This is a genomic window from Streptomyces sp. NBC_00859 (genome assembly GCF_045161865.1).
Classification (GTDB): Bacteria; Actinomycetota; Actinomycetes; order Streptomycetales; family Streptomycetaceae; genus Streptomyces.
The window spans coordinates 7,833,346-7,891,016 of the sequence record NZ_CP108826.1; the positions used below are offsets into that span (position 1 = coordinate 7,833,346).

At 67.1% G+C, this 57,671-nt stretch carries 15 protein-coding genes and 1 pseudogene (2 of these 16 only partly in view); 7 read left to right on the plus strand and 9 right to left on the minus strand.

What is annotated here, in order from left to right; all coding sequences use genetic code 11:
• The 3 genes in view from OG584_RS34545 to OG584_RS34555 are tightly spaced (each overlapping or abutting the next) and all read left to right on the plus strand, a layout consistent with a single transcriptional unit that may run on beyond the window.
• A protein-coding gene (locus tag OG584_RS34545) for an amino acid adenylation domain-containing protein (protein ID WP_405783769.1) crosses the window boundary here: on the plus strand, positions 1-13,404 show its 3' portion. 5,091 nt of this gene lie to the left of the window's left edge; the window shows 13,404 of its 18,495 coding nt (coding positions 5,092-18,495); the start codon falls outside the window, past its left edge; its stop codon occupies positions 13,402-13,404.
• A complete protein-coding gene (locus tag OG584_RS34550) occupies positions 13,401-28,817 on the plus strand; it encodes an amino acid adenylation domain-containing protein (protein ID WP_405783771.1) in 15,417 nt (5,138 codons plus the stop codon). The genes OG584_RS34545 and OG584_RS34550 overlap by 4 nt, the downstream gene beginning before the upstream one ends.
• Complete coding sequence (locus OG584_RS34555) at positions 28,814-43,552, plus strand: amino acid adenylation domain-containing protein (protein ID WP_405783773.1); 14,739 nt, start codon at positions 28,814-28,816, stop codon at positions 43,550-43,552. The genes OG584_RS34550 and OG584_RS34555 overlap by 4 nt, the downstream gene beginning before the upstream one ends.
• Before the next feature lie 887 nt (positions 43,553-44,439).
• Here the strand turns inward: OG584_RS34555 and OG584_RS34560 are convergent.
• From OG584_RS34560 to OG584_RS34580, 5 genes are all read right to left on the minus strand, one after another.
• Positions 44,440-45,375, minus strand: coding sequence for a trypsin-like serine peptidase (locus tag OG584_RS34560; RefSeq protein WP_405783775.1), 936 nt, complete (start codon positions 45,373-45,375; stop codon positions 44,440-44,442).
• Positions 45,376-45,494: 119 nt separating this feature from the next.
• The gene (locus tag OG584_RS34565) at positions 45,495-46,766 is read right to left on the minus strand and encodes a cation:proton antiporter (protein ID WP_405783777.1); all 1,272 of its coding nucleotides are present in this window, start codon (positions 46,764-46,766) and stop codon (positions 45,495-45,497) included.
• A 90-nt stretch (positions 46,767-46,856) separates the two neighbouring features.
• Positions 46,857-47,516, minus strand: a complete 660-nt coding sequence (locus tag OG584_RS34570; protein WP_405783778.1) for a thioesterase II family protein — start codon at positions 47,514-47,516, stop codon at positions 46,857-46,859.
• A gap of 55 nt (positions 47,517-47,571) precedes the next feature.
• Positions 47,572-48,537, minus strand: coding sequence for a chlorinating enzyme (locus tag OG584_RS34575; protein ID WP_405783779.1), 966 nt, complete (start codon positions 48,535-48,537; stop codon positions 47,572-47,574).
• A gap of 21 nt (positions 48,538-48,558) precedes the next feature.
• Complete coding sequence (locus OG584_RS34580; protein WP_405783780.1) at positions 48,559-48,834, minus strand: phosphopantetheine-binding protein; 276 nt, start codon at positions 48,832-48,834, stop codon at positions 48,559-48,561.
• Between the two features lie 407 nt (positions 48,835-49,241).
• Between OG584_RS34580 and OG584_RS34585 the strand changes: the two genes are divergently transcribed.
• Together OG584_RS34585 and OG584_RS34590 are read left to right on the plus strand one after the other, a co-directional pair.
• A complete protein-coding gene (locus tag OG584_RS34585; protein WP_405783782.1) occupies positions 49,242-50,465 on the plus strand; it encodes a cytochrome P450 in 1,224 nt (407 codons plus the stop codon).
• Between the two features lie 187 nt (positions 50,466-50,652).
• Positions 50,653-51,104: pseudogene (locus OG584_RS34590) on the plus strand (aminotransferase class III-fold pyridoxal phosphate-dependent enzyme); the annotation flags it as partial.
• 162 nt (positions 51,105-51,266) lie between these two features.
• Here OG584_RS34590 and OG584_RS34595 read toward each other — a convergent pair.
• From OG584_RS34595 to OG584_RS34610, 4 genes are all read right to left on the minus strand, one after another.
• Positions 51,267-52,055 (minus strand): ABC transporter permease, encoded by a 789-nt coding sequence (locus OG584_RS34595; RefSeq protein ID WP_405783784.1) that lies wholly within the window; start codon positions 52,053-52,055, stop codon positions 51,267-51,269.
• Positions 52,055-53,005: an ATP-binding cassette domain-containing protein gene (locus tag OG584_RS34600; RefSeq protein ID WP_405783786.1), complete on the minus strand. Its 951-nt coding sequence runs from the start codon at positions 53,003-53,005 to the stop codon at positions 52,055-52,057. Before OG584_RS34600 ends, OG584_RS34595 begins: the two co-directional genes overlap by 1 nt.
• A 42-nt stretch (positions 53,006-53,047) precedes the next feature.
• Positions 53,048-53,911 carry a DUF4097 family beta strand repeat-containing protein gene (locus tag OG584_RS34605; RefSeq protein WP_405783788.1) on the minus strand — a complete coding sequence of 288 codons (864 nt, stop codon included), beginning with the start codon at positions 53,909-53,911 and terminating at the stop codon, positions 53,048-53,050.
• Between the two features lie 80 nt (positions 53,912-53,991).
• A complete protein-coding gene (locus OG584_RS34610; RefSeq protein WP_405783790.1) occupies positions 53,992-54,513 on the minus strand; it encodes a hypothetical protein in 522 nt (173 codons plus the stop codon).
• A gap of 330 nt (positions 54,514-54,843) precedes the next feature.
• On the opposite strand from OG584_RS34610, the gene OG584_RS34615 reads away from it, so the two are divergent.
• A complete protein-coding gene (locus OG584_RS34615; RefSeq protein ID WP_405783791.1) occupies positions 54,844-56,427 on the plus strand; it encodes an acyl-CoA carboxylase subunit beta in 1,584 nt (527 codons plus the stop codon).
• 568 nt (positions 56,428-56,995) lie between these two features.
• Positions 56,996-57,671: the 5' portion of a crotonyl-CoA carboxylase/reductase gene (gene ccrA, locus OG584_RS34620; protein WP_405783793.1), read on the plus strand. It continues 671 nt past the right edge of the window; only the first 676 of its 1,347 coding nucleotides appear in the window; it begins with the start codon at positions 56,996-56,998; its stop codon lies beyond the right edge, outside the window.

Here is a 57,671-nt window from a genome sequence, read left to right on the forward strand (position 1 = left end):
TGGGTGCCGTTGTTGAGTGGTGGTCAGGTGGTGGTGGCTCCTGCGGGGCGGGTGGATGCTGGGGAGCTGGCGTCGTTGATTGTGTCGAGTGGGGTTACGGGGTTGTGGTTGACGGCTGGGTTGTTCTCGGTGATGGCTGAGGAGTTCCCGGGGTGTTTTGGTTCGGTGGTGCAGGTGTGGGCTGGTGGTGATGTGGTGCCGGCGGCGGCGGTGCGTCGGGTGCAGTCGGTGTGTCCTGGGTTGGTGGTGGTTAATGGGTATGGGCCGACGGAGGCGACGACGTTTGTTGCGTGTCATCGGATGGATGTGTTGGGTGGGGGTGTTTCGGATGTTCCGGTGGGGCGGCCGTTGGATGGGGTGCGGGCGTTTGTGTTGGATGGGGGGTTGCGTTTGGTGCCGCCGGGTACGGTTGGTGAGTTGTATGTAGCGGGTGCTGGTGTGGCTCGGGGGTATGTGGGTCGGTCGGGGTTGACTGCGTCGCGGTTTGTGGCTGATCCGTTCGGTGGTGGTGGGCGGTTGTATCGCACGGGGGATCTGGTGCGGTGGAATGCTGGGGGTGAGCTTGTTTATGTAGGTCGGGCGGATGATCAGGTCAAGGTCCGGGGCTTCCGCATCGAACTCGGCGAGATCGAGGGTGCCCTTGAGGCGCATCCGCAGATCGACCGGGCAGTCGTGGTGGCCCGCCGGTTGCCGGCGGCGGGCAAGCAGCTCGTCGGCTACGCGGTTCCAGCCGCTGCGGACACAGCCCCTACCGGACAGGCCCTGCGCGAATTCGTGGCTGAGCGGTTGCCGGAGTACATGATCCCCGCGGCGGTCGTGGTCCTGGATGCTTTCCCCCTGACCGTTAACGGCAAAATCGACCGCAAGGTCCTCCCGGAGCCTGTGTTTGCTGCGCGGGATGGGGGGCGTGCTCCGCGTGGTGCGGTTGAGGAGGCGATCTGCCGGGTCTTCGCTGGTGTTCTGGGTCTTGAGTCGGTGGGTGTGGATGAGTCGTTCTTCGATCTGGGTGGGGATTCGATCGTTGCGATTCAGTTGGTGGCGCGGGCGCGTGCTGCTGGTGTGGTGTTTTCGGCGCGGGATGTGTTCCGGTGGCGGACGGTTGAGGCGCTGGCTGCTGTGGCGGGGACGGTCGAGTCGCGTGCTGTGGAGGTCGAGGCTGCGGGTGAGGCGGTCGGTGATGTTCCCGCGACGCCGGTGATGGCGTTGTTCGGTGCGCGGGGTGGCGCTCTGGACGGTTTTTTCCAGTCGATGGGTGTGCCGGTTCCGGTGGGTGCGGGGCTGGGGCATGTTGTGGATGCGGTGCGGGCGGTCGTGGATCGGCATGATGTGTTGCGGATGCGGGCGGAGCTGTCGGATGGGGGGCAGTGGAGTCTGTCGGTGCCGGCGGTTGGCGAGGTGCGTGCGGAGAGCCTTGTGCGTCGAGTGGATGCGTCCGGCCTTACCGGAGAAGAGATGTCCCGGGTGGTGACGTCGGAGCGTCGTGGTGCGCAGGGTCGGTTGTGTCCTGCGGGTGGTGTGATGGTGCAGGGGGTGTGGTTCGACCGGGGTCCTGGTGTTGAGGGTGTGCTGCTTCTTGTGGTGCATCACTTGGTGGTGGATGGGGTGTCGTGGCGGATTCTGGTGCCGGATGTGCGTGTGGCGCTGGAGTCGTTGGTGGCGGGTCGTGTGCCGGAGTTGGGTGGGGTGGCGACGTCGTTCCGTCGGTGGGCGCGTTTGCTGGTTGGTGAGTCGCGTGAGCGTGTGGGTGAGCTTGGTTTCTGGCGTGGTGTGTGTGGGGTGGTTGATCCGCTGTTGGGGTCGCGGCGGTTGGATGCGGTGTGTGATGTGGCTTCGTCGGCGGGTCAGTTGGAGGTGCGGTTGCCGGTTGGGGTGTCGCGTCGTCTTCTGGGTGTGGTGCCGGGGGCGTTTCACGGTGAGATCAATGATGTGTTGTTGGCGGGTTTGGCTCGGGCGGTGCGTGGTTGGCGTGGTGATGGTTGCGGTTCGGTGGTGGTGGATGTTGAGGGTCATGGGCGGGAGGAGTTCGCGGGTGTTGATCTGACGCGGACGGTGGGTTGGTTCACGTCGGTGTATCCGGTGTGTCTGGTGCCGGGGGAGGGGGATGTTGTTGCTTCGGTGAAGCGGGTGAAGGAGCAGTTGCGTCGGGTTCCTGACAAGGGTGTCGGGTTCGGTTTGTTGCGTTATCTGAATCCGGAGACCGCGGGTGAGCTTGCGGGTGCGGGGCCGCAGATCGGCTTCAACTACCTCGGACGGTTCCAGCGCGATGGTGAGGTTCCGGGACTGGGGCTTGCCAGCGGTCGCGATGCCGACATGCCGTTGGCGCATGTGGTCGAGGTGAATTCTCTGGTGGAGGATGCTGGGGATGGTCCGGTGTTGCGGGCGGTGTGGTCGTGGGCCGGTGGGGTGTTGGAGCAGGAGCGGGTGGCGCGGCTTGCTCAGGCGTGGTTCGCGGAGCTGACGGCGATCGCGGATGCGGTGAGTGAGGGTCGTGCGGGTGGTCACACGCCTTCCGACTTCCCTTTGGTGGCTCTTACCCAGTATGACGTCGACACTCTGGAGAGCGAGCTCGAGGTCGAGGGTGCTGTTCTCGATGACGTTCTTCCGCTGTCCCCGCTGCAGCAAGGCCTTGCCTTCCATGCCGGATACGACGAGCAGGGCACTGATGTCTACACGGCGCAGTTCGTACTGGAGCTGACTGGTGTGCTGGACGCGGGCCGGCTCCGGGAGGCGACGCAGGGGCTTCTGGACCGACACGTCAATCTCCGGTCCCGGTTCCGCCAGACACCTGAAGGCCAGTGGGTTCAGGTGGTGCCCGGACGGGTGGAGACGCCGTTTCGTGTTCTGGACGTCTCAGCGTCCTCTTTGCCTGAGGATGATGTTCAGGCGTTGGTGGATGCTGAGCGGGGTCGGTCTTTTGATCTGGCGGGTTCGCCGTTGTTGCGGTGGGTGTTGGTGCGGTTGGGGGCTGAGCGGCATCGTCTGGTTTTGACGAATCATCATATTCTGCTTGATGGGTGGTCGATGCCTGTCCTGTTCGGTGAGCTGTTCCAGCTTTACCGGCGGGGGGCTGGTGTGCTTCCTGTGGTGCGTCCGTTCGGTGATTATCTGGCGTGGTTGGCGGGTGCTGACCGGGGTGCGGCGGAGTTGGCGTGGCGTGAGGTGTTGGCGGGTGTGGAGTCGGCGACGCTGGTGGCGCCGGGGTTCGGTCAGGGGCGTACGGAGGTTCCGGAGCGGTTGCGGGCGGAGCTGGGTGCGGGGCTGGTGGGGGAGCTGTCGGGTCTTGCCCGTTCGTGGGGTGTGACGGTGAATACGCTGGTGCAGGTGATGTGGGGTGTTCTGGTCGGTGGGTTGACCGGGCGTGAGGATGTGGTGTTCGGCTCGGTGGTCTCGGGGCGTCCGGCGGAGTTGCCGGGTGTGGAGAGCATGGTGGGGTTGTTCATCAATACGCTCCCGGTGAGGGTCCGGCTGGATGCGGCGGAGACGATCGCTGCGTTGATGGAGCGGGTTCAGCAGGAGCAGGCGGGGCTGCTGGCCCATCATCATCTGGGCCTGACCGAGATCCAGCAGCTCGCGGGCGCGGGGCAGCTCTTCGACACTCTGACCGTCTACGAGAACTACCCCCGGCTGGCCGCCAAGGTATCCGGGGCCGAAGCCGCCACCGACGTTCACGTGGCAGTGGTCTCCGGCCTGGACGCCACTCACTATCCGCTCGCACTCGCGGTCATGCCGGGCGGTGAGGGGATGCGGCTGCGGCTGGACTACCAGCCGGCCGCGTTCACCACCGAGCAGGCACAGCAGATCCTGGACCGCTACCAGCATCTCCTGCACACCCTGGCCACCACCCCCGACCAGACCCTCGCCCAGCTGGACACCCTCCTGCCCGGCGAACGCGACACCCTCAACGACTGGAACAGCACCGCCACAGAAATACCCACCACCACACTCCCCGAACTGTTCGCGGCGCAGGTCGTCCGTTCCCCTGACGCCTGGGCGGTCGTATGCGGCGAGACGCGCCTGACGTACGAAGAACTGGACGCACAGGCCAACCGGCTCGCCCGTCACCTGATCGCCCATGGCGTCGGTCCCGAGCGATATGCCGCGCTGTACCTCCCGCGATCGGTGGACATGGTCGTCGCACTGCTGGCCGTATCCAAAGCCGGCGGCGCATACGTCGGGCTCGACCCCGCCTACCCTTCGGAGCGCGGTGCCTTCATGCTCGCCGACTCCCGGCCCGTGCTCATCCTCACCTCGGGTGAGGTGGCCAAAACGCTGCCCGATACTTCCGTTCCGACGATCGTCCTGGACGAACACGACACGAAGTGCAGGATTGCCGCACAGTCCCCCCATCGGATCAGTGACGAAGAACGAACCGCAGAGCTGACCCCAGCCCGTCCCGCCTACGTCTTCTACACCTCGGGATCAACAGGCCTGCCCAAGGGCGTCGTCGGCACCCATGTCGGCATGGTGAACCGGCTCAAGGCCGCCCACACTCAGTTTCCCTGGAAGCACGGGGAAGTGGGATGCGCCAAGGCGTCCATGGCATTCGGTGAATCGACGAGTGAGATCCTCGGCCCGCTGCTGCACGGTGCCACCGTCGTCGTCGCCGACCAGGAGCAGATGCGCACCGCGCACGACCTCGCTGCCTTGATCGAACGGCACGGAATCACCAGGATCACGCTTGTTCCCAGTTTGCTCAGCACCCTGCTCGAAGAGGACCTGCTCGGCACGACGGCCGGGCGGGCGCTCTGGACGAGTAGTGGCGAGGCATTGTCGCCTTCGACAGCCAGACGATTCCTGAATACCTTCCCTGACGCCCGTCTCCTCAACTCCTATGGGTTCTCCGAGGCGAGTGCGGACAGTGTGTGGGCGGAGATTGTTCCGCAGGATGTGCCGGCGGGTGCGTTGCCGATCGGTCGTCCGATCGCGAATACGCAGGTGCATGTGCTGGACGGGGCGCTGCGGCAGGTTCCGCCGGGCGCCGTGGGAGAGCTCTACGTCGCCGGCACAGGACTGGCGCGCGGCTACGTGAACCGCTCCGCACTGACGGCTGAGCGTTTCGTGGCGAGTCCGTTCGGTGTGGGTGAGCGCCTGTACCGCACGGGGGATCTCGCGCGGTGGGGTGCGGACGGGAGACTGTCCTATGCGGGCCGGGCAGACGACCAGGTCAAGGTCCGCGGCATCCGCATCGAGCTCGGTGAAGTCCAGGCCGCACTGGTCGCCCACCCCGCCATTGTCGAAGCAGTCGTCATCGCCCGCGAGGCGGATGGATCCGGGCATGGCACCCAGCTGGTGGGATACGTCGTGCCCGCTGACTCCAACGTCTCCGAACCCGTCCTCGACGGTGCATCCCTCCGCAGTTTTGTGGCTGGGCGGTTGCCGGAGTACATGGTGCCGGCTGCGGTGGTGGTGCTGGATGGGCTGCCGTTGAATGCGAACGGGAAGCTGGATCGTGGTGCGTTGCCGGCGCCGGTGTTTGTGGGTGGGGTGTATCGGGCGCCGCGGTCGGTGCGTGAGGAGGTGTTGTGCGGTCTGTTCGCGGGTTTGCTGGGTTGTGAGGTGGTGGGTGTGGATGACTCCTTCTTTGATCTGGGGGGTCATTCGCTGTTGGCGACGCGTTTGGTTTCGCGTATTCGTCGGGTTCTGGGTGCGGAGTTGTCGGTGCGGTCGGTGTTTGATGCGCCGACGGTGGCTGAGCTTGTGCGGTGTCTTGATGGTGAGGGGGTTGTTCGTCCTGCGTTGACGGTGGTGGAGCGTTCTGGTCCTGTTCCGTTGGCGCATGCGCAGCAGCGGTTGTGGTTCCTGGATCAGTTCGAGGGTTCGAGTGCGGCGTACAACATGCCGGTTGCGGTGCGTCTGTCGGGTGTGCTGGATGTGGTGGCGTTGCGTGGGGCGCTGGCTGATGTGGTGGGTCGGCATGAGACGTTGCGTTCGGTGATTGAGGTCGTTGATGGTGAGCCCCTTCAGCGGGTGCTGGTGGGGGCGGTGGCCGGGCTGAGGGTGGAGGTGGTGTCGCGGGAGGGTCTTGCCGGGGCGTTGGCGTCGGTTGCGGGGGAGCCGTTCGATCTGGCGGTTGAAGCTCCTTTGCGGGCGCGGTTGTTCGAGTTGGGGCCGCACGAGTGGGTTCTGGTGCTTGTCGCGCATCATATTGCGGCGGATGGCTGGTCGATGGCGCCGTTGTTGCGGGATCTGTCGGTGGCGTACGGGGCGCGGTGTGGTGGTGGTGTGCCGGGTTGGGATGCGTTGCCGGTGCAGTATGCGGATTATGCGGTGTGGCAGCGGCGGGTGCTGGGTTCGGAGGGGGATCCGGAGAGTCTGGTCTCGCGGCAGTTGGCGTACTGGCGTGAGGTGCTGGAGGGGTCGCCAGCGGAGATCGCGCTGCCCTTCGACCGGGTGCGGCCTGCGGTGGCTTCGCGGCGGGGTGGCAGTGTGCCGTTCGTTGTGGATCGGGAGTTGTACGGGATGGTGTTGGGCCTTGCGCGGGAGCGTGGGGTGTCGCTGTTCATGGTGTTGCATGCGGTGCTGCTGGTGGTGCTGTCGCGGGTGGGTGCGGGTGAGGATCTGCCGGTGGGTGCGGCGGTGGCCGGGCGTTCCGATGAGAGTCTGGATGATCTGGTCGGGTTCTTCGTGAACACGGTGATGCTGCGTACGGATGTGTCGGGTGATCCGTCGTTCGTGGAGCTGCTGGACCGGGTACGTGAGGTGCACCTGGGTGCCCACGCGCACGCGGATGTTCCCTTCGACCGTCTGGTCGACGTCCTGGGAGTGGAACGGTCGGCTGCCAGCCAGGCGCTGTTCCAGGTGATGCTGGTGCTGCAGAACAATGCGCACGGCCGCCTCGAACTCCCCAACCTCACCGCCACTCCCCAGCATGTCGAACCCGACGCAGCGAAATTCGACCTGACCATCCACTTCGCCGAGGAGACCCAAGGACACAACGACTCCGGCGACCAGCGAGGCGGACTCGACGGCGGCATCGTCTACGCCACGGACCTCTTCGACGAAGAGACCGTCCGCGGCCTCGCAGCACGCTTCGACAAGGTCCTTCGAGAGACCGTCGAAGACCCAGACGTCAGGATCAACTCTCTGCACATGCTGCTTCCGGGCGAGAGGGAAACCCTTCAGCGATGGGAACAGACAGCGCCGGGCGTCGGCCCTGGTTCGATTTCTGGGTTGTTTGCGGAGCAGGTGGTTCGTGCTCCTGACGCGTTGGCGGTGGAGTTCGGGGATGTGTGTTTGACGTATGCGGAGTTGGATGCGCGGGCGAATCAGGTTGCTCACTTCCTGCTCGGTCAGGGGGTGGGTGCTGAGTCGCTGGTCGCGGTGTGGATGGAGCGGTCGATCGAGCTGATCGTGGCGGAACTCGGTATCGCGAAGGCGGGGGCGGCGTATGTGCCGTTGTTCCCGGACTGGTCGCGGGAGTATCGGGAGCGGGTGTGTGGGGTTGCGGGTGTGTCGGTGGTTCTGACGGCTGAGGATGTCGCGGCCACTGTGGCGGGTCCGGTGTCGGATCCGGGTGTGCGAGTGCACCCGGATCAGTTGGCGTATGTGATGTTTACGTCGGGGTCGTCGGGTGTGCCGAAGGGTGTGGGGGTTCGGCAGCGGGATGTGGTGGCGTTGGTGGGGGATGGTGCGTTTGCGGGTGGGGCGCATGGGCGGGTGTTGGTGCATTCGCCGCATTCGTTTGATGCGTCGACGTATGAGGTGTGGGTGCCGTTGTTGAGTGGTGGTCAGGTGGTGGTGGCTCCTGCGGGGCGGGTGGATGCTGGGGAGCTGGCGTCGTTGATTGTGTCGAGTGGGGTTACGGGGTTGTGGTTGACGGCTGGGTTGTTCTCGGTGATGGCTGAGGAGTTCCCGGGGTGTTTTGGTTCGGTGGTGCAGGTGTGGGCTGGTGGTGATGTGGTGCCGGCGGCGGCGGTGCGTCGGGTGCAGTCGGTGTGTCCTGGGTTGGTGGTGGTTAATGGGTATGGGCCGACGGAGGCGACGACGTTTGTTGCGTGTCATCGGATGGATGTGTTGGGTGGGGGTGTTTCGGATGTTCCGGTGGGGCGGCCGTTGGATGGGGTGCGGGCGTTTGTGTTGGATGGGGGGTTGCGTTTGGTGCCGCCGGGTACGGTTGGTGAGTTGTATGTAGCGGGTGCTGGTGTGGCTCGGGGGTATGTGGGTCGGTCGGGGTTGACTGCGTCGCGGTTTGTGGCTGATCCGTTCGGTGGTGGTGGGCGGTTGTATCGCACGGGGGATCTGGTGCGGTGGAATGCTGGGGGTGAGCTTGTTTATGTAGGTCGGGCGGATGATCAGGTCAAGGTCCGGGGCTTCCGCATCGAACTCGGCGAAATTGAAACGGCGCTCACCACCCACCCCGATGTCGCCCAGAGCGTGGTGACCTCATGGCAGGCCGCCGGCAGAAAGCAATTGGTGGCATACATCGTTCCCACCAACTCCGGAGCTTCCCCCGATTCCGCAGTTCTGAGGGAGTTCGTGGCTGAGCGGTTGCCGGAGTACATGATCCCCGCGGCGGTCGTGGTCCTGGATGCTTTCCCCCTGACCGTTAACGGCAAAATCGACCGCAAGGTCCTCCCGGAGCCTGTGTTTGCTGCGCGGGATGGGGGGCGTGCTCCGCGTGGTGCGGTTGAGGAGGCGATCTGCCGGGTCTTCGCTGGTGTTCTGGGTCTTGAGTCGGTGGGTGTGGATGAGTCGTTCTTCGATCTGGGTGGGGATTCGATCGTTGCGATTCAGTTGGTGGCGCGGGCGCGTGCTGCTGGTGTGGTGTTTTCGGCGCGGGATGTGTTCCGGTGGCGGACGGTTGAGGCGCTGGCTGCTGTGGCGGGGACGGTCGAGTCGCGTGCTGTGGAGGTCGAGGCTGCGGGTGAGGCGGTCGGTGATGTTCCCGCGACGCCGGTGATGGCGTTGTTCGGTGCGCGGGGCGGTGCTCTGGACGGTTTCTTCCAGTCGATGGGTGTGCCGGTTCCGGTGGGTGCGGGGCTGGGGCATGTTGTGGATGCGGTGCGGGCGGTCGTGGATCGGCATGATGTGCTGCGGATGCGGGCGGAGCTGTCGGATGGGGGGCAGTGGAGTCTGTCGGTGCCGGCGGTGGGTGGGGTGCCGGGTGATCTGGTGTGTCGGGTTGATGTGCGTGGTCTGTCGGATGGGGCGTTGCGGGATGTGGTGACGTCGGAGCGTCGTGGTGCGCAGGGTCGGTTGTGTCCTGCGGGTGGTGTGATGGTGCAGGGGGTGTGGTTCGACCGGGGTCCTGGTGTTGAGGGTGTGCTGCTTCTTGTGGTGCATCACTTGGTGGTGGATGGGGTGTCGTGGCGGATTCTGGTGCCGGATGTGCGTGTGGCGCTGGAGTCGTTGGTGGCGGGTCGTGTGCCGGAGTTGGGTGGGGTGGCGACGTCGTTCCGTCGGTGGGCGCGTTTGCTGGTTGGTGAGTCGCGTGAGCGTGTGGGTGAGCTTGGTTTCTGGCGTGGTGTGTGTGGGGTGGTTGATCCGCTGTTGGGGTCGCGGCGGTTGGATGCGGTGTGTGATGTGGCTTCGTCGGCGGGTCAGTTGGAGGTGCGGTTGCCGGTTGGGGTGTCGCGTCGTCTTCTGGGTGTGGTGCCGGGGGCGTTTCACGGTGAGATCAATGATGTGTTGTTGGCGGGTTTGGCTCGGGCGGTGCGTGGTTGGCGTGGTGATGGTTGTGGTTCGGTGGTGGTGGATGTTGAGGGTCATGGGCGGGAGGAGTTCGCGGGTGTTGATCTGACGCGGACGGTGGGTTGGTTCACGTCGGTGTATCCGGTGTGTCTGGTGCCGGGGGAGGGGGATGTTGTTGCTTCGGTGAAGCGGGTGAAGGAGCAGTTGCGTCGGGTTCCTGACAAGGGTGTCGGGTTCGGTTTGTTGCGTTATCTGAATCCGGAGACCGCGGGTGAGCTTGCGGGTGCGGGGCCGCAGATCGGCTTCAACTACCTCGGGCGGTTCTCCACTGGTGACGGTTCGGCGGTCGGGCAGTCCGGTGTCGATGCCGTGCTTGGGGCGGCTGCGGGTCTGTCGGGTGGTATGGATCCGGGCATGCCGTTGGCGCATGTGGTCGAGGTGAATTCTCTGGTGGAGGATGCTGGGGATGGTCCGGTGTTGCGGGCGGTGTGGTCGTGGGCCGGTGGGGTGTTGGAGCAGGAGCGGGTGGCGCGGCTTGCTCAGGCGTGGTTCGCGGAGCTGACGGCGATCGCGGATGCGGTGAGTGAGGGTGCGGGTGGTCACACGCCTTCCGACTTCCCTCTGGTGGCTCTTACCCAGTACGACGTCGACACTCTGGAGAGCGAGCTCGAGGTCGAGGGTGCTGTTCTCGACGATGTTCTTCCGCTGTCCCCGCTGCAGCAAGGCCTTGCCTTCCACGCCGGATACGACGAGCAGGGCACTGATGTCTACACGGCGCAGTTCGTACTGGAGCTGACTGGTGTGCTGGACGCGGGCCGGCTCCGGGAGGCGACGCAGGGGCTTCTGGACCGTCACGCCAATCTCCGGTCCCGGTTCCGCCAGACAGCTGAGGGGAGCGGATACCAGATCTCTATCGGCAACCTTTCAGTACCGTTCGAGATCGTCGACGTCTCAGCGTCCTCTTCGCCTGAGGATGATGTTCAGGCGTTGGTGGATGCTGAGCGGGGTCGGTCTTTTGATCTGGCGGGTTCGCCGTTGTTGCGGTGGGTGTTGGTGCGGTTGGGGGCTGAGCGGCATCGTCTGGTTTTGACGAATCATCATATTCTGCTTGATGGGTGGTCGATGCCTGTCCTGTTCGGTGAGCTGTTCCAGCTTTACCGGCGGGGGGCTGGTGTGCTTCCTGTGGTGCGTCCGTTCGGTGATTATCTGGCGTGGTTGGCGGGTGCTGACCGGGGTGCGGCGGAGTTGGCGTGGCGTGAGGTGTTGGCGGGTGTGGAGTCGGCGACGCTGGTGGCGCCGGGGTTCGGTCAGGGGCGTACGGAGGTTCCGGAGCGGTTGAGGGCGGAGCTGGGTGCGGGGCTGGTGGGGGAGCTGTCGGGTCTTGCCCGTTCGTGGGGTGTGACGGTGAACACGCTGGTGCAGGTGATGTGGGGTGTTCTGGTCGGTGGGTTGACCGGGCGTGAGGATGTGGTGTTCGGCTCGGTGGTCTCGGGGCGTCCGGCGGAGTTGCCGGGTGTGGAGAGCATGGTGGGGTTGTTCATCAATACGCTCCCGGTGAGGGTCCGGCTGGATGCGGCGGAGACGATCGCTGCGTTGATGGAGCGGGTTCAGCAGGAGCAGGCGGGGCTGCTGGCCCATCATCATCTGGGCCTGACCGAGATCCAGCAGCTCGCGGGCGCGGGGCAGCTCTTCGACACTCTGACCGTCTACGAGAACTACCCGGTCGTGCGGGCTCCGGCTGCCGCGGCCGACGGTGCCGGTGCTCTCGATGTCCGTATCGTCGAGGGTCTGGACGCCACTCACTATCCGCTCGCACTCGCGGTCATCCCGGGCGGTGAGGGGATGCGGCTGCGGCTGGACTACCAGCCGGCCGCGTTCACCACCGAGGAGGCACAGCAGATCCTGGACCGCTACCAGCATCTCCTGCACACCCTGGCCACCACCCCCGACCAGACCCTCGCCCAGCTGGACACCCTCCTGCCCGGCGAACGCGACAAGCTTGCGGGTTGGCACGGGCGTTCGGTGGATGTTGTTGGCCCTGGTTCGATTTCTGGGTTGTTTGCGGAGCAGGTGGTTCGTGCTCCTGACGCGTTGGCGGTGGAGTTCGGGGATGTGTGTTTGACGTATGCGGAGTTGGATGCGCGGGCGAATCAGGTTGCTCACTTCCTGCTCGGTCAGGGGGTGGGTGCTGAGTCGCTGGTCGCGGTGTGGATGGAGCGGTCGATCGAGCTGATCGTGGCGGAACTCGGTATCGCGAAGGCGGGGGCGGCGTATGTGCCGTTGTTCCCGGACTGGTCGCGGGAGTATCGGGAGCGGGTGTGTGGGGTTGCGGGTGTGTCGGTGGTTCTGACGGCTGAGGATGTCGCGGCCACTGTGGCGGGTCCGGTGTCGGATCCGGGCGTGCGAGTGCACCCGGATCAGTTGGCGTATGTGATGTTTACGTCGGGGTCGTCGGGTGTGCCGAAGGGTGTGGGGGTTCGGCAGCGGGATGTGGTGGCGTTGGCGGAGGATGGTGCGTTTGCGGGTGGGGCGCATGGGCGGGTGTTGGTGCATTCGCCGCATTCGTTTGATGCGTCGACGTATGAGGTGTGGGTGCCGTTGTTGAGTGGTGGTCAGGTGGTGGTGGCTCCTGCGGGGCGGGTGGATGCTGGGGAGCTGGCGTCGTTGATTGTGTCGAGTGGGGTTACGGGGTTGTGGTTGACGGCTGGGTTGTTCTCGGTGATGGCTGAGGAGTTCCCGGGGTGTTTTGGTTCGGTAGTGCAGGTGTGGGCTGGTGGTGATGTGGTGCCGGCGGCGGCGGTGCGTCGGGTGCAGTCGGTGTGTCCTGGGTTGGTGGTGGTTAATGGGTATGGGCCGACGGAGGCGACGACGTTTGTTGCGTGTCATCGGATGGATGTGTTGGGTGGGGATGTTTCGGATGTTCCGGTGGGGCGGCCGTTGGATGGGGTGCGGGCGTTTGTGTTGGATGGGGGGTTGCGTTTGGTGCCGCCGGGTACGGTTGGTGAGTTGTATGTAGCGGGTGCTGGTGTGGCTCGGGGGTATGTGGGTCGGTCGGGGTTGACTGCGTCGCGGTTTGTGGCTGATCCGTTCGGTGGTGGTGGGCGGTTGTATCGCACGGGGGATCTGGTGCGGTGGAATGCTGGGGGTGAGCTTGTTTATGTAGGTCGGGCGGATGATCAGGTCAAGGTCCGGGGCTTCCGCATCGAACTCGGCGAGATCGAGAGTGCCCTTGAGGCGCATCCGCAGATCGACCGGGCAGTCGTGGTGGCCCGCCGGTTGCCGGCGGCGGGCAAGCAGCTCGTCGGCTACGCGGTTCCAGCCGCTGCGGACACAGCCCCTACCGGACAGGCCCTGCGCGAATTCATGGCTGAGCGGTTGCCGGAGTACATGATCCCCGCGGCAGTCATGGTCCTGGACGCTTTCCCCCTGACCGTCAACGGCAAAATCGACCGCAAGAACCTCCCGGAGCCCGACTACACCGGCACGGTGTCGACACGGCCGCGTACCGCACAGGAAGAGACGCTCTGCGAACTCTTCGCCGAGGTACTCGGCCTGGAATCGGTCGGCATCGACGACTCCTTCTTCGACCTCGGCGGACATTCCCTGCTCGTCAGCAAACTGGCCGTGCGGATCGCCGGACGCCTCAAATTGCAATTCACCGCCAGGGACATCTTCCAGGCACCAACCGTCACCAAACTTTCCGAACTTCTACCCACTGCACGTCCGGCGCGGCCCAAGTTCCGCCGTATGTCGCGAGAGAGGGGCACATCGTGATCCCGTTGTCGTATGCGCAGCGTCGAATCTGGTTCTTCGACCAGCTCGAAGGACCCAGCGCGGCGTACAACATTGCCGTGTCCCTTCGCCTCACCGGCAAGGTCGACGTGTCGGCGCTGAAGGCCGCTCTGATGGACGTCGTGGAAAGACACGAGAGTCTGCGTACGGTCATCGCCGTACAGGACGGCGAACCCAGCCAGCGCATTCTGGAGAAGATCCGGCCGGAACTTCACACGGAGCGTGTGACGGAGGACGACCTTTCCAGCGCGACCCGCCGAGCCGCGGCCTACTGCTTCAAACTGGCCGAGGAAATCCCCGTCCGTGTTTCGCTGTTCGGCATCAGCCAGGAAAGCCATGTACTGGTGCTTGTACTCCATCACATAGCCGCGGACGGCTGGTCGATGGCGCCACTCCTCAAGGACCTCTCGACTGCCTACGCGGCACGCCACCAGGAGATGGCCCCCGCGTTCGACGAGCTGCCCGGACAGTACGCCGACTTCGCCGTGTGGCAGCGCGAGGTACTGGGGTCCGAAAGCGATCCTGAGAGCGTGGCCAGTGAGCAACTGGCCTACTGGCGCCAGGCATTGGCAGGGGCACCGGCCGAACTGGCGCTGCCCTTCGACTACCCGCGGCCTGCCGTGGCCTCGTACCGGGGCGCGAGTGTGCCGTTCTCCGTTGACGCCGATGCGCACCGGGCGCTGCTGGAGTTGGCACGCGAGCGGGGAGTGACCCTGTTCATGGTGCTGCATGCCGCGCTCGTGGTGCTGCTCTCCCGACTGGGGGCGGGCGAGGACGTGCCCGTCGGAGCGCCCGTGGCAGGTCGTTCGGACGAAGGGTTGGATGATCTGGTCGGGTTCTTCGTGAACACAGTGGTGCTGCGTACGGACATATCGGGTAATCCGTCGTTCGTAGAGTTGCTGGACCGGGTGCGGGAGGTGCACCTGGGGGCCCATGCGCACGCCGACATTCCGTTCGACCGGCTGGTGGATGCGCTGGGAGCGGAGCGCTCCGCTGCCCGGCAGGCGCTTTTTCAGGTCATGATGGTCCTTCAGAACAACGTGCGGGGACGGTTGGAGCTGCCGGAGCTCGACGTCGCGGTGGAACCGGTCGAGCTGGGTACCGCGAAGTTCGACCTCACCCTGCAGCTGGCCGAGGAATCCGACCCGGACGGCAACCCCAGCGGGCTGAGCGGTGCGCTGGAATTCGCCGTCGACATCTTTGGCAACGAGACAGTACAGACCCTTGTCCGCCGCTTCGGGCAGCTGCTGTCAGCACTCGCAGTGGACGCATCGGTGCGTGTGGACGAGCTGGACATACTGCTGCCGGGTGAGCGTGACGAACTGACCACGTGGAACGACAGCGGCCGCGCGGACCAGAGTCGTTCGCTGGCCGGCCTGTTCGGAGACTGGGTGCGCAGGACTCCTGACGCGCCGGCGGTGGTGTTCGGTGGAGAGCGCTGGACGTTCGCCGAGGTCGACGCGCGAGCAGGCCGCTTCGCCCGCTGGCTGGCGGCGCGGAAGGTACGAGCCGATGACGTTGTCGGGCTGCGGCTCGGCCGCTCGGTCGAGCTGATCGTGGCCGTCCTGGCCGTGTCCCGCCTCGGCGCTGCCTGGCTGCCGATCGATCCCACCTATCCAGAACAGCGCGTGCGGCACATGCTGGATCAGGCCGAACCGACGCTTGTGATCGATGCCGCAATGATGGCGGGGGCTGAAGGCGAACCGGTTGCGCCGGAGCCACTGCCGACAGCCGCCCCCGCGCCCGACAGCCTGGCGTACGTGATCTTTACTTCGGGATCCTCCGGGATTCCCAAGGGAGTCGCCGTGACCCATGCGGGCGTAGAAGCGCTTGCGGTGTCGATGGCGGAGCGATTCGACCTCGACCGGAACAGCCGGGTACTGCAGTTGGCCTCGCCCGGCTTCGACGCGTCGGTGATGGAACTGCTCATGGCGTGGGGCTCGGGAGCCGCCCTCGTCGTGGCGCCGTCCGGTGTGGTGGTGGGAGACGAACTGGCCGCGGTCCTGAGAGCCGGGAATGTGACACACGCCCTGGTTCCGCCGGCCGTGCTGGCCACAGTGCCTCCTCTGCCGGAGAGCGTGCTGTCCGCACCGGTGGTCGGCGCGGAGGCATGCCCACCGGAGCTAGTGGCGCAGTGGGCGCCCGGACGCCGGATGGTCAACGCCTACGGCCCGACCGAAGTGACGATCGCGGCAACCCTCAGTGAACCGCTCACCACCAACGGGCAGGCCCCGCCGATCGGCCGCCCCGTCGCGGGAACCAAGGTGTATGTCCTGGACGCGGGGTTGCGTCCCGTGCCTCCCGGCGTGAGCGGTGAGGTATACGTGGCGGGTGCCGGCCTCGCCCGGGGCTATCTGCGTCAGACCGCGCTGACCGCGTCGCGCTTCGTCGCCAGCCCCTTCAGCGTAGGGAAGCGGCTGTACCGGACCGGAGATCTGGCTCGCTGGGGCCACGACGGCCAGCTGGTGTACGCAGGCCGGGCGGATGACCAGGTCAAGGTCCGCGGGTTCCGCATCGAACTCGGCGAAATCGAGGCCGCGCTGACCGCGCACCCCGGGATCGCGCGGAGCGTGGTGATCGCACGCGAGACGGCTGCAGGGAACAGGCAACTGGTCGGTTACGCAGTGCCTGCCGACCCGGGCGCTGCCCCCGAGTCACGAATGCTGCGGGAGTTCGTGGCTGAGCGGCTGCCGGAGTACATGATCCCCGCGGCGGTCGTGCTGCTCGATACGCTCCCCCTGAACACGAGCGGCAAGGTCGACCGCAAGGCGCTTCCGGAGCCGCAGTACGGCAGTAGTGCGTCGGCACGGCCGCGCACCGACCAGGAAGAGATGCTCTGTGGTCTCTTCGCTGGTGTTCTGGGCCTTGATTCGGTGGGCGTGGATGAGTCGTTCTTCGATCTGGGCGGGGATTCGATCGTCGCGATTCAGCTGGTGGCGCGGGCGCGTGCTGCTGGTGTGATGTTCTCGGCGCGGGATGTGTTCCGGTGGCGGACGGTTGAGGCGCTGGCCGCTGTGGCGGGAACCGCCGAGTCGAACGGCGTCGAAGCCGAGGCCGCGGGTGAGGCCGTGGGCGACGTTCCCGCAACGCCCGTTGTCGCGCTGTTCGCCGAACGGAAGGGCCTGCTCAAGGGCTTCTTCCAGTCGATGGGTGTGCCGGTTCCGGTGGGTGCGGGGCTGGGGCATGTTGTGGATGCGGTGCGGGCGGTCGTGGATCGGCATGATGTGCTGCGGATGCGGGCGGAGCTGTCGGATGGGGGGCAGTGGAGTCTGTCGGTGCCGGCGGTGGGTGGGGTGCCGGGTGATCTGGTGTGTCGGGTTGATGTGCGTGGTCTGTCGGATGGGGCGTTGCGGGATGTGGTGACGTCGGAGCGTCGTGGTGCGCAGGGTCGGTTGTGTCCTGCGGGTGGTGTGATGGTGCAGGGGGTGTGGTTCGACCGGGGTCCTGGTGTTGAGGGTGTGCTGCTTCTTGTGGTGCATCACTTGGTGGTGGATGGGGTGTCGTGGCGGATTCTGGTGCCGGATGTGCGTGTGGCGCTGGAGTCGTTGGTGGCGGGTCGTGTGCCGGAGTTGGGTGGGGTGGCGACGTCGTTCCGTCGGTGGGCGCGTTTGCTGGTTGGTGAGTCGCGTGAGCGTGTGGGTGAGCTTGGTTTCTGGCGTGGTGTGTGTGGGGTGGTTGATCCGCTGTTGGGGTCGCGGCGGTTGGATGCGGTGTGTGATGTGGCTTCGTCGGCGGGTCAGTTGGAGGTGCGGTTGCCGGTTGGGGTGTCGCGTCGTCTTCTGGGTGTGGTGCCGGGGGCGTTTCACGGTGAGATCAATGATGTGTTGTTGGCGGGTTTGGCTCGGGCGGTGCGTGGTTGGCGTGGTGATGGTTGTGGTTCGGTGGTGGTGGATGTTGAGGGTCATGGGCGGGAGGAGTTCGCGGGTGTTGATCTGACGCGGACGGTGGGTTGGTTCACGTCGGTGTATCCGGTGTGTCTGGTGCCGGGGGAGGGGGATGTTGTTGCTTCGGTGAAGCGGGTGAAGGAGCAGTTGCGTCGGGTTCCTGACAAGGGTGTCGGGTTCGGTTTGTTGCGTTATCTGAATCCGGAGACCGCGGGTGAGCTTGCGGGTGCGGGGCCGCAGATCGGCTTCAACTACCTCGGGCGGTTCTCCACTGGTGACGGTTCGGCGGTCGGGCAGTCCGGTGTCGATGCCGTGCTTGGGGCGGCTGCGGGTCTGTCGGGTGGTATGGATCCGGGCATGCCGTTGGCGCATGTGGTCGAGGTGAATTCTCTGGTGGAGGATGCTGGGGATGGTCCGGTGTTGCGGGCGGTGTGGTCGTGGGCCGGTGGGGTGTTGGAGCAGGAGCGGGTGGCGCGGCTTGCTCAGGCGTGGTTCGCGGAGCTGACGGCGATCGCGGATGCGGTGAGTGAGGGTCGTGCGGGTGGTCACACGCCTTCCGACTTCCCTCTGGTGGCTCTTACCCAGTACGACGTCGACACTCTGGAGAGCGAGCTCGAGGTCGAGGGTGCTGTTCTCGACGATGTTCTTCCGCTGTCCCCGCTGCAGCAAGGCCTTGCCTTCCACGCCGGATACGACTGCGATGAACTCGATGTCTACACCTCCCAACTGACACTCGAACTCACGGGTGTGCTGGACGCGGGCCGGCTCCGGGAGGCGACGCAGGGGCTTCTGGACCGACACGCCAATCTCCGGTCCCGGTTCCGCCAGACACCTGAAGGCCAGTGGGTTCAGGTGGTGCCCGGACGGGTGGAGACGCCGTTTCGTGTTCTGGACGTCTCAGCGTCCTCTTTGCCTGAGGATGATGTTCAGGCGTTGGTGGATGCTGAGCGGGGTCGGTCTTTTGATCTGGCGGGTTCGCCGTTGTTGCGGTGGGTGTTGGTGCGGTTGGGGGCTGAGCGGCATCGTCTGGTTTTGACGAATCATCATATTCTGCTTGATGGGTGGTCGATGCCTGTCCTGTTCGGTGAGCTGTTCCAGCTTTACCGGCGGGGGGCTGGTGTGCTTCCTGTGGTGCGTCCGTTCGGTGATTATCTGGCGTGGTTGGCGGGTGCTGACCGGGGTGCGGCGGAGTTGGCGTGGCGTGAGGTGTTGGCGGGTGTGGAGTCGGCGACGCTGGTGGCGCCGGGGTTCGGTCAGGGGCGTACGGAGGTTCCGGAGCGGTTGAGGGCGGAGCTGGGTGCGGGGCTGGTGGGGGAGCTGTCGGGTCTTGCCCGTTCGTGGGGTGTGACGGTGAACACGCTGGTGCAGGTGATGTGGGGTGTTCTGGTCGGTGGGTTGACCGGGCGTGAGGATGTGGTGTTCGGCTCGGTGGTCTCGGGGCGTCCGGCGGAGTTGCCGGGTGTGGAGAGCATGGTGGGTTTGTTCATCAATACGCTCCCGGTGAGGGTCCGGCTGGATGCGGCGGAGACGATCGCTGCGTTGATGGAGCGGGTTCAGCAGGAGCAGGCGGGGCTGCTGGCCCATCATCATCTGGGCCTGACCGAGATCCAGCAGCTCGCGGGCGCGGGGCAGCTCTTCGACACTCTGACCGTCTACGAGAACTACCCGGTCGTGCGGGCTCCGGCTGCCGCGGCCGACGGTGCCGGTGCTCTCGATGTCCGTATCGTCGAGGGTCTGGACGCCACTCACTATCCGCTCGCACTCGCGGTCATCCCGGGCGGTGAGGGGATGCGGCTGCGGCTGGACTACCAGCCGGCCGCGTTCACCATCGAGGAGGCACAGCAGATCCTGGACCGCTACCAGCATCTCCTGCACACCCTGGCCACCACCCCCGACCAGACCCTCGCCCAGCTGGACACCCTCCTGCCCGGCGAACGCGACACCCTCAACGACTGGAACAGCACCGCCACAGAAATACCCACCACCACACTCCCCGAACTGTTCGCGGCGCAGGTCGTCCGTTCCCCTGACGCCCCGGCGGTGGAGTTCGGGAATGTGCGGCTGACGTATGCCGAGCTGGATGCGCGGGCGAATCAGGTTGCTCACTTCCTGCTCAGCCAGGGTGCGGGCGCTGAGTCGCTGGTCGCGGTGTGGATGGAGCGGTCGATCGAGCTGATCGTGGCGGAACTCGGTATCGCGAAGGCGGGGGCGGCGTATGTGCCGTTGTTCCCGGACTGGTCGCGGGAGCACCGCGAGCGGCTGTGTGCGGGCGCTGGGGTATCGGTGGTCCTGACAGCTGAGGACGTCGCGGCCACTGTGGCGGGTCCGGTGTCGGATCCGGGCGTGCGAGTGCACCCGGATCAATTGGCGTACGTGATGTTCACGTCCGGCTCAACAGGTGAGCCCAAGGGAGTGCCCTCATCACACCGGGACGCGACGGAACTCATCTTCGACAAGGGCTTCACCGACCGTGCGGCTCAGCGCGTCCTGATGCACTCCCCGCACTCCTTCGACTCATCGACGTACGAGGTGTGGGTGCCGCTCTTCAACGGAGGGCACATTCTGATCGCCCCGCCGGGCCGCGTCGACTCTCAGGAACTGGCTGAACTCATCAGCTCCAGCAAGGTCACCGGCCTGTTTCTCACGGCCGGCCTCTTCGCCGTCATGGCCGAAGAGCACCCGGACTGCTTCGCCGCCGTCATCGAAGTGCGGCCCGGCGGTGATGTCGTGTCGCCCGCCGCCGTGCGGCGCGTGCAACAAGCCTGCCCGAACACACAGGTCGTGGTGATGTACGGCCCCACCGAGGTCACCGTGTTCGCCACCTACAACCGCATCGGCCCGGTGCCTGAGGACGCAACCGAAGTACCGATCGGCCGCCCGCTGGACAACATGCGTCTGTACGTCCTGGACACGGGAATGCATCTCGTAGCGCCGGGCCTCGTCGGTGAGCTGTACGTAGCCGGATCCGGAGTCGTACGCGGCTATCTGAACCAGGCCGCCCTGACCGCGGGCCGGTTCGTTGCCAGCCCCTTCGGAAACGGCGAACGTCTCTACCGCACCGGCGACCTCGTCCGGTGGAATGAGCACGGCCAGATCATGTTCGTCGGCCGCGTGGACGAGCAGGTCAAGGTGCGCGGATTCCGCGTCGAACTCGGTGAGATCGGCGCAACACTGACCGGCCACCCCGACATCGCCCAGGCGATCGTGGTGGCTCGTGAGATACCAGGAGTCGGCCAGGGCAAGCAGCTGGTCGGCTACGCCGCACCCACCCCCGCAGCCGCAGAGACGCCCCCCGATCCGACAGCGCTGCGGAAGTTCCTGGCCGACCGGCTGCCCGAGTACATGGTCCCGGCCGTAGTCACGGTGCTCGACGCCCTGCCTCTCACCCCCATCGGAAAGGTCGACCGCAAGGCTCTGCCGCAGCCGGCGTTCACCGCCGGCGAGACCAGGGCGCCCGGAACCCCGCATGAAGAGGTCCTGTGCGGACTGTTCGCGGAGATCCTCGGCCTGGAATCGGTCGGCATCGACGACTCGTTCTTCGACCTCGGCGGCCATTCGCTCCTCGCGACCCGCCTCGTATCGCGGATGCGGGCAGTCCTGACCGCCGAGGTCACGGTGCGAAGCGTGTTCGAAGCCCCCACCGTGGCGGCTCTCGCGGCGCGTCTGGTGGTGGCCGACGAAGCACGCCCGCCGCTGCAGGCACTGCCCCGGCCGGAGCGGCTGCCCCTGTCGTACGCCCAGCGTCGCCTCTGGTTCCTCGACCAGTTCGAGGGCCCCAGCGCCACGTACAACATCACGATCGCGCTGCGGCTGCACGGTGCCGCGGACGTGCGGGCCCTGCAAGGGGCGGTGGCCGACATCGTGGCCCGGCACGAGAGCCTGCGGACGTCCGTGCTGACGGATACGGGCGGAATCCCCCACCAGTACATCCGGGCAGCGAACGAGGCGATACCCGACCTGGAACTGGTCGAGGTGGAGCCCGCCGACATCCCGGAGCGAGTCGCACGGGCGGCGGCTCACTCGTTCGACCTCGCCTCCCAGATCCCCCTGCGAGCCACCCTTTTCATGGTCGCGCCCGACGAACATGTGCTCGTGCTCGTCGTGCACCACATCGCCGGCGACGGTGAGTCGATGGCGCCCCTGTCACGTGATCTGGTGGCTGCCTACCGGGCACGTCTGGAGGGCGTCGCGCCTCGGTGGGAGCCCTTGACGGTCCAGTACGCCGACTACGCCCTGTGGCAGGAAACCCTGCTCGGCGACGTGCACGACCCGCACAGCCGTCTCTCCGAACAGCTGGCCTACTGGAAGACGCAGCTGTCGGGCGTCCCGCAGCCCCTGCAGCTGCCGACGGACCGGCCGCGCCCGTCCGTGGCGAGCCATCGTGGTGATCGCGTCGAGTTCGTGATCGAGCCGGATCTCTACGCATCCCTGGAGAGCCTGGCGCGCCGTGAGAACGCGACGGTGTCGATGGTGCTCCAGGGAGCACTGGCGGTGCTGTTGCACCGGCTCGGCGGCGGCGAGGACATCGCCATCGGCTCGCCGATCGCCGGCCGGACAGACCAGGCGCTCAGCGGCCTGGTCGGCTTCTTCGTCAACACATGGGTACTGCGCACCGATCTTTCCGGGGAACCCGCTTTCCGCGACGTCGTGGCCAGGGTCCGGGACAGGGCCCTCACGGCGTACGACAACCAGGACGTGCCGTTCGAACGGCTGGTGGAGTTGCTCAATCCTGAGCGTTCAACCGCCTACCACCCGTTCTTCCAGACCATGTTCATCTGGCAGAACGTCAGCAGACCCGACTTCGAGCTGGATGGCCTGAGGGTGGGCTACGAGCCGGTGGCCGTCGACTCCGCGAAATTCGACCTGACCTTCGGGATGGGCGAGTCGACCGGGCCGGACGGGCGCCGGGTGCTCGGCAGCGTCGAATACGCAGTCGATCTCTTCGACCGCACTACAGCCGAGGCACTCACAGCCTGGTTCGTGCGCACCGTGCACGAAGTGGTGACCCGCCCACTCGCCCCGATTGCAGAGGTCTCGCTGCTTCAGGAGGCCGAACGCCGCCAGCTCACGGCCGCGCCGAGCACCGTCCCGGTCACCGGCACGGTCGTCTCCCGCTTCCAGCGGCAGGCCCGGAACTCGCCGGACGCACCCGCCGTCTCGTTCGGTTCCTCGGTCCTCTCCTACCGCCAGCTCGACGAACGGTCCAACCAGCTGGCCCGACTGCTACGGGAGCGTGGCGCGGAAGCGGAGCGGTTCGTGGCGCTGAGCATGCCGCGGACGCACGAGCTGGCGGTAGCGATCCTTGGCATCCTGAAGTCGGGAGCGGCGTACGTACCGGTCGACCCCTCCTACCCTGCCGACCGCATCGCGTACATGCGCGAAGACTCCCGGCCGGTCACCACCGTCACCCCCGATGTCCTTGCCGAAAGCCTGACCTATTCGGCCGCCCACCTCGACGTGGTCGTCTCGCCGGGGCAGCCTGCCTACGTCATCTACACGTCCGGCTCCACCGGAAGGCCCAAGGGCGTCGTCGTCGACCACGCCAACGTGATGCGTCTGATGGACGCAACCGACGGCTGGTTCGGCTTCGGACCCAGCGACGTGTGGACGCTGTTCCACTCGTACGCCTTCGACTTCTCGGTGTGGGAACTGTGGGGAGCGCTGCTCCACGGAGGCCGCGTGGTCGTCGTGTCCTACGAGACCAGCCGCAATCCGCACGACTTCCTCGCCCTGCTCGCCGACGAGCACGTCACCGTGCTCAGCCAGACTCCGTCGGCGTTCTACCAGCTCATGGCCGCGGACGTGGAGGCGCCCGCCGTGGGCGACCGGCTCGCGCTGCGCCACGTGGTGTTCGGCGGCGAGGCACTCGACCCGGGACGCCTGGCACCGTGGTACGCGCGGCACGCCGAAGACGCACCGGTCCTGGTGAACATGTACGGAACGACCGAGACCACGGTGCACATCACCTACGTCGCGTTCGACGCGGCCACGGCTGCCTCCGCTCCGGGGTCGGTGGTCGGCGTGCCGATTCCCGACCTGGCTGTCTACGTCCTGGACGACAGGCTCAGGCCGCAGCCGCCCGGTGTCCCGGGCGACCTGTACGTGACGGGAGCCGGACTGTCGCGCGGCTACCTGAACCGGCCTGGCCTGACCGGGAGCCGCTTCGTAGCCAACCCCCACGGCGCCGCCGGCGCACGGATGTACCGCACCGGTGACATCGGCCGCCTGCTCGCCGACGGACGCCTGGAGCACCTGGGCCGCAGCGACGACCAGGTGCAGCTGAGAGGCTTCCGGATCGAGCCGGGAGAGATCGAGGCCGCCCTGCTGGCCGATCCGTCGGTGGCTCAGGCCGCGGTGGTCGTGCGTGAGGGACGTGGCGGGGGAGGACAGCAGCTGATCGCCTACCTGGTCGGTGCGGACCGCGACCTCGAACTGGACGTGGTGCGGACATCTGTGAGTGGCCGGCTCCCCGCCTATATGGTCCCGGCCGCGTTCATGCGGCTGGAACAGCTGCCTCTGACTGCGAACGGAAAGCTCGACCGGGCCGCACTGCCCGAGCCGGAGGTCACCTTCGGCCGCACCTACAGCGCCCCGCGCACGGCCCTCGAGGAACTGCTGTGCTCTGTCTATGCCGATGTACTCGGTGTGGAACGCGTCGGTGTAGATGACGACTTCTTCACCGTCGGCGGAGACAGCATCCGCTCCATTCAGGTAGTCGCCCGTGCCCGCACAGCGGGACTGGAGATCAGCCCCCGAGAAGTGTTCGAACACCGGACCGTCGCCGGCCTGGCCTGCCTCGCGGAGGGCCGGCAGGACCTGACCACGACGCCGGCGCTGGCCGAGCTGGAGGGCGGAGGAGCGGGCTGGTCGCCGCTGCCGCCGATCGGCCGGTATCTCCTGGAACTGGGCGGTGGTTACGGCCGGTTCCAGCAATCGATGGTTCTGACACTGCCCGAAGAAGTCGCGGCGGGCACCCTGGCCGCAACCGTGCAGGGCGTGCTCGACGCACATGACGTGCTGCGCTCGCGCCTGGTGGCCGGGGACGAAGCAGGTCTGGAGATCGGCACGCCGGGTTCGGTGCCGGCCGAATCCGTCATCCACCGCGTCGAGTGCGACGGGCGCTGGGAGAGCGACGCATGGCGGGAGCTGCTGACCCGCGAACTCGACGCTGCGGCGGGCCGCCTCGACCCGGCATCGGGCGTCATGACGCAGTTCGTCCGGTTCACGCCCGCCGACGGCGGCGCCGGCCGCTTGCTCGTGGTCCTTCACCACCTCGTCGTGGACGGCGTGTCCTGGCGCATCCTGCTGCCCGACCTCGCCGCCGCCTGGGAACAGGTCCGGGCCGGCCGCCCCCCGGTGCTGCCTGCGGTCGGCACCTCGGCCCGCAGATGGGCGCACGCGCTCGTCGAAGAAGCGACGCGCACCGAACGTGTGGCCGAACTCCCCTACTGGCGAACGCTCCTGGACGGCTCCGACCCGCTGCTCGGCACACGCGCGGTGGACCCCGCAGTCGACACGATGACCACCGTGGAGAGGGTGCACGTCGCGGTACCCGCCGAGGTGACGCAGACACTCCTCACCACACTGCCGGCCGCCTTCCACGGTGGAGTCGACGACGGACTGCTGACCGCCCTGGCACTCGCCCTCGCCCAGTGGCGCTCCCGGCGCGGCATCACGGAAACCTCGGCACTGATCCGGCTCGAGGGACACGGCCGTGAGGAGGAACTGGTACCGGGCGCCGACCTGGCGCGCACCGTGGGATGGTTCACCAGCATGTACCCGGTCCGCCTCGACATCGCGGGCTGTGACCTGACCGAGGCCCTCGCCGGCGGTGCGGCAGCAGGTCGCGCGGTCAAGGCGGTAAAGGAACAACTGCGGTCCGTACCCGACAAGGGCATGGGCTTCGGGCTGCTACGCCATCTCAACGTGGCGACGGCACAGCAACTGGCCGGATACGGCACGGGGCAGATCGGTTTCAACTACCTCGGCCGGTTCTCCTCCGCCGACATGCCGGAGGCCCTGCGCGGGCTCGGCTGGGCTCAGGCACCAGAAGGCGGCGCGATCGCCGGCCTCGACGCCGATATGCCAGTGATGAGCGCTCTCGACATCAACGCAGTCGTCACCGAAGGCACGGCCGGAGCACAGCTCGGCGCCGTATTCTCCTTCCCCGCCGGCCTCCTCGGCTCCCACGACGTCCACGAACTCGCGAGCCTGTGGGTCGACGCACTCCGCGCGCTGGCCCACCACGTCCGCACCGATCCGGCAGCCGGCGGGTTCACCCCCTCCGACCTGCCGCTGGTCGAAGCGAGCCAGACAGACATCGACACGTGGCACGCCGAATACCGCGGCCTTGCCGACGTATGGCCGCTGACACCACTGCAGTCCGGCCTGCTCTTCCACGCGGAACTCGCTACGGCCGGCTTCGACGACTACAACATGCAGTTCGCATTCCAGCTCACCGGACCGGTCGATGCCACCCGCCTCCGGGCGGCCGGACAAGCACTCCTCGACCGCTACCCCAACCTGCGCGTCGCGTTCGCCCAGGACTCCACCGGCGGACAGGTCCAGCTCGTCGTCGACGACGCAGAACTGCCCTGGCAGGAAATCGACCTTCAGCACCTCGACTCGCAGCATGACCGCGAACGGGCGTACGAGGAGTTGCTCGACCAGGACCTGCGCACCAACTTCGACCCCGCCCGCCCGCCTCTGCTGCGCATGACTCTCGTCAGGACCGGCGATGCTCGCTCCGAGCTCATCTTCACCGCTCACCACGTCCTCTTCGACGGCTGGTCCCTGCCCGTACTGATCCAGGATCTGCTGCGGCTCTATGCCGGCCACGCGGACCCGGGACTCCTGCCCCGGGCACGCGGTTTCCGGGATTTCCTGTCCTGGCTCTCCGGGCAGGACCAGGAACTCTCCGCACGTGCATGGGGGCGTGAGCTGGACGGAGTGATCGAACCCACCCTGCTTGCCGCGGTGCTGCCCCGGGGGACCGGTCCGTCAGGCGTCGAGCAGGCAGAGGTGCCCCTTCAGGCCGAAGACGCCCAGGCACTCGCCCGCTGCGCGGCTGAACTCGGCGTCACCCTCAACACACTTGTCCAGGGCGCATGGGGACTCCTTCTCGCAGGAATGAGCGGTCGGCAGGACGTCGTATTCGGAGCAACGGTCTCCGGCCGTCCGCCCGCACTGGACGGCATCGACTCCATGGTCGGCCTGTTCATCAACACACTGCCCGTGCGCGTGAGGTACACGCCGGGAGACACCCTCGCCGATGTCCTGACCGGACTGCAGGGACGGCAGGCCGCGCTGCTGGACCACCACCATCACGGACTCACCGAAATACATCAGGGCACCGGACTGAACGTCCTGTTCGACACCATGATCGCCTTCGAGTCGTTCCCGGTGGACCAGGCCGGACTCAGCGGTGCCAACAGCGGCACGGATATCGCGATCACTGGGACACGTCCCTACGCCGCCACCCACTACCCGCTCACCGTGATCGCCGCGGCCGATCCCCTGCTGAGGCTGACGCTGCACTACCAGCGTGACGCCCTCAGCGGATCGGCGGTCCGGGTGCTTGCCGACCGGCTCGCCCGGATCCTTCGCCAGATCGCAGCCGGACCGCAACAGCGCGTGGCACAGGTGGAGCTGCTCACATCGGACGAGCGCCGGCGGGCCCTGGCCGACGTGAGCGAGGGCACGCAGCTCAGCCCCACGACCGTCCCCGCAGCCGTCGAGCGGCAGGCAGCCCTGACCCCGGATGCCACAGCCCTCGTCTGCGCAGACACCACCCTGACGTACGCGGAACTCGATGGCCGGGCCACCCTGGCCGCCGATGAACTTGTCCGGCGAGGCGTCGGTCCCGAGACCGTGGTCGCGGTCGCGCTGCCCCGGACCCCGAATCTGGTAGTGGCTCTGCTGGCCGTACTCAAAGCCGGCGGCGCATACCTGCCCATCGACCCCGCGTACCCCAGCAGTCGCCTGGAGTACGTCCTGACGCACGCCCAGCCCCGCCTGCTGCTCACCGACACCGCAACCGACCCGGCGCTGCCGCCCGGCCCGGTCGAGCGCCTGTACTTCACCGATCTCGAGAAGGCCACGGATGCCGGAGCCTGCGAACCGAGCGACTCGCAGTGGCGCAGCGCGCTGCGCCCGGAACACGCCGCCTACGTGATGTACACCTCCGGCTCGACGGGCGCCCCCAAGGGCGTCACGATCACTCACGGCAACATCACCAACGGCATCTCGCACCTGGCCGAGATCATCGGCGCGGCCCCAGGACTGCGCATGCTCGCCAGCACGTCGGTGAACTTCGACGTCTCGGTCTTCGAGATCTTCACTGCCCTCACTACGGGCGCAACGCTCGACCTGGTCCGCGACGCGCTGGTCATCGGGGAGCGAGAAGGCTGGAGCGGCGACATCGCCGGCACGGTTCCCTCGGTGCTGGCCGAACTCCTCGAACAGAACCCGGATCGCATACCGGCCGACACCCTCGTCTTCGCCGGCGAGGCGCTCCCGGGCGATCTGGTGCGCCGTATCCGCCGGGCACGGCCCGAGACCCGCGTCGTGAACGGCTACGGCCAGAGCGAGACGTTCTACGCCACAGCTTTCTCCCTGCCCGCAGGACAGCCGTGGACGGGGGCCGGCAGTGTTCCCATCGGCACACCGCTCGGAGGAGTCCGCACCTACATCCTCGGACCCGGCCTGGCCCTGGCCCCGCCCGGCTCCGTGGGCGAGCTGTACGTCGCCGGCGCCTCCATGGGCCGCGGCTACCACGCGCAGCCCGCGCTGACGGCCGACAGATTCGTCGCCGACCCGCACGGGGCACCCGGCACCCGGATGTACCGCACAGGTGACCTGGCACGGTGGAACACCGAAGGACAGCTGGAATACGCGGGCCGCACCGACCACCAGGTGAAGGTGCGCGGCTTCAGGATCGAACCGGTCGAGATCGAAGCCGCGCTGACCGCCGCTCCCGACGTCGGTCGCGCTGCGGTCACCGCAGCCACAACGCCGGACGGCGCCACCCGGCTGGTGGCCTACGTGACCCCGGCCACGGGCGGCAACGCGCCGGCCGTCGACAAGCTGCGGACTCACGTGGCCGACCGGCTGCCCGAGTACATGGTGCCCAGTGCCTTCGTCGTCCTGGAGCGCTTCCCGCTGACCCCCAACGGAAAGCTCGACCGCGCAGCTCTGCCGGAACCGGAACTCACCACCGCAGCTTCCCGTCCGCCTCGAACGCCGCAGGAGGAGTCGCTCTGCGAACTGTTCGCCGAAGTCCTCGGCCTCGAAAAGGTCGGCATCGATGACTCCTTCTTCGACCTCGGCGGCCACTCCCTCCTGGCGACCCGGCTCGCCCGCAAGATCCTGGTCCGGCTCGAGGTCGAGATCCCGATCCGTTCCCTCTTTGAATTTCCCACCGTTTCCGATCTGTCAGCGAACTGGCAGAGCATGAACAGGTCCAGCAGGCCTCGGCTGCGCCGGATGACTCAAGGAGCAGATTCCAAGTGATTCCCCTGTCCTTCGCGCAGCGCCGCCTCTGGTTCCTCGACCAGCTGGAAGGCCCCAGCAGCACCTACAACATCTCCATGGCCCTGCGCCTCACCGGCGACCTGGACATCCAGGCAATGCGGTCGGCCCTGCTGGATGTCATCGGCCGGCACGACAGCCTGCGCACCCTGATCAAGAGCGATGCATCGGGAACTCCGTATCAGGAAGTACTGGCTCCCACCGCCGGCGATTTCCAGTTCACCGTGATTCCCGCGGCGGAGGACGGGGGCGGGCAGACCGCGGCGGACTTCACAGCACACACCTTCGACCTGGCAGCGCAGATACCCATACGCGCAGCCGTGATCCGCCGCGGCCCCCAGGAACACCTCCTGGTCATCGTCGTGCACCACATCGCTGCTGACGGCGAATCGATGGCGCCGCTGGTCAAGGATCTCGTGACCGCGTACACCGCCCGCACGTCCGGGCAAGCCCCGGCCTGGGAAGAGCTGCCCGTGCAATACGGCGACTACACACTGTGGCAGCAGGAGCTGCTGGGATCGGAGGACGACCCGCACAGCCTCCTGTCCACGCAGCTCGCCTATTGGAAGGACGAGCTCGAGGGCATCCCACAGCCCCTCACACTTCCGCTGGACAGGCCGCGCACCTCCGGTACCCGCCACGACGGCGACCGCGTCGGCTTCGTCGTCGAGGCGGAACTCGCCAAGCGTCTCGGCACCCTTGCCGGCACCCACCGGGCGACGCTCTCCATGGTCATGCAGGCGGCCGTGGCCACGCTCCTCGGCCGACTCGGCGGCGGTGACGACATCGCCATCGGATCGCCGATCGCCGGGCGCACCGACGAAGCACTGTCCGATCTCGTCGGATTCTTCGCCAACACCTGGGTGCTGCGCACCGACCTGTCGGGCGACCCCACGTTCGAAGAGCTCCTGGGCCGCGTCCGGAACAAGGCCCTGACCGCATACGACCATCAGGACATCCCCTTCGAGCGGCTCGTGGAACTGCTCAACCCTGAGCGCTCCACGGCATATCACCCGGTCTTCCAGACCATGTTCATCTGGCAGAACGTGGCACGCCCCGACTTCGGACTGCCCGGACTCGACGTGGCGCCCGAAGCCGTCGGCACCCAGAGCGCCAAGTTCGACCTGACCTTCAACATGGGAGAAGTGCTCTCCTCTGCCGGGCCGGTCGTGCAGGGCAGCATCGAGTACGCGGCCGGACTCTTCGACCGCACCACCGTGCAAGCCATGGCCGACCGGCTGCTGCGTCTGCTGCACCAGCTCGCCGAAGCACCCGCCCAGCCCCTTTCCCGCGCCGACGTGCTCTCGCCGGCCGAACGGGAGCGGACGACCGTCGACTGGAACGACACCGCGGCTCCCGCCCCCACTGAGAGCATCACTGAACTCTTCGAGCGACAGGCTGCCCGCACCCCCCACGCGACGGCGGTCACGGACGGCGCGACCACGCTCACCTACCGGGAACTCGACGTCCGGGCCAACCGTCTCGCCCACTGGCTCATGGAACGGGGCGCCGGCCCGGAGAACGTGATCGCCGTGGCACTGCCCCGCGGTTGCGACATGGTCGTCGCCCTTGTCGCCGTACTGAAGTCAGGAGCGGCCTACCTGCCCATCGACCTGAACTTTCCCTCCACACGCAACGAATGGGTCCTCAGCGACGCCCGGCCGCTGCTCGTTCTCGACACCGAGGCGCTGGCCCAGGACATCAGCTCCTACCCCCGCACCGCCCCGACGCCAGACCTGTGCTCCACGGAGAACGCCGCCTACGCGATCTACACCTCTGGCTCGACCGGGAAGCCGAAGGGCGTGGTGGTCTCCCGCGGGGCCCTCCAGAACTTCCTCTCCTCGATGCAGTCCACGCTCCGGCTGGGAGCCTCCGACCGGTTCCTCACCGTGACCACGATCGCCTTCGACATCGCCGCGCTCGAAATTTTCCTCCCGCTCCTCAACGGTGCGGGCGTCGTGGTGGCAGACCGGGACACGGTGCTGCAGCCGGCCGCCGTCCTGGACCTGATAGAGCGCCACGGGGTGACCGTTGCGCAGGCCACCCCTTCGTTCTGGCAGATGCTGGTCAACCACGCCCCCGACTCTCTGGCAGGGCTGCGTGTGCTGGTCGGAGGCGAGGCTCTGCCGGCCGAACTCGCCCGCACACTCCACGCAACGGCCAAGAACGTCACCAACATGTACGGGCCCACCGAGACGACCATCTGGTCCACACTCGCCGTCGTACCGGGCGGCACCGGCACGCCGCCCATCGGAAGGCCCATCGCGAACACCCAGGTATACGTGCTCGACCAGGCCCTGAACCCGGTCCCGACCGGAACTCTCGGAGATCTCTACGTCGCCGGGGACGGTGTCGCACGCGGCTACCTGCACCGGCCCGCCCTCACCGCCGAGCGTTTCGTTGCCAACCCCTTCGCCCCGGGCCGCCGTATGTACCGCACCGGAGACCTGGCGCGCTGGAACGCCGACGGACAGCTGGAGTACGCGGGCCGGACCGACAACCAGGTCAAGATCCGCGGCTTCCGCATCGAACTCGGTGAGATCGAGACCGCCCTCACAGCACACCCCGATGTTGCGCAGGGGGTCGTCGTCGCCCGCCCCGACCACACAGGCAGCAGCAGGCTCGCCGCCTACGTGACCACGGCGCCCGGGGCCGGAGCTCCCGAAACCGCTGCGCTGCGCGCCTTCGTGGGCGAGCGGGTGCCCGAATACATGGTCCCCGCGGCGTTTGTCACGCTCCACGCCATGCCTCTGACACCCAACGGGAAGATCGACCGCAAGGCCCTGCCCGAACCGGAGTTCACCGCGGGCGCCTACCGCGCACCGCGCACCCAGGAAGAGGAAGTCCTGTGCGCCCTGTTCGCGGACGTACTGGGCAAGGAACAGGTGGGGGCGGACGACTCCTTCTTCGAACTGGGCGGCCACTCGCTCCTCGCGACCCGTCTGGCCGCCCGCATCCGCGCGGCCTTCGGCGCAGACCCGGGCGTACGAGCCGTCTTCGACACCCCCACCCCGGCCGGCCTCGCCGCCCACTTGAGTACGGGCGGCACCGACACACGGCCCCCGCTGGTCGCTGCCCCGCGATCCGAACGGATGCCGTTGGCGCATGCGCAACAGCGGTTGTGGTTCCTGGATCAGTTCGAGGGTTCGAGTGCGGCGTACAACATGCCGGTTGCGGTGCGTCTGTCGGGTGTGCTGGATGTGGTGGCGTTGCGTGGGGCGCTGGCTGATGTGGTGGGCCGGCATGAGACGTTGCGTTCGGTGATTGAGGTCGTTGATGGTGAGCCCCTTCAGCGGGTGCTGGTGGGGGCGGTGGCCGGGCTGAGGGTGGAGGTGGTGTCGCGGGAGGGTCTTGCCGGGGCGTTGGCGTCGGTTGCGGGGGAGCCGTTCGATCTGGCGGTTGAAGCTCCTTTGCGGGCGCGGTTGTTCGAGTTGGGGCCGCACGAGTGGGTTCTGGTGCTTGTCGCGCATCACATTGCGGCGGATGGCTGGTCGATGGCGCCGTTGTTGCGGGATCTGTCGGTGGCGTACGGGGCGCGGTGTGGTGGTGGTGTGCCGGGTTGGGATGCGTTGCCGGTGCAGTATGCGGATTATGCGGTGTGGCAGCGGCGGGTGCTGGGTTCGGAGGGGGATCCGGAGAGTCTGGTCTCGCGGCAGTTGGCGTACTGGCGTGAGGTGCTGGAGGGGTCGCCGGCGGAGATCGCGCTGCCCTTCGACCGGGCACGTCCCTCAGCGGCCTCGCACGCGGGCCGCACCCTCCCCTTCGCGGTCGACGCCCGGACACACGGGCGGCTGACGCGCCTCGCGCGGGAGCGTGGGGTGTCGCTGTTCATGGTGTTGCATGCGGCGCTGCTGGTGGTGCTGGCGCGGGTGGGTGCGGGTGAGGATCTGCCGGTGGGTGCGGCGGTGGCCGGGCGTTCCGATGAGAGTCTGGACGATCTGGTCGGGTTCTTCGTGAACACGGTGGTGCTGCGTACGGATGTGTCGGGTGATCCCTCGTTCGTGGAGCTGCTGGACCGGGTACGTGAGGTGCACCTGGGTGCCCACGCGCACGCGGATGTTCCCTTCGACCGCCTGGTCGACGTCCTGGGAGTGGATCGGTCCGCCGCGCGACAGCCATTGCTCCAGGTCATGCTCGTCCTGCAGAACAACGCGCGAGGAAGACTGGAACTCCCAGGGCTCGACGTAGCCGTGGAACCGATAGAGCTGGGCTCGGCCAAGTTCGACCTGACTCTGCAGCTGGCCGAAGAAGCTGACGCCCACGGATCCCCCGGCGGGCTCTCGGGCGGTCTTGAGTTCGCGCTCGACCTTTTCGACGAGGCGACGGTGAAGGCTCTGGCGACTCGCTTCGTGCAGGTACTCGGTGCGGTGGCAGCCGACCCATCGGTGCTGGTCAGCAGTACTGACATCTGGCTGCCGGGCGAGCGCGAACGTCTGACCGGTTGGAGTGCGGCCGGGACGGACGAGCAGCCGACAGGCACCACCGTGCCCGAATTGTTTGCGCAGTGGGTGGCCCGCACACCCGATGCTGTCGCGGTGGACTCCGGCGACGTGCAGCTCTCCTACCGGGAGCTGGACGCGCGGGTGCAGCGGCTCGCCGCATGGCTGGCCGAACGTGGGGTGTGCGTCGAGGACGTGGTGGCGCTGCGGCTGGCCCGGTCGGTGGAGCTGGTGGTCGCCGTGCTGGCCGTCTCCCGCCTGGGCGCGGCCTGGGTACCGGTGGATCCCGCCTACCCCGAGCAGCGGGCGCGGCACATTCTTGACGAGGCGATGCCCCGCCTGGTCCTGGACGCCGCGGGCACTGCTCTGGCGGAAGCGGAAGCGGCAGCGGCAGCACACGACCAAGAACACCGGACCGTACCGATCGTCGCCGCGGAGCCCGACCGGCTCGCGTACATAATTTTCACGTCGGGATCGACCGGTGTACCCAAGGGCGTGGGCGTCACCCACGCCGGTGTGGGCGCTCTGGCCGCCTCCATGGCGGAGCGGTTTGCACTCACCGGAAACAGCCGCGTGCTGCAGCTTGCCTCGCCGAGTTTCGACGCTTCCGTGATGGAACTCCTGATGGCATGGAGCTCCGGCGCGGCACTGGTCATCGCCCCGCCCGGCGTACTGGCGGGACACGAGCTCGCGCAAGCACTGACCGCCGGCCGCGTTACGCACGCCCTGGTCCCGCCGGCACTCCTGGCCACGGTGCCCGAACTTCCCAGCGATGTTCTGACCGTGCCGGTCGTGGGCGCCGAAGCATGCCCGCCGGAGTTGGTGACACAGTGGGCGCCCGGACGTCATATGGTCAACGCCTACGGTCCCACTGAGGTCACCATCGCCGCCACTCTCAGCGACCCGCTGGCCGCGACGGGGCAGGCGCCGCCGATCGGACGCCCCGTCGCCGACAGTCGAGTGCAGGTGCTGGATGCCTCACTGCGACCGGTGCCGCAGGGCACGATCGGCGAGTTGTACGTCTCAGGTCCCGGTCTGGCCCGAGGCTATGTGCATCAGCCGGCACTGACCGCGGCCCGTTTCGTGGCCGACCCCTTCGACGCCGGGCAACGCCTTTACCGGACCGGTGACCTGGTGCGGTGGAACGCACACGGCGAGCTGGACTACGTCGGGAGAGCTGACCAGCAGCTCAAGATCCGGGGCTTCCGCATCGAAATCGGCGAGGTCGAGGCTGCCCTGGCCGCCGACGCGCAGGTCTCCCGGGCAGTCGTCATCGCCCGTAGGACGTCCCGAGGGAGCGACCAACTCGTCGGATACGTCGTGGCGGTCGACCCGGACGCACCTCCGGCGCCCTCCGCAGTACGCGAGTTCGCAGCCGAGAGGCTCCCGGAGTACATGGTCCCTGCCGCGGTCGTGGTCATGGACGCCTTCCCCCTCAACACCAGCGGCAAGATAGACCACAAGGCCCTCCCGGAACCGGAATTCACCGGCCAGGTCGCACACCGGGCCCCCCGCACCCCCTTCGACGAGAGACTGCGCACGGTCTTCGCCGACGTTCTCGGCATCCCCGCCGGCACGATCGGAATCGACGACTCGTTCTTCGACCTCGGCGGCCACTCCCTGCTTGCCACCAAGCTCGTGTCGAGGATCCGTACGGATTTCGGAGCCGAGCTCGGCGTCCGTACGGTATTCGAGGCACCGACCGTTGCCGGGCTCGCAACCCGGCTGGTCGTCGCGGATCGAGCCCGGCCGGCACTGGAGCCACAGACCCGGCCGGACCGCCTGCCCCTGTCGCATGCCCAGCGACGCCTGTGGTTCCTCGACCAGTTCGAAGGCCCCAGCGCCACCTACAACATCCCGGTCGTGCTCCGGCTCACCGGCTCCCTCGACGTGTCCGCCCTGAGAGCGGCGGTGAGGGATGTGGTGAGCCGGCACGAAAGCCTGCGAACGACCGTGTCCGCGGACGAAGCAGGGGTCCCCTTCCAGCAGGTGGTGCCGGCAGGGAACGTCGCGCAGGAGATTCCTCTGGTGCAGGTGCCACCCGGCGAGACTACTGCGTACGTCGAACGGGAAGCGGCTCACACCTTCGACCTGGCGACGGACATCCCGTTGCGCGCCGTGATTCTCGAAGTTGCCGCCGACGAGCATGTGCTTGTCCTGGTGGTCCATCACATCGCAGGGGACGGCGAGTCGATGGCACCACTGTCCCGCGACCTGGTTTCCGCCTACCGTGCCCGCCTGAAGGGCGAGACCCCGCCGTTCAGCCCCCTGCCGGTCCAGTACGCCGACTACGCCCTGTGGCAACAGCGTCTTCTCGGTGACGAGAACGACCCCCAGAGCCGCGCCTTCGACCAGTACGCCTACTGGCGTGGCGAGCTGACGGGCATTCCGCAGCCACTGCAGCTGCCCACGGACAGGCCGCGCCCTCCTGTGGCCGGCCGCCGCGGGGACCGTGTGGCGTTCTCGATCGAGCCGGACGTCTTCCACCGGGTCCAAGAGCTCGCACGCCGCGAGGGCGCAACTGTGTCGATGGTGCTGCAGTCGGCACTCGCGGTGCTGCTCCGTCAGCTCGGCGCAGGCGACGACGTCACCATCGGGTCTCCGATCGCCGGACGCACCGACGAGGCACTGGCCGATCTCGTCGGATTCTTCGCCAACACCTGGGTTCTGCGGGCCGACCTGTCCGGGGACCCGTCGTTCGCCGAGGTGCTGAACCGGGTGCGGAACAAGGCACTGGCGGCCTACGACCGCCAGGACGTGCCCTTCGAGCGTCTGGTGGAACTCCTCAACCCGGACCGTTCCACCGCCTTTCACCCCCTCTTCCAGATCATGTTCGCCTGGCAGAACACCAGCCGTCCCGACTTCGAACTCGACGGTCTGCGACTCGGCTACGAACCGGTGAGTGTCGACTCCGCCAAATTCGACCTGTTCTTCGGTCTGACCGAATACGGCACGGGTGCCGAGCGCGGAGTCCGAGGCAGCCTCGAATACGCGACGGATCTCTTCGACGAGAGCACGGCAGTCGCCTTCGCAGAGCGGTTCGTCCGCGTGGTCCAGCAGGTGACAGCCGCCCCGGCCCGGGAGGTATCCGTCATCGACCTGCTCTCGGACGCGGAGCGTGCCCTGGTGCTGGCCGAGTGGAACGCCACCCGGATGCCGCTCCCCGCCCTCACGATTCCGGAACTGTTCGAGGAGCAGGCCGGGCGCACCCCGCACGCCGTGGCGGTGGTCTGCGGCGGAACGTCGTGGACGTACCGCGAGCTGGACGAGCGAGCCAACCGGCTCGCACGAGAGCTGGTACGTGCGGGCCAGGGACCCGAATCGATCGTCGGACTCGCCCTGCCTCGCAACGCGGACCTGGTGATCGGCATGCTCGGCATCCTGAAGTCCGGAGCGGCGTACCTGCCCATCGATCCGCGCTACCCCAGCGCCCGTCTGGACTTCGTCCTGGCGGACTCCCGTCCCGGGGTGATCGTCACGGACACCCGGACCGCCACCGTGCTCCCGGCCAACGACGCCACCTGCCTGCACCTGGACCGGCTCGATCTCGAAACCGGTGACGGCTCCGCCCTCGGACATACCGAGCGCCCGGCGTCCTGGGGGCCCGACAGCCTTGCATACGTGATGTACACGTCCGGTTCGACCGGGAACCCCAAGGGCGTCGCCATCCACCACGCCAATCTTGTCAACGGCGTGCTGCGCCTGGCCGACGTGGTGGATGTGCGGGCGGGATCACGCGTGCTCGGCGCCACATCGGTCAACTTCGACGTATCGGCCTTCGAGGTGTTCACCGCGCTCAGCCGAGGCGCGACCGTCGAAGTCGTCCGGGACGTCCTGGAGCTGGCCGAGCGTGACGGCTGGACGGGCGGTGCGCTGCAGGCTGTGCCCTCGGTGTTCTCGGAGATCCTCGACACCGTCGCCGGCAAGATGGACGTGGACACCGTGGTGCTGGGCGGCGACAGCCTGCCCGCCACGCTCCTGGAAAAGGTACGCACGGCCATACCCCACGCCCGCCTCGTTCAGGCGTACGGCCAGACCGAGGACTTCTACGCCACCGCATTCGAGATCCCCAGGGATTGGGCCGGCCGCGGCAACGTTCCCATCGGCACTCCGCTCGGGAACATGCGCACTTACGTGCTTGGTGCCGGGCTGGTTCCCGTGCCCGTGGGAGTGACCGGTGAGCTCTACGTGGCCGGAGCGATCGGTCGCGGGTACCACAACAGGCCGGGAATCACGGCGGGCCGCTTTGTCGCGGACCCGTTCGGACCGGCGGGGGAGCGCATGTACCGCACCGGCGACCTGGTGCGCTGGACCGCCGGCGGTCACCTGGAATACCTGGGCCGTGGCGACACACAGATGAAGATCCGTGGATTCCGTATCGAACCCGGTGAGATCGAGGCCGCGATCGTGGCGTACCCCGGGGTGCGCCAGGCCGTGGTCCAGCTCCGCCGCGTGCGCGCTGAGGGAGGCGAGCAACTGGTCGGCTACGTCGTGCCCTCGGACGCAGCTGATGGCCCGTCGGCCGACGGGCCCGCGCCTGGTGAGCTGGACGTCGAGGACCTGCGCCGGTTTGCCGCGGGCCGGCTGCCGGAGTTCATGGTGCCTTCAGCCTTTGTGGTCCTCGACCGCTTCCCCCTCGACCCCAATGGCAAGCTCGACCGGCGGGCCCTGCCCGACCCGGCTCTGCAGCTCACGTCATTCCGTGCGCCGGCGACTTCGCGTGAGCAGGCCCTGTGCGAGGTACTCGGCGAGGTTCTGGGCATGGAGAGCGTCGGTGCAGACGACGACTTCTTCACCATCGGCGGCGACAGCATCCGGTCCATCCAGGTCGTGGCCAGGGCCCGCGGCAAGGGCATCGAGATCAGCCCCCGCGAGGTCTTCGAGCATCGCACTGTGGCCAGGCTCGCAGGCGTGGCACGGGACCTGGGTGCCGAAAGCACGACGCAGGTGCTTCCGGAACTGGAGGGCGGCGGCGTGGGCTGGTCCCCGTTGCCGCCGGCCGGCCAGTACATGCGGGAACTCGGTGGCGGCTACGGAAGATTCCAGCAGTCGATGCTGCTGACCCTGCCCGAAGGCATGGAGGCCGCAGGTCTGACTGCGACCGTGCAGGCAGTACTCGACACCCACGACGTGCTTCGTTCACACATGGTCACCGGCGCGGATGATCCAGACGGCTTGGTGGTCTCGGCACCGGGCACCATCGCGGCCCGCAGCGTCATCCGCCGTGTTCCGTGCGACGGCCAGTGGCAGACGGCCGCCTGGAGGTCGGCCCTGGCCGCGGAGCTGGATGCGGCAGCCGGGCGGTTGGATCCTGCAGCTGGACAGATGGCGCAATTGGTCTGGTTCGACCCGCGAGTCGGGGGAGAAGGCCGACTGCTGGTGGTGCTGCACCATCTGGTCGTCGACGGTGTCTCCTGGCGCATTCTGCTCCCCGATCTGGCCGCGGCCTGGGAGCAGGTGAGTGCGGGACACGTCCCGGCGCTGCCTGCGGTGGGAACGTCCGCGAGGCGCTGGATGCACGCCCTCGCCGAGGAAGCCGAACGCCCGGAGCGGATCGCTGAGCTTCCGTTGTGGCAGGGCATTCTGGACGGCCCGGATCCCTTGCTGGGGGAGCGCCGCATCGATCCGGCCGTTGACACCATGGACACCGTGGAGCGGGTCCAGGTACTGGTGCCGGCCGACGTGACGGAGGCGGTACTGACCGCTCTGCCGGCCGCCTTCCACGCAGGCGCGAACGATGGGCTGCTCACGGCTCTTGCGCTCGCACTGGCCGAGTGGCGTTCACGGCGGGGGGTCACCGAATCCTCGGTACTCCTGCGCATGGAGGGACACGGCCGTGAGGAGGACCTGGTGCCAGGCGCCGACCTGTCCCGGACCGTTGGATGGTTCACGAGCATGTTCCCGGTACGCCTGGACGTGGCCGGATGTGACCTGGCCGAGGCGCTGACGGGAGGCGCGGACGCGGGACGAGCCGTCAAATCAGTGAAGGAACAGCTGCGGGCGATCCCGGACAAGGGCATGGGCTTCGGGCTGCTGCGCTACCTCAACGCGGAGACCTCAACCGATCTGTCCGCCTTCGCGACAGGACAGATCGGTTTCAACTACCTGGGCCGTTTCTCCTCGGCGGACATGCCCGAGGAGCTGCGGGGGCTGGGCTGGATCCAGGCCCCGGAGGGCGGGGTGATGGCTGAGCTCGATGCGGACATGCCCGCCATGTCCATCCTGGATGTCACCGCGGTGGCCTCCGACACGGGACAGGGCACCCAGCTGGGCGCGGTCTTCAGCTACCCGGCCAACATCCTCAAGGCGGCCGACGTCCAGACGCTGGCCGACTTGTGGGTCGACGCGCTCACCGCGCTCGCCCACCACGTGCGCAGCGACTCCCGGGCCGGTGGCCTGACCCCTTCCGATCTGCCGCTGGTCGAGGTGGGGCAGCCCGAGCTCGAAGTGTGGGAGAAGGCATACGGCGCTCTCGTCGACGTGTGGCCGTTGACACCTCTGCAGTCCGGCCTGCTGTTCCACGCGATGCTCGCCGACGCCTCGTTCGACGCGTACAACATGCAGCTGGCCTTCGAACTCACCGGCCCCCTCGATGCAGGCCGCCTCCGTGCCGCCGGCCAGTCCCTGATCGACCGCTATCCCAACCTCCGCGCCGCGTTCGTCCCCGACACCACCGGCGGGCATGTCCAGCTGATCGTCGACGGTGTCGAGCTGCCGTGGCAGGAGAGGGACTTCAGGGATCTGCCGGACACGACCGCGCGAGAGCGTGCCTATGACGAACTCCTCGCCCGCGACCTGCGGACCAACTTCGATCCGACGCGGCCCCCGTTGCTGCGTATGACCCTGGTCCGGACGGATGACGAGGTCAGCCACCTGGTCCTCACCGCCCACCACGTCCTCTTCGACGGCTGGTCCCTCCCCGTCCTGCTGCAGGACCTGCTGCGGCTCTACTCGTCGTGCGGAGAAGCGAGCGAACTGCCGCAGATCCGTGGCTTCCGCGACTTCCTGGTCTGGCTCTCGGCCCAGGACCCGGCTGCCCCCGCCCGAGCATGGGCTCGTGAACTGGAAGGCGTCGAGGAGCCCACTCTCCTGGCTTCCGGACGACAAGGAGGTGACCAGGCCGGAATCGGCCTGCTCGAGGTGCCCCTGCCGCCGGCCGTGGCCGAGACGCTTGCCCGCCGTGCCGCCGAGCTGGGCGTCACCGTCAATACGCTGGTGCAGGGCAGCTGGGCCCTTGTGCTGTCAGGCTTGACGGGACGCCAGGACGTGGTCTTCGGTGCCACGGTCTCCGGCCGTCCTGCGACCTTGCCGGGCGCCGACTCGATGGTCGGCCTGTTCATCAACACCCTTCCGGTGCGGGTTGCCTGGGAACCGGCACAAAGCCTCACTGAGGTGTTCAGCGGGCTGCAGAGCCGACAGGCCGCGATGCTCGATCACCACCACTACGGCCTCACCGCCATCCATCGTGACACCGGGCTGAACACCCTGTTCGACACCATGATCGCCTTCGAGTCGTATCCCGTCGACCAGGAAGGTCTCGGTTCCGCCGGAGCGGCGACCGACATCGCCGTGACCGGCATCCGGCCGTTCTCGGGCACGCATTACCCACTGACCGTCATCGCCGTGACCGAGCCCCACCTGCGACTGACACTCCACTACCAGCAGGGGCTCTTCGACCGGTCCGAGGCACAAGACATAGCGCAGCGCTTCGGACGAGTTCTGCAGCAGGCGGCCAACGACCCCGAAACCAAGAGCGGTCGGCTGGAACTCCTTGCCCCCGCGGAACGGAAGCTGGTCCTGGAACGGCTGAACGACACGGCCACCGAAGTCGCTGCCACCACGATCCCGGCCGCTTTCGAACGACAGGTGGCAGCGAACCCGGACGGGATCGCTGTGGTCTGCGACGGCGGGACACTGACCTACCGGGAACTCAACGCCATGGCAGACCGGATGGCACTCGGCCTCGCCCGCAGAGGCGTGGGGGCGGAGACGGTGGTAGCGGTGGCGTTGCCCCGGACCCCGCGCATGGTGGCTGCGCTGCTGGGCGTACTCAAGGCGGGCGGTGCGTACCTGCCCATCGACCCGGCTTATCCCAGCGGCAGGCTGGCGCACATCCTGTCCCAGGCTCGGCCTCAGCTGCTTGTCACCGATGCCGGGAGCGAGGCCGTTGTGCCTCGGAGCGACATCCCGTACGTCTACGCCGACGACCTCGTCGAGGAGGCCGGGAACCTGGCAGACGCCCCTGCACACCGACGGGAAGTGCGTCCGGCCAACACGGCATACGTCATCTACACGTCAGGTTCGACCGGCACCCCCAAGGGCGTCGTCATCACGCACGGGAACGTCATCAACGGCGTGTCGCAGCTCGCCGCCGCGCTGGGTGTGGCCCCCGGCCGGCGCATGCTTGCCAGCACTTCGGTCAACTTCGACGTCTCCGTGTTCGAGATGTTCACTGCTCTGACCACAGGTTGCAGCATCGAACTGGTGCGAGACGCCCTGGCACTGACCGAAGGCGCGGGACGGGACGTCGACATCATCAGCACCGTCCCTTCGGTCTTCGCCGAACTGCTGGAACAGCAGGCCGATGTCGGCGCCGATACCCTCGTCTTCGCCGGGGAAGCCCTTCCGCGGTCCCTCGTGGAGCGCATCGGTGAACTCCTGCCGCAGTCCCGGGTGGTCAACGCGTACGGGCAGAGCGAATCGTTCTACGCAACACTCTGGGCGGACGACGGCCGAGAAGCCGGCACATGTGCCCCCATCGGAAGTCCGCTCGGGAATGTGCGCACCTATGTGCTCAACGCCGGCCTGGAACCCGTCCCCGTGGGCGCAGTCGGCGAGTTGTACGTGTCCGGAGCGTGCCTGGGACGCGGCTACCACGGCAGGTCCGCTGTCACCTCACAACGGTTCGTCGCGGACCCGCACGGGGCCCCCGGCGCTCGCATGTACCGCACAGGCGACCTCGCCCGATGGAACAGCGACGGGCAGCTGGAGTACGCCGGGCGGATCGACCAGCAGGTCAAGATCCGCGGCTTCCGCATCGAGCCCGCAGAGGTCGAAGCCGCCCTGACAGCATGCGAAGCGGTCTCCCGAGCCGTCGTCGTCGCACGCGAGAATCCGGACGTCGGGCGGCAGTTGGTTGGCTATGTGACCTTGCGTCGACCGGACGCAGATGCCACTCCCGACCGACTGCGCGCGGAGCTCAGCACCCGGCTGCCCGACTACATGGTGCCCAGCGCGCTCCTCGTCCTGGACCGTATGCCGCTCGCCCCCAACGGCAAGCTGGACCGGTCGGCGCTGCCGGAGCCGGACTTCGAGGCGAGCAACTACCGAGCGCCGCGTACACCGCAGGAAGAGGTGCTGTGCGGGCTGTTCGCCGAGACCCTCGGTGTCAAGCAGGTTGGAGCAGACGACTCCTTCTTCGACCTCGGGGGACACTCGCTCCTGGTCACGAGACTGACCAACAGAATCCTGATGCTGCTCGGCGTGCGCCTGCCGATCCGTGCGGTCTTCGAGACCCCCACGGCCGCGGGCCTGGCACGGTGGCTCACCTCCGGAACCGACGCCGGCCAATCGGCCGATCCGTACGCCGTGGTGCTGCCGCTGAAGTCGGACGGGGAGCAGCCGCCCGTCTGGTGGTTCCACCCCGGCGGCGGCCTGAGCTGGTGCTACATGGGGTTTGCCCCGCACCTTCCGGCCGACCGGCCGAGCTACGGCATTCAGGCCCGAGGACTGGACGGGACCGCTCCGATTCCCGACTCGATCGAGGAGATGGTTGCCGACTACGTGGCGGAGCTCCTCGCGGTGCAGCCCCAAGGACCTTTCTTCCTGGCCGGCTGGTCGTTCGGCGGGACGTTGGCACACGCGGTCGCCGGTGAGCTGGAGCGCCGAGGCCACCGGGTCGACCTGCTGGCTCTGTTGGACTGTGCGCCCAGCACCTTCTTCACGGCCGCCAAGGACGCCCCGGAAGCCGAGGTCCGCGGCATGTTCGAGGCGTACGTCGCGATGTCCGACCACGACGGACTCGTGGACCGCATGACCGAGATCCAGATCGAGCACCTCAGGCTCATGCGTCGGTTCTCCTCGCCGGTCTACCGGGGAGAGGCGCTCTTCTTCAGCGCCACAGTCGATTCGCCCGAAGCCATCGCCGACCACTGGAAGCCGTACATCCTCGGCGGTATCCGCGAGTTCGAGATCGACTGCAGCCACCATGCGATGCACCTGCCGGAACCGGCTGCCGCGATCGCGGCGGTCATCGGCCGGGTGCTCCAGGAGAACTGACCCTGTGCCGAGGGGCCGGTGGCCGTCCCGTAGGGGGCGGCCACCGGCCCCTCGCGAGGAGTCACGGTGTTATGGGTCTGTCGTGCAGAGCACCTCCCGGACCACCGATACGACACATCCGAAAGCCGGCGCGGTCTCGGCGTAGCGCACCAGGTACTGCACTGTTCCGTCGCGCGGGCGCGCACAGCGGCCCCGGGAGACGGCGCCCCGGTGCGCTGCGAGCCGCGCCGCCTTGCGGGCCTGTGAAAGCGCTGCGGGGTCTTCCCCGTCGACACCCACGACCCCGAGTCCGACGGGGTCGGGGCTGACGGCGTAGATGACCAGGTCCGCACGGCGGGCCGTGGCGAAGTGCCTCCGAAGACCAGTGGTGGAAACGGCTGAATCATCATGAGAGCGTCCGCAGTGCGGACACTTCCCCGCATCCAGGCTGATGTGCGCCGGCTCGACAGCCATACACGCCCCCAGGAGGGACAGAAGCCCCGCGCGCACGATGGTAGACGCGGCCCTGTCCGTAGCAGTGTTCTCCGGGCTCAGTGCAAGCGAGCGCAGTGTGACAGGGGATACGTCCTCGTCACACTGCGCGTCATCCAGCTCGAGCGGAGGGGCCGGGAGCAGGGGGTGGGCGGCCCCCCAGCCGCCGTCCGGATGCGTGGCCGGCAGGCTGTGCGGTGCGGGCTCTCCGGGAATCACGATGTCGCCCGCCTCCTGTATCGGCGGCTGACCATACCAAGTGCTGCCCGGTAGCCCGTGGTGAAACAGCGTACGGCGTCAGATGCGGTGCATCGCGGGGCGGAGGGCTCGCCTACCGGATGCAGCCGGGAATTGCGGCAGCGCGCCGATGCGCCGCAGCTGTCGTTCTGCGCCCGCCAGCGGTCACGGGGCCGCTCTCAGGGCCGTGTGTCGCCGATCTCCTCCATCATCGCGTAGAAGGACGCCATGTCCTGGTCGAAGCGCGGTGACGCCATGAACTTGCCTGTGTCGTTGATGCTGTTCAGGCCCCCGATATAGCCGGTGCCCGTGTCGTAGTCGTAGTCAAGGAGCCATGGCCCGCCGCTGGATCCCGGCCTCATGTTCTCGCACTCCACCTGCCACATGTTCAGGGGCGGAGGGGTGGGCTCCACGAGGTCCTGGCAGAACTCCTGGTGATTGCCGTCGTAGGGAGGCCCGGAGTATCCGATGAGGGAGACCTGTTCGCCGGTGCGCATGTCCGGCGCGATGGTGTATCCACCGGCGGCATCGAGGGGCGTTTCACCACTGGCGTTGTCGTTGACGACGAGCATGCCGTAGTCGTGCTCGTAGTCCGGCTTGGAGCCGGAGCTCCAGGCGGGCGACGTGGCGACATTCCATGCGGTGAACCCGCCGTAGGGCATGACGCCGTCGTGGAAACCCGGGTAGAAGACCTGGTTCTTCGTCCAGTCGAGTTTTGGCCCGTCGTGCAGGCAATGGGCTGCCGTCAGGACCAGCACCTCGGAGTGGCTGTTGATGACGGTGCCCGTGCAGGCGTCGGGGGCCCCGTTGGCGTGCTCGAAGAAGATTTTGCCCACGGCGGTCGAGTGCGGCCCCTCGACCGGGGCTGCCTTTGCCTGCTCCGGTGACGGGTGCGGCCCCATTCCGTCGCCGTCCTCTCCGGACTCGTTCGCCAGCGCCCTGCCGATTCGTTCTGGGGTCCAGTAGGCCAGGAGCGCGTGTTGGCGGGCCTGCCCGGAGGCCCCGTGTGAGCCGAGTACGTCGATGATGGCCCGGTGACCGGTGGTGGCTGTTCCGGCCGCGGCTGCCGGACCGGCCGAACCAACCGCGGCGACGACGGCCAGACATACAGTCACCAGAGCGGCCCGGCGACGTCTGAGCCGGTGGAAAGGACCGCTGTGCGTTCCCGGGGGCTGACGGAACATCGGGAAGAACTCCGTTCGTCGGTGTCTTGGGGAAGAGGCTGCGGCGAAGATCAGACGACGAGCTGCGCGGTGAACTCCCGCTCACGTTCGACCTCGGCCTCAGTGGTGGCGATGCGCCCGGTCGTGCGACGCAGGATGGGCGGGGCCATGACGGACGTCACGACCGCGACCAGGACCACGACCGTGTACGAAGCTGTGTTGAGGACATCGAGGCGCAGCCCCACGGACGCCAGCACGATCTCCACCAGGCCCCGGGCGTTGAGGCCTGCACCGATCGCCAGGGACTCCGTCCGGCCGAGGCGGCCGAGTCGTGCGCCCAGGTACCCTCCGGCGAACTTGGCGCCGACGGCGACGGCCAGGGTGATCAGGGCCGCGAACAGAACCGAAGGGCGGGCAAGCGTGGTGAGGTCCACCTGAAGTCCGGCAGCCGCGAGGAAGAGTGGTGCCAGCGTCGCCATGACGAAGGTGCGCACGGAGTCCAGCGACCGGCGGCTGGCGGTGCCGAGGGAGCTGATCACGATGCCGCACAGGAAGGCGCCGAGAATGGGCTCCATGCCCAGTGCGTGAGTTCCTGCGGCGGACAGAAGGATCATGATGACGATGAGGGAAAGGCTGAATCCGGGCTGTTGTGTATGGCGCGCGGGACGCAGCAGGCGTGCGGCCAGCGGGCGCAGCACCAGGACAGTTGCGGCCAGCACGATGAGCAGGAAGCCGACGGACTCGAACACCACGCCGGCGCGCAGGCCGTGGGTGGCCATCGCGGAGACGATCGAGAGCAGCAGCCATCCGACGATGTCGCTGACCGCTGCGGCACCGACGATCATCTGACCTACATTGCGGTGCAGCAGCCCCATGTCGAGAAGCGTCTTGGCGATCACGGGCAGAGCACTCACTGCTACCGCCACGCCGATGAACAGTGCGAAGGTCCCGTGGCCACCTGCCCCGCCCATGAGCGAAGCGGGGAGGAAGAGGCCGAGTACGAACCCGAGGGCGAGGGGCAGCAGAACGCTGCCCGCGCTGACCAGGCCGATTGCGTGCCGCTTGCGCCGCAGCAACCCCAGATCGATGTGGGCCCCGGTAATGGCCACCAGGAGCAGCACCCCCAGTTGGGACACGGCGTTCAGAAGGTGCGTCTGCTCGATGTCGTGGGGAAGCAGCCAGTGGGACAGACCCGGTGCCACGCTCCCGAACAGGGAGGGGCCGAGCACGACGCCGGCGGCGAGCTCCCCGACGACGGGCGGCATGTTGAGGCGCGCGGCGGCCCTGCCCAGAAGCGCGGCGACCGAGATCAGGAGGCTCAGCTGCAGCAGAAAGAGCAGCATTTGATGATCGCTCAGGCCGGGCACCGGCCCTGAGGAGAGCGTCACTGTGTTCCTTTCCAAGGTGAGAGGGCGACCCCGCGCTGCTGCCGGTCAGACCTCGGAGAGGACGGACAGCAGCGCGTCGGCAACGCCCGAGGGGTTGCTCCCGGCCAGTAGGTGGTCACCGGGGAGTACCTCGACCGAGCAGCGGCCAGTGGTGTGCGCGGCCCAGGTGTGCAGTCCCGACAGGGAGTTGTCACGGTCGCCGGCCAGCACGGTCACGTTCCCGGGCACGGAGGTGGTGCGCACGCATTCGACGAAGGACCGCGACAGGAGAAGATCGGATCGGATCATGGGGAAGGCTCCCGCTGCCAGGTGCGGGTCCGTGAGCACCTCGGAGGCGATGGCTCCTCCCATGGATGTGAAAGTCGCGACAGCCGCCTGTGAAGTGGCGACGTCCGCGGCCGAGACCTCGCGCTGCCGGGCCGGCGGAACGTTGGACGCGGCCACCAGTGCAGGCCGCCGCCCCTCACTCAGCGCCGCCACCAGGGCAAGACCGACATAGGCGCCGAGACTCTCGCCGTAGATGATGTCGACCGGGCCTTCGATCCGCGCCAGCGCATCGGCAACGACTGCCGATGCGCTGGTGAGATACGGCTCCGCGTAGCGCCGCCCATGACCTGGCAGTTCCAGTGCGAGGACATCGATCTCCTCGGGGAGCGCGCGACGCAGTCGACGGAAGTAGCCCGCCCCGCAGCACGACGGGGGCACGAGAGCGATCGTGCCTCTCACAGGATCGGGCCCCGCCTGACCGAGTACGTGGGTGTCAACGCGCCGCCACGGTGCGGACGGGGGCACCCCGGAGCGTCTCGGTGACGATCTTGTTGTGGCCGTAGTCGTCACGGCCGCGTGCCAGGACGGCGCCCCACTTCTCCAGAGAGATACTGCCGCCGTACTCCTCGATGTGGTCCGTGTCCGGGTACACCCGTACGTTGGTGGGGACGTAACGCGTGGCGAAGCCCATGCGGTAGTCCTTGCCCGTGCTGATGTTGGGCAGTGAGGCGTGCATCAGTGTCGACCAGAAGATGACGCACTGGCCGCGCTCCATGACCAGGGAGAAGGCGTCCTCCTCATTGGGCTTCCAGTCAGGGTCGACCTGCAGCTGACGGTAGTCGTAGCCGAAGAAACCGCGAGGAACGCCGTCCTTGACCTCGGTGTTGATGCGGCTCTCGTCGAACTCCATCTGCTTGGACTCGTCGTAGTTCATCTTGTTCTGCGTTCCGGGAATGATCTGCAGACAGCCGTTTTCACGGGTCGAGTCCGTGAACGCGGTCCAGACCGTGATGGTGCCGGCTCCGAAATCGTCCTCCGACTCACCGGGCCACAGGAGCTGGGGCTTACCGCTGGCGTTGGCGAAGGTGTCGGCCTGGTGCCAGTCGGTGCCTTCGTCCCCGGGGTACTTGGGGAAGAATTCGGAGCGCCAGCAGAGCAGGTCGGGACCCAGGATCGACGCCACCCGGTCCACGATCTTCTGGTTGCAGATGTGGTCCACCAGCAGATCGATGTCGAGGTGCCGGTCGTAGTTGAAGATATTCGGCGCCCCGATACTCGCGTCGACCTCCGGATACGCGGCGTGCCGGCGGTCCAGGGTCTCCCGGTGGACCTGCTTCCACAGCCGGTCCATCTCCTCGGGGGTATAGATGGTGAGGGGGCCGATGTAGCCGTTCTTGTGGAAGAACGCGAGTTCCTCGTCGGACAGGGAGAGGGGGCTCTGCTCGATGCTCGTTGACATGCTGTGCCTTCCTGGCTTCGGCTATGCGTGAGACCGGACCGGATGCGCTTTGGCCACGGCCACGGAAAGGGGTTCGTCGTAGGCGACCTTCATGTCGAGATTCACACCAAACGAATCCGAGAGAAACTTGTTGAGCCTGGCGAACGCCAGTGAATGCCCTCCGATGTCAAGGAAGTTGTCTGATGCGACGATCTGCGCATCTTCGAGCTCCTCGCGCAGCCAAGCGACCGTGGAGTATTCCAGATCCGTGGTCTCGGGCAATTGGGCTGCGTTGTCGTCGTACGTGGAAGACGGCATGGGACCATCCTTCTGCGATTCCTGGGAGGTGCCACTATGAATGAGCGCACCGAACCGAACAGAACATACCTTTGGTCAGGGCGGGTTGGACATGCTCCTGTCCTGTCACCGGGACACGGACCGATCACGAACGGCTTCTCACTATCCGCTGCCGTCCGGGCCTCCTATAGTCGGTGCAGTACCCGCTTCCCTTCCATGAGAGGGCCCGGGGTATTCCTGTTGCTCCCAAGGTGGAAAGCCAAAAAATCTGGCGCGCATGGGTGCTGCGACGAAAACCGAACCGCCGCTCCGGCAAGCGATCCGAGACGGAGCACTGGGCAATCGGAATACCCTGACAACGCTGGAGCCATTTCGCTCCCGAGATATCAAGTCGTCCTTAAAATGCGCTCTTTGCGAGGGAGATTCACATGACCGAGGTACTCCCAGATGCGATCTGGCTGCCCAGCGAACGATCCAGCGGCTGTCCCTACAACCCGCCCGCGCAGCTCTCCGAGATTCGTGAGGAGACACCGCTGAGCCGGATCCACTACTCGGGAGACGTCGACGGCTGGCTTGTGACCAGCCACGCCCTTGCTCGGCAGATCCTTGCCGATCCCCGGTTCATCAGCGGCAGCAACCACCACCGTGCCCCGATTGAGGGCGCCCCCAGCATGGAGAACCCGCCGCCGATTCCCCCCGGTTTCCTCTCCCTCATGGACCCGCCGGACCACACGCGCTTTCGCCACCAGCTCACCGGTCAGTTCACCGTCCGCCGGATGCGACAGCTCACCGACCGCGTCGAGGCGATAACCGCCGAGTGTCTCGACGCCATGGAGACACAGGACGGCCCCGTCGACCTGGTCGACTCCTTCGCGCGCCGTATTCCCGGCGTCGTCATCGCGGAGCTGCTCGGAATCAGCAACGACGACCGGCAGAAATTCACCGACCTCGTCGACCGCATGCATGCGCTGGGGCGCAGCAAGGCCTCGGTCGAGGACCAGACGCAGGCGTTCCTCGCGGTGCGTGGCTTCATGAGCGAACTGATGCTTGCCAAGCGTGAGCAGCCCACGGATGACCTGTTCAGCGGTCTGGCCACCAGCGAGTTCAACGATGACGAGATCATCAACCTCGGCCTCACCCTGCTCGGAGCCGGCCTCGACACGGTCGCCGGTACCCTCTCCCTCGGGGCGTTCGCCCTGCTGCGCAATCCGCACCAGTTCGAGCTCCTCAGCAAGACCGCGGACGACGAAGCGGTTTCACGGGCCGTCGAGGAGCTGCTCCGCTACACGACGGTGCTCCCCTTCCTGCAGCGCAGTGCGATCGAGGACCTCGAAGTGGACGGCCATCTCATCAAGGCCGGGGAGATGGTCACCATTTCCACGGCGGCCGCCAACCGAGACGGCGACAAGTTCACCGCCCCGGACGACCTCGACATCACGCGTTCAGTCCGTGGTCACGTGTCCTTCGGCCACGGCATCCACCAGTGTGTCGCACAGCAGCTGGCGCGAGTCGAGCTGCAGGTGGCCTTCCCCGCTCTCGCCCGTCGCTTCCCGACGCTCCGTCTGGCTGTCGACCCCGAAGAGGTGTCGGTGCGCGACGAGATCGCCTTCTACGGCCTGTGGAGCCTGCCGGTCACCTGGGACCGGGGGTAGCGGCCCACCGCCTCCCTCAGACAGGCAGCAGGGGAGTGAACACATCCCCCGTCATTTCCCTGCTGCCCCCACGCGGCCCCGGAGATCGTTCCGCAACGATTCCGGGGCCGCTCCATGCTCCGGCACAACTCGCACCCGTCGCCGGCCAACACCACTGATGGGAAGAGGAAATAGCCACATCCCGGGCCCGGCAGTGGTCGAAGCAGTGCGCGAGCAGGCTTCTCGCCTCGTGACCTCCGCCCCTGGATTCGCCGTCGAGGCACGATCGGAGGCGGCCAGGCTGATCGCGGAGCGGACTCCGGGCAACCTCGACCGGATCCCCTTCACCAACGGCGGCGCCGAAGCCGTGGAGAACGCCGTCCGACTCGCAAGGCTGCACACCGGACGCCACAAAGTTCTTTCCGCCTCCCGCTCGTACCACGGTGCGACGAGCACAGCGATCAACCTCACCGGTGACCCGCGACGCTGGCCCGTCAGAGTTCGGCAGGCGCTCTGCACTTCTGGGCTCCGTTCCTGTACCGCTCACCGTTCCACAGCCAGAGTGCCGAGCAGGAATGCAGTCGTGCTCTGCAGCACCTTGACGACACCATCGTCTTCGAAGGTCCCTCCACCATCGCGGCGCTCATTGCAAGGAAGGTCTGGCAATCCTCGACGAGGCCCTCACCCTCGTGGACACCTGGACACCTGGACACCTGGACACCTGGACGCAGTGATCGCAGCGTCCGGCACGGCTCGCGCGTGCGACAGCCGCCGCCCCGGGTGTGCCGGGGACGGCGGCTGTCGCACGAGTCGGATGTGAGGTCAGCGGCCCCGCGCATGGAAGGCGGCCCTGGCCCAGAAGAATCCCACCACGGTGATGCCGACGAGCCAACCGAGTGCGATGTAGGCACTGTTACCGATGCTGCTGCCCAGCATCAGACCGCGCAGAGTGTCGATGACTGGAGTGAAGGGCTGGTATTCGGCGAACCAGCGCACCCCGGTGGGCATCGAGGAGGTGGGTACGAAGGCACTGCTGACCAGCGGCAGGATCTGCAGAGGCATGGCTGCGGTGTTGGCGCTGCCGGGATTCTTGGCCGCTGACCCGAAAGCGATCATCAGCCAGGTGAGCGACAGGCTGAGCAGGGCGAGGACCCCGATGGCGGCTGCCCATTCGACAGGGGTGGCATTGGGGCTGAACCCCATCACCAGGGCAACGGCCAGGACGAGCGTCACCGTTGCCATGGTCCGCAGGAAACCACCCAGGACATGCCCGGTGAGCACCGCTCCGCGGGAGATCGGCATCGTGCGGAACCGCTTGATGATGCCCTCGGTCAGGTCGACGCTCACCGTCACGGCTGTGCTGCCGCCTCCGTAGCAGACGGTGAGAAGGACCATCGAGGGAGCGATGTAGTTCAGGTAGCCGGCCCTGCCGCCCGTGGCCCCGCCGACCCCCACTCCCAGGGCCCCACCGAAGATGTAGACGAACATCAGAAGCAGGACGACCGGTGTGACGAGGCTGGAGATCAGCATGGCCGGAAAGCGGACGCCATGGCGCAGACTCCGCCGCAGCATCGTCATCGAATCGGTCACGGAGTAGCTGAGGGTACTCATCAGACGGTCTCTTTCCGGCGGTGCGTGGGAGCGGTCAGGGCGAGGAAGACATCGTCGAGGTCGGGCGTATGGACCGTCAGCTCGGCCACCTCGACCGCCTGCTCGTCGAGCCGCTCGAGAAGTACTCGCAACGCGCCGACGCTTCCGTCGTTCGGCACCTGCAGTGCCAGCTCGTTCCGGTCACGCCGAGCCTCCTCCAGGACATGGAGTGCCATGTCCAGGTGTCGCTGCTCGCCGAACTCCAGACGCACGTAGGTGCCCGGGACGCGCCGCTTCAGTTCTGCGGCCGTGCCCTGCGCCACAAGTCTCCCCTGATCGAGGACCGCGATGAGGTCCGCGAGCTGGTCGGCCTCCTCCAGGTACTGCGTCGTCAGGAAGATCGTGACGCCCTCTGCGACCAGATTGCGGATGACTCCCCACATGGCATGCCGGCTGCGCGGGTCGAGCCCCGTCGTCGGCTCGTCGAGAAAGATGACGCTCGGACGGCGCACCAGGGTCATCGCCAGGTCGAGCCGGCGCCGCATACCTCCGGAGTAGGCCAGCGCGCGCTGTTTGCCTGCGTCCACGAGGTCGAATTGTTCGAGGAGTTCGTCGGCCCGCCGCCGCCCCTCGCGCCGTCCCAGGTGATGGAGATCCGCGATCATGATGAGGTTCTCACGTCCGGTGAGGAGGTTGTCCACCGAGGAGAACTGCCCCGTGACGCTGATGGCGCTGCGTACGCCCTCCGGGTCCCGCACCACGTCTTTGCCGGCCACGCGGATGTCGCCGGCGTCTGCTGTGATGAGGGTGGCAAGGATCTCTACCGCCGTGGTCTTACCGGCCCCGTTGGGTCCGAGCAGCGAGAAGATCGTCCCTGCGGACACCTCCAGGTCGATGCCGTCGAGAACTACTTTGTCGCCGTACGCCTTACACAAGCCGGTGACACTGATGGCTGATTGGGGAGTCGTCATGCCCCCTCCTTCCGTGACTTCTTGCGTGATGGATGGTGCGGGTCAGGCCCGGTGGATGTTGATCTCGCCGATGACGGTGCGTGTGCGCAGCTGAACGGTGGAAGCCGGATCTGCGGGGGCGGCAGTGTCGTTGAGGACGTTGTGCACCCCGCCGATGAGGGCGCGCGCCTCGAGGTGTGCCGCAGAGCCCTCACGGACCCCCACGCCGATCGAGCCCCGGGTGGTCTCCAGGTCGATCTCGCCGCGCATGACCTCGCCGACGTAGATGTCGCCGTTCGTGTTCTTCGCCTGCACGTCGCTGTGAGCCCGGCCGACAGAGACCTCGCCGCTGGTAGCGGTGAGGTGCAGCTCACCGGTGACGTCACCGATGACGGTGGTTCCGCTGAGGTTCTTGATGCGCGCGGGGCCGTCGATGTAGTCGATCTTGAGGTTGCCCTGTGTCGCAGTGATGTCCGCGGCGCCGGACACCCGGCCCACGCTGACATCACCGAGGGCTGTCTCGACACGCAGCCCGGCGGTCTCCTCCAGCTGGACGCTTCCACAGGCCGAGCTGAAGCGGAAGGAGCCCAGGCGTCCACGGCCGGTGAGGTAGCCGAGGGCGGCCTCACCGGAAAGGTCCGAGCCCGCGGGAAGCTCGATCGCGATATGGATGGCCGAGTCCTTCTCGGCCTCGATGGAGCGGCTCCGTGAGAACAGTCCACGGCGCGGCTTGGGCATTTTGAGCAGCAACTTGCCGTTCTTGTACTCGACCGAGGTCTGCTCGGCTGCCTGCGTGCTGGCCTCGCTGTCGCTGACGGGGCGAATGGTGACCACCGTATCGGTGCGTTCGCTGCTCGTGACCTCTACGTCGGCCGCGAGCAGGTCGAGCGTGACGGAAAGGGGGGTGGGGGTTTCGAAGGTAGGCATGGCTGGACCCTTCTTGGTGGGGGTGGTGACGTGGGTGGTGACGTGGTCATGGGGTGCCGCGGCGGCCGGCCGCAGCCCAATCAGCGGATCCAGCCCTGATGATGCTGGTTGAAGAGAAGGCCGCGCTTATTGCCCTGCCCGGTGCGGCGAGCAGTCTGCACAGCTGTGGCGGCAGCCCGCACGAGCCAGGCGTTCGCTGACACCCCCGCCTGGCCGGCGGCTTCGTCGACGTGCTGTTTCAGTCGCTCCGGCATCCGGACGGTGATGCGGGAGAGAGGCCCTTCATCTGCTGCCAGCGCTGCCAGAGACGCCTCGTCGGTGTCCGTAACCGCCTCCCGCGCACTGTCTCCGGTCGACTGTGACGGCGTGGTGATCGTGAAGTCTGGATTGCTGCCGCGCAGCCGGACATCCACCGAGCCTGCGGACAGACTCGCGCTGATCTCCTCTGCGGCTTCCGAGACCACCTCCAGCAGGGTGAGCCGGATGGCCGACTCCAGCGGGATCGCGAAGCGCTCGAGGAAGGCCTCGGCCTCCCCGCCGCCGGCCGTGCCGGCCGCGGCGAGCGCTCTGCTGAGATTCGTTACATGCGGCGCGAGGTCCATGACGTCACCATAGCGTCAGATCTGACGTCACTGCAAGCGAGGTGACGTCAGATCTGACGGCTGTTGACGTCACCTTGGACGCCGACTGACGTCCGGCGGCGGACCCCGTCTGTCGGTGGCCCTGTCCTGCTGCCAGGACAGGGCCACCGACAGACGGGGTCCGGCCTCATTCTCTTTACGTGAAACGTTCCTGGGGATTCAATTCCTTGATGTCCGTTCATTTCGGAGACCGGGGGCTGCTGCCTCCAGGCATTCCGCAGTAATAGAGTCTCAGGGTGCCGACAATACTGGTCGTTGCAGTTCGGATTTCTGGCCGAGGACGGGTATCTCATGGCTGTGCGTGGACGAGAAAACGCTGTCAAGGAGTTTCAGCGACGTCAAGGGGTCGTGATCGAGCAGGCAGACAGGGCCGCGAAGAAGCAACAGGCCAAAGGGAAACTCAGCGCTCGCCAGCGTGTGGACTTCCTTCTGGATCCGGGATCTTTCGTCGAACTTGATGCGCTGAGCAGCTCGGCCGAGACCCTCGGCGACGGGCGGACGGAGCACTACGGAGACGGAGTGATCACCGGCTACGGGACCGTCGACGGCCGCGCCGTGTGCGTCTTCAGCCAAGACGCCACCTATATGGGAGGGTCGCTCGGCGAGACGCACGCCCGCCGCATCCTCAAGGTCATGGATCTGGCACTCAGTACGGGCAGGCCGATCATCGGCATCAACGACGGCGCGGGTGCCCGCATCCAGGAGGGCGTGGTCTCCCAGGCGCTGTACGCCGAGATATTCCACCGAAACGTGAAAGCATCCGGAGTGATCCCGCAGATATCTCTCATCATGGGATATTGTGCGGGAGGTGCCGCCTACTCTCCCGCCCTGACCGACTTTGTGGTAATGGTCGACCGGGCGTCGCACATGTTCATTACGGGCCCTGACGTAGTGAAAGCGGTGACCGGAGAAGAGATCGGCGTAGAAGAACTGGGCGGTGCCCGCACCCACAGTTCCATTTCGGGAAACTCCCACTACATCGCCGACGACGAAGAGGAAGCGATCGGCTATGCCAAGGATCTCCTCTCCTTTCTCCCGGACAACAACCTCAGTTTCCCTCCGGAGTACCCGGCCGATGCTCTGATCGACGGCGCCATCGGTTCGCAGGCGGAATGCCGGGCGGCCCTGGACTCCCTCGTGCCGTCGGACCCGTCCCAGCCGTACGACATGCGTGACGTCATCGAGCAGGTCGTCGACGAGATCGGACTGGTGGAGGTCCAGGAGACGTACGCACCGAACATCGTCGTGGGGTTCAGCCGGATCGAGGGCGCCTCGATCGGCATCGTGGCGAGCCAGCCGCTGCACCTCGCCGGCTGCCTGGACATCAACGCTTCCGAGAAGGCCGCCCGCTTCGTACGGACGTGCAACGCCTTCAACATCCCTGTCCTGACCTTTGTCGACGTCCCCGGCTTCCTGCCCGGGACGGAACAGGAATGGACGGGAATCATCCGACGGGGCGCGAAGCTCATCTACGCCTACGCCGAAGCGACCGTCCCTCTGGTCACGGTGATCACTCGTAAGGCCTACGGTGCGGGTTACGACGTCCTGGGTTCCAAGCACCTGGGTGCCGACGTCAACCTGGCCTGGCCCGCGGCCGAGATCGCCGTCATGGGATCCGAAGGTGCCACGAACATCGTGCATCGCAGAAAACTGACTGCCGCCCACACCGCCGGCGATGACGTCGATGCCCTCCGCGACGAGCTGCGCCGCGAATACGAGGACAAGTTCTGCAACCCCTACGTCGCCGCGGACCGCGGCTACATCGACGCCGTGATCCAGCCCTCGACGACACGCAGCCACGTAGCACGCGCATTGCGCTTGCTCAGAACCAAACGCGACCTGACCCGCACCGAGCGAGGAAACATGCCGCTGTGAGCTGGAATGTGGCCAACACCCCCCGAGGATACGGCCCTTCGCTACGCGGGTCGGACGACCTGAGGCCGGGCCATGCACCGGATCGGAACCGGGACAGCGGCGACCGCACGCCTCCTGGGCCGGCCCCCACAGGCTCCGGCCCCCGCGGCGACCACTCCGGCCGCCTGACCGGATGCCCGCCGGATTGAACGTGCCGCCGGATTGAACGAGTGGCTCCACAACAGCGTCCTGCCCGGAGAGCGCGGCGACGCCTTGCACCACAACCGCCCGGAGGCTACTGATGGGGCCCGGTCCACGCAGACTGGCGGGAGCGACGCCGTGCAGGGTCGCCCCAACAGGCCCCCTGTCTCTCCTGTCGGCAGGAGAACGAGGACATATGGCCCGCAACTACCCTCGACGCGGAGTCTGCGTGACGGCGAGGGCTGTGTCCGAGAGGCACGGAACCGCAAGGCCGGTCATTCCCCACCAACTCATCGCCGATGCAAGCATGGATGCTCACCGCCGGCTCCCGGCCGTACCCGGCACCCGCTCGTACAGCCCGAAACCGCCACGACCTGAGGAACCCAGAATGAAAGAAATAGTCAGTGCCGTGCTCTCGGACAGTGCTCGAGCGGAGGACTTCGCCGCGATGACGGTGCCGGACTCCTATCGCGGAGCAGTCGTACTCAAGCACGAGACGACCATGTTCGCGGGCATGGCAACCGCCGACAAGGACCCGGGCAAATCGGTGCACATCCAAGACGTACCGACTCCGGAGCCCGGTCCCGGCGAAGCGCTCGTCGCGGTCATGGCGAGTTCGATCAACTACAACACCGTATGGAGCGCACTGTTCGAACCGCTGCCCACCTTCAAATTCCTGGAGCGCTACGCCCGCTCCGTGCCGGGAGCACAGCGTCACGATCAGCCGTTCCACGTGCTGGGGTCCGATCTGTCCGGCGTCGTCCTGCGCACCGGCCCCGGCGTCAGCAACTGGAAGCCTGGAGACCGTGTCGTCGCGCACTGCCTGTCGGTCGAACTCGAGTCTCCCGATGGCCATGACGACACGATGCTGGACCCGGCCCAGCGCATATGGGGATTCGAGACGAACTACGGTGGCCTGGCCGAGCTCGCGCTCGTCAAGACCAACCAGCTGATGCCCAAGCCGGCCCACTTGACGTGGGAGGAGGCCGCGGCGTCAGGGCTGGTCAACTCAACCGCCTATCGCCAGCTCGTCTCCCGCAACGGCGCCGACATGAAACAGGGCG

Excerpts from the sequence above, each read along its gene's own strand:
- OG584_RS34565 (WP_405783777.1), bottom strand. The coding sequence starts at position 46,766 with ATGCTGCTCTTTCTGCTGCAGCTGAGCCTCCTGATCTCGGTCGCCGCG.
- OG584_RS34575 (WP_405783779.1), bottom strand. The coding sequence starts at position 48,537 with ATGTCAACGAGCATCGAGCAGAGCCCCCTCTCCCTGTCCGACGAGGAA.
- OG584_RS34580 (WP_405783780.1), bottom strand. The coding sequence starts at position 48,834 with ATGCCGTCTTCCACGTACGACGACAACGCAGCCCAATTGCCCGAGACC.
- OG584_RS34585 (WP_405783782.1), top strand. The coding sequence starts at position 49,242 with ATGACCGAGGTACTCCCAGATGCGATCTGGCTGCCCAGCGAACGATCC.
- OG584_RS34595 (WP_405783784.1), bottom strand. The coding sequence starts at position 52,055 with ATGAGTACCCTCAGCTACTCCGTGACCGATTCGATGACGATGCTGCGG.
- OG584_RS34600 (WP_405783786.1), bottom strand. The coding sequence starts at position 53,005 with ATGACGACTCCCCAATCAGCCATCAGTGTCACCGGCTTGTGTAAGGCG.
- OG584_RS34605 (WP_405783788.1), bottom strand. The coding sequence starts at position 53,911 with ATGCCTACCTTCGAAACCCCCACCCCCCTTTCCGTCACGCTCGACCTG.
- OG584_RS34610 (WP_405783790.1), bottom strand. The coding sequence starts at position 54,513 with ATGGACCTCGCGCCGCATGTAACGAATCTCAGCAGAGCGCTCGCCGCG.
- OG584_RS34615 (WP_405783791.1), top strand. The coding sequence starts at position 54,844 with ATGGCTGTGCGTGGACGAGAAAACGCTGTCAAGGAGTTTCAGCGACGT.